Annotated in this window: 47 protein-coding genes (1 of these 47 running past the window's edge); 31 read left to right on the top strand and 16 right to left on the bottom strand. The window is 49.2% G+C overall.

Translation table 11 applies throughout. The features are described from left to right. From M2133_RS14670 to M2133_RS14655, 4 genes are all read left to right on the top strand, one after another. A protein-coding gene (locus M2133_RS14670) for a TonB-dependent receptor (protein ID WP_277466942.1) crosses the window boundary here: on the top strand, window positions 1–1,839 show its 3' portion. 549 nt of this gene lie to the left of the window's left edge; 1,839 of the gene's 2,388 nt are visible here — the last part of the coding sequence; the start codon falls outside the window, past its left edge; its stop codon occupies window positions 1,837–1,839. A 151-nt stretch (window positions 1,840–1,990) separates the two neighbouring features. Beyond that, entirely contained in the window at window positions 1,991–3,373 is a 1,383-nt protein-coding gene (locus M2133_RS14665) for a DUF4374 domain-containing protein (protein WP_277466941.1), read from the top strand. 95 nt (window positions 3,374–3,468) lie between these two features. Next, the gene (locus M2133_RS14660) at window positions 3,469–4,497 is read left to right on the top strand and encodes a ferric reductase-like transmembrane domain-containing protein (RefSeq protein WP_277466940.1); all 1,029 of its coding nucleotides are present in this window, start codon (window positions 3,469–3,471) and stop codon (window positions 4,495–4,497) included. Between the two features lie 217 nt (window positions 4,498–4,714). After that, window positions 4,715–5,833 carry a DUF362 domain-containing protein gene (locus M2133_RS14655; RefSeq protein ID WP_277466939.1) on the top strand — a complete coding sequence of 373 codons (1,119 nt, stop codon included), beginning with the start codon at window positions 4,715–4,717 and terminating at the stop codon, window positions 5,831–5,833. Window positions 5,834–5,916: 83 nt separating this feature from the next. On the opposite strand, the gene M2133_RS14650 is transcribed toward M2133_RS14655, so the two are convergent. After that, window positions 5,917–7,035: a peptidoglycan bridge formation glycyltransferase FemA/FemB family protein gene (locus M2133_RS14650; protein WP_277466938.1), complete on the bottom strand. Its 1,119-nt coding sequence runs from the start codon at window positions 7,033–7,035 to the stop codon at window positions 5,917–5,919. A gap of 387 nt (window positions 7,036–7,422) precedes the next feature. Between M2133_RS14650 and M2133_RS14645 the strand changes: the two genes are divergently transcribed. The 4 genes from M2133_RS14645 to M2133_RS14630 all read left to right on the top strand — a co-directional run bounded on the left by M2133_RS14645 (window position 7,423) and on the right by M2133_RS14630 (window position 11,601). Next, window positions 7,423–8,802: a tryptophanase gene (locus M2133_RS14645; protein ID WP_277466937.1), complete on the top strand. Its 1,380-nt coding sequence runs from the start codon at window positions 7,423–7,425 to the stop codon at window positions 8,800–8,802. A 242-nt stretch (window positions 8,803–9,044) separates the two neighbouring features. Further along, window positions 9,045–10,433 (top strand): tRNA uridine-5-carboxymethylaminomethyl(34) synthesis GTPase MnmE, encoded by a 1,389-nt coding sequence (mnmE, locus tag M2133_RS14640; protein WP_277466958.1) that lies wholly within the window; start codon window positions 9,045–9,047, stop codon window positions 10,431–10,433. Window positions 10,434–10,626: 193 nt separating this feature from the next. Then, on the top strand, window positions 10,627–11,025 hold the full coding sequence (locus tag M2133_RS14635; protein ID WP_277466936.1) for an FKBP-type peptidyl-prolyl cis-trans isomerase: 399 nt from the start codon (window positions 10,627–10,629) through the stop codon (window positions 11,023–11,025). A 153-nt stretch (window positions 11,026–11,178) separates the two neighbouring features. Further along, the gene (locus M2133_RS14630; RefSeq protein ID WP_277466935.1) at window positions 11,179–11,601 is read left to right on the top strand and encodes a winged helix-turn-helix transcriptional regulator; all 423 of its coding nucleotides are present in this window, start codon (window positions 11,179–11,181) and stop codon (window positions 11,599–11,601) included. A gap of 127 nt (window positions 11,602–11,728) precedes the next feature. Here M2133_RS14630 and M2133_RS14625 read toward each other — a convergent pair whose 3' ends face one another. Together M2133_RS14625 and M2133_RS14620 are read right to left on the bottom strand one after the other, a co-directional pair. After that, entirely contained in the window at window positions 11,729–11,971 is a 243-nt protein-coding gene (locus M2133_RS14625; protein ID WP_277466934.1) for a DUF6429 family protein, read from the bottom strand. A 58-nt stretch (window positions 11,972–12,029) separates the two neighbouring features. Then, the gene (locus tag M2133_RS14620) at window positions 12,030–13,613 is read right to left on the bottom strand and encodes a DEAD/DEAH box helicase (protein ID WP_277466932.1); all 1,584 of its coding nucleotides are present in this window, start codon (window positions 13,611–13,613) and stop codon (window positions 12,030–12,032) included. Window positions 13,614–13,834: 221 nt separating this feature from the next. Here M2133_RS14620 and M2133_RS14615 point away from each other — a divergent pair, with 221 nt between their 5' ends. Further along, window positions 13,835–15,232, top strand: a complete 1,398-nt coding sequence (locus M2133_RS14615) for a T9SS type A sorting domain-containing protein (RefSeq protein WP_277466931.1) — start codon at window positions 13,835–13,837, stop codon at window positions 15,230–15,232. Window positions 15,233–15,269: 37 nt separating this feature from the next. Here the strand turns inward: M2133_RS14615 and M2133_RS14610 are convergent, their stop codons facing one another. Next, the gene (locus tag M2133_RS14610) at window positions 15,270–15,392 is read right to left on the bottom strand and encodes an AraC family transcriptional regulator (RefSeq protein ID WP_277466930.1); all 123 of its coding nucleotides are present in this window, start codon (window positions 15,390–15,392) and stop codon (window positions 15,270–15,272) included. 152 nt (window positions 15,393–15,544) lie between these two features. Between M2133_RS14610 and M2133_RS14605 the strand changes: the two genes are divergently transcribed. After that, entirely contained in the window at window positions 15,545–15,829 is a 285-nt protein-coding gene (locus M2133_RS14605) for a hypothetical protein (RefSeq protein ID WP_277466929.1), read from the top strand. 292 nt (window positions 15,830–16,121) lie between these two features. Here M2133_RS14605 and M2133_RS14600 read toward each other — a convergent pair whose 3' ends face one another. After that, on the bottom strand, window positions 16,122–18,902 hold the full coding sequence (locus tag M2133_RS14600; protein ID WP_277466928.1) for a T9SS type A sorting domain-containing protein: 2,781 nt from the start codon (window positions 18,900–18,902) through the stop codon (window positions 16,122–16,124). 389 nt (window positions 18,903–19,291) lie between these two features. Further along, complete coding sequence (locus tag M2133_RS14595; protein ID WP_277466927.1) at window positions 19,292–21,016, bottom strand: helix-turn-helix domain-containing protein; 1,725 nt, start codon at window positions 21,014–21,016, stop codon at window positions 19,292–19,294. A gap of 439 nt (window positions 21,017–21,455) precedes the next feature. Here M2133_RS14595 and tig point away from each other — a divergent pair, with 439 nt between their 5' ends. The 12 genes from tig to M2133_RS14535 all read left to right on the top strand — a co-directional run bounded on the left by tig (window position 21,456) and on the right by M2133_RS14535 (window position 36,440). Next, window positions 21,456–22,814 carry a trigger factor gene (tig, locus tag M2133_RS14590; RefSeq protein ID WP_277466926.1) on the top strand — a complete coding sequence of 453 codons (1,359 nt, stop codon included), beginning with the start codon at window positions 21,456–21,458 and terminating at the stop codon, window positions 22,812–22,814. A 188-nt stretch (window positions 22,815–23,002) separates the two neighbouring features. Then, the gene (clpP, locus tag M2133_RS14585) at window positions 23,003–23,665 is read left to right on the top strand and encodes an ATP-dependent Clp endopeptidase proteolytic subunit ClpP (protein WP_277466924.1); all 663 of its coding nucleotides are present in this window, start codon (window positions 23,003–23,005) and stop codon (window positions 23,663–23,665) included. Between the two features lie 51 nt (window positions 23,666–23,716). Next, the gene (clpX, locus tag M2133_RS14580) at window positions 23,717–24,952 is read left to right on the top strand and encodes an ATP-dependent Clp protease ATP-binding subunit ClpX (RefSeq protein WP_277466923.1); all 1,236 of its coding nucleotides are present in this window, start codon (window positions 23,717–23,719) and stop codon (window positions 24,950–24,952) included. 24 nt (window positions 24,953–24,976) lie between these two features. Further along, entirely contained in the window at window positions 24,977–27,157 is a 2,181-nt protein-coding gene (recQ, locus tag M2133_RS14575) for a DNA helicase RecQ (protein ID WP_277466922.1), read from the top strand. 126 nt (window positions 27,158–27,283) lie between these two features. Then, entirely contained in the window at window positions 27,284–28,870 is a 1,587-nt protein-coding gene (locus tag M2133_RS14570; RefSeq protein WP_277466921.1) for a peptidylprolyl isomerase, read from the top strand. Between the two features lie 9 nt (window positions 28,871–28,879). Next, window positions 28,880–29,734 (top strand): peptidyl-prolyl cis-trans isomerase, encoded by an 855-nt coding sequence (locus M2133_RS14565; protein WP_277466920.1) that lies wholly within the window; start codon window positions 28,880–28,882, stop codon window positions 29,732–29,734. Window positions 29,735–29,757: 23 nt separating this feature from the next. After that, the gene (locus M2133_RS14560; RefSeq protein WP_277466919.1) at window positions 29,758–31,125 is read left to right on the top strand and encodes a peptidylprolyl isomerase; all 1,368 of its coding nucleotides are present in this window, start codon (window positions 29,758–29,760) and stop codon (window positions 31,123–31,125) included. Then, a complete protein-coding gene (locus M2133_RS14555; RefSeq protein WP_277466918.1) occupies window positions 31,122–32,711 on the top strand; it encodes an OstA-like protein in 1,590 nt (529 codons plus the stop codon). Before M2133_RS14560 ends, M2133_RS14555 begins: the two co-directional genes overlap by 4 nt. A 23-nt stretch (window positions 32,712–32,734) precedes the next feature. Next, the gene (locus M2133_RS14550; protein WP_277466916.1) at window positions 32,735–33,043 is read left to right on the top strand and encodes a hypothetical protein; all 309 of its coding nucleotides are present in this window, start codon (window positions 32,735–32,737) and stop codon (window positions 33,041–33,043) included. Next, window positions 33,040–34,884 (top strand): DNA mismatch repair endonuclease MutL, encoded by a 1,845-nt coding sequence (gene mutL / locus M2133_RS14545; RefSeq protein ID WP_277466915.1) that lies wholly within the window; start codon window positions 33,040–33,042, stop codon window positions 34,882–34,884. Before M2133_RS14550 ends, mutL begins: the two co-directional genes overlap by 4 nt. A gap of 489 nt (window positions 34,885–35,373) precedes the next feature. After that, window positions 35,374–35,886, top strand: a complete 513-nt coding sequence (locus M2133_RS14540; protein ID WP_277466914.1) for a GNAT family N-acetyltransferase — start codon at window positions 35,374–35,376, stop codon at window positions 35,884–35,886. 38 nt (window positions 35,887–35,924) lie between these two features. Continuing rightward, complete coding sequence (locus M2133_RS14535; protein WP_277466913.1) at window positions 35,925–36,440, top strand: DUF4833 domain-containing protein; 516 nt, start codon at window positions 35,925–35,927, stop codon at window positions 36,438–36,440. 76 nt (window positions 36,441–36,516) lie between these two features. Here M2133_RS14535 and M2133_RS14530 read toward each other — a convergent pair whose 3' ends face one another. Further along, window positions 36,517–36,861 (bottom strand): type II toxin-antitoxin system RelE/ParE family toxin, encoded by a 345-nt coding sequence (locus tag M2133_RS14530; protein ID WP_277466912.1) that lies wholly within the window; start codon window positions 36,859–36,861, stop codon window positions 36,517–36,519. Beyond that, on the bottom strand, window positions 36,845–37,102 hold the full coding sequence (locus M2133_RS14525) for a hypothetical protein (RefSeq protein ID WP_277466910.1): 258 nt from the start codon (window positions 37,100–37,102) through the stop codon (window positions 36,845–36,847). Before M2133_RS14525 ends, M2133_RS14530 begins: the two co-directional genes overlap by 17 nt. Window positions 37,103–37,361: 259 nt before the next feature. Here M2133_RS14525 and M2133_RS14520 point away from each other — a divergent pair, with 259 nt between their 5' ends. After that, window positions 37,362–37,823, top strand: coding sequence for a hypothetical protein (locus M2133_RS14520; RefSeq protein WP_277466909.1), 462 nt, complete (start codon window positions 37,362–37,364; stop codon window positions 37,821–37,823). A gap of 23 nt (window positions 37,824–37,846) precedes the next feature. Further along, window positions 37,847–38,578 carry a WbqC family protein gene (locus M2133_RS14515; RefSeq protein WP_277466908.1) on the top strand — a complete coding sequence of 244 codons (732 nt, stop codon included), beginning with the start codon at window positions 37,847–37,849 and terminating at the stop codon, window positions 38,576–38,578. Here M2133_RS14515 and M2133_RS14510 read toward each other — a convergent pair. From M2133_RS14510 to M2133_RS14495, 4 genes are read right to left on the bottom strand one after another with little or no spacing between them, the layout of a single operon-like run. Beyond that, window positions 38,571–39,683 (bottom strand): DegT/DnrJ/EryC1/StrS family aminotransferase, encoded by a 1,113-nt coding sequence (locus M2133_RS14510; protein ID WP_277466907.1) that lies wholly within the window; start codon window positions 39,681–39,683, stop codon window positions 38,571–38,573. The two genes, M2133_RS14515 and M2133_RS14510, sit on opposite strands and share 8 nt — an antisense overlap. Further along, window positions 39,665–40,654: a glycosyltransferase gene (locus M2133_RS14505; protein ID WP_277466906.1), complete on the bottom strand. Its 990-nt coding sequence runs from the start codon at window positions 40,652–40,654 to the stop codon at window positions 39,665–39,667. The genes M2133_RS14510 and M2133_RS14505 overlap by 19 nt, the downstream gene beginning before the upstream one ends. Beyond that, the gene (locus M2133_RS14500; RefSeq protein WP_277466905.1) at window positions 40,651–41,862 is read right to left on the bottom strand and encodes a hypothetical protein; all 1,212 of its coding nucleotides are present in this window, start codon (window positions 41,860–41,862) and stop codon (window positions 40,651–40,653) included. Before M2133_RS14500 ends, M2133_RS14505 begins: the two co-directional genes overlap by 4 nt. Window positions 41,863–41,865: 3 nt before the next feature. Further along, window positions 41,866–43,044 (bottom strand): hypothetical protein, encoded by a 1,179-nt coding sequence (locus M2133_RS14495; RefSeq protein WP_277466904.1) that lies wholly within the window; start codon window positions 43,042–43,044, stop codon window positions 41,866–41,868. 415 nt (window positions 43,045–43,459) lie between these two features. Here M2133_RS14495 and M2133_RS14490 point away from each other — a divergent pair, with 415 nt between their 5' ends. Both M2133_RS14490 and M2133_RS14485 read left to right on the top strand, forming a co-directional pair. Beyond that, window positions 43,460–43,906, top strand: coding sequence for a sigma-70 family RNA polymerase sigma factor (locus tag M2133_RS14490; protein ID WP_277466957.1), 447 nt, complete (start codon window positions 43,460–43,462; stop codon window positions 43,904–43,906). A gap of 12 nt (window positions 43,907–43,918) precedes the next feature. Then, complete coding sequence (locus M2133_RS14485) at window positions 43,919–44,524, top strand: hypothetical protein (protein ID WP_277466903.1); 606 nt, start codon at window positions 43,919–43,921, stop codon at window positions 44,522–44,524. Between the two features lie 3 nt (window positions 44,525–44,527). Here the strand turns inward: M2133_RS14485 and M2133_RS14480 are convergent, their stop codons facing one another. Further along, a complete protein-coding gene (locus tag M2133_RS14480) occupies window positions 44,528–45,037 on the bottom strand; it encodes a hypothetical protein (RefSeq protein ID WP_277466902.1) in 510 nt (169 codons plus the stop codon). A gap of 349 nt (window positions 45,038–45,386) precedes the next feature. Here M2133_RS14480 and M2133_RS14475 point away from each other — a divergent pair, with 349 nt between their 5' ends. Then, entirely contained in the window at window positions 45,387–45,632 is a 246-nt protein-coding gene (locus M2133_RS14475) for an RNA-binding protein (protein ID WP_277466901.1), read from the top strand. A 4-nt stretch (window positions 45,633–45,636) separates the two neighbouring features. Beyond that, window positions 45,637–46,533, top strand: coding sequence for a CPBP family intramembrane glutamic endopeptidase (locus M2133_RS14470; RefSeq protein WP_277466900.1), 897 nt, complete (start codon window positions 45,637–45,639; stop codon window positions 46,531–46,533). Here the strand turns inward: M2133_RS14470 and lptB are convergent. Beyond that, the gene (gene lptB / locus M2133_RS14465) at window positions 46,528–47,280 is read right to left on the bottom strand and encodes an LPS export ABC transporter ATP-binding protein (RefSeq protein ID WP_277466899.1); all 753 of its coding nucleotides are present in this window, start codon (window positions 47,278–47,280) and stop codon (window positions 46,528–46,530) included. The genes M2133_RS14470 and lptB overlap by 6 nt on opposite strands. Before the next feature lie 179 nt (window positions 47,281–47,459). Between lptB and M2133_RS14460 the strand changes: the two genes are divergently transcribed. Beyond that, window positions 47,460–49,649 (top strand): glutamine synthetase III, encoded by a 2,190-nt coding sequence (locus M2133_RS14460; protein ID WP_277466898.1) that lies wholly within the window; start codon window positions 47,460–47,462, stop codon window positions 49,647–49,649. Between the two features lie 150 nt (window positions 49,650–49,799). Here M2133_RS14460 and M2133_RS14455 read toward each other — a convergent pair whose 3' ends face one another. Together M2133_RS14455 and M2133_RS14450 are read right to left on the bottom strand one after the other, a co-directional pair. After that, on the bottom strand, window positions 49,800–52,250 hold the full coding sequence (locus M2133_RS14455) for a glycoside hydrolase family 95 protein (RefSeq protein WP_277466897.1): 2,451 nt from the start codon (window positions 52,248–52,250) through the stop codon (window positions 49,800–49,802). 119 nt (window positions 52,251–52,369) lie between these two features. Continuing rightward, window positions 52,370–54,217 carry an ABC transporter ATP-binding protein gene (locus tag M2133_RS14450; protein ID WP_277466896.1) on the bottom strand — a complete coding sequence of 616 codons (1,848 nt, stop codon included), beginning with the start codon at window positions 54,215–54,217 and terminating at the stop codon, window positions 52,370–52,372. Window positions 54,218–54,538: 321 nt separating this feature from the next. On the opposite strand from M2133_RS14450, the gene M2133_RS14445 reads away from it, so the two are divergent. Together M2133_RS14445 and M2133_RS14440 are read left to right on the top strand one after the other, a co-directional pair. Next, complete coding sequence (locus M2133_RS14445) at window positions 54,539–54,832, top strand: hypothetical protein (protein ID WP_277466895.1); 294 nt, start codon at window positions 54,539–54,541, stop codon at window positions 54,830–54,832. 46 nt (window positions 54,833–54,878) lie between these two features. Continuing rightward, window positions 54,879–57,671: right-handed parallel beta-helix repeat-containing protein (locus M2133_RS14440; protein WP_277466894.1), on the top strand; the 2,793-nt coding region annotated here is incomplete at its 3' end.

Here is a 57,671-nt window from a genome sequence, read left to right as displayed (position 1 = left end):
TTTATCGACGGTGTGCCACAGGAAGGGGTAGGCAGCTCCTTTGGATTGAATAATATACCGGTGAACTACGCCGAGCGGATCGAAGTGTACAAAGGCGTCGTGCCGGTGGGCTTCGGCACGGATGCCATCGGCGGGGTGATCAATATCGTGACCAAAAAGAACCGCAACCGGTGGTTTCTCGATGCTTCCTATTCCTATGGCTCGTTCAATACGCATAAGTCGTACGTCAACTTCGGGCAAACCTCCCAGAGCGGGTTGACTTACGAGATCAACGCCTTCCAGAACTATTCCGACAATGACTATTCCGTTGATACGCCGGTCAAGGACTTCGAGACGGGGGCGATCAATAAGAAAAATATCGAACGGGTGAAGCGCTTTCACGACACCTACCATAACGAAGCGGTGGTCGGCAAGATCGGTATGGTGGATAAAGCGTGGGCCGACCGGCTGATGTTGAGTTTCACCTATTCGAATATGCACAAGGACATACAGACCGGTGTGCGCCAGGAGGTAGTCTATGGCGCGAAATACCGCAAAGGACATTCGCTGATGCCGGCCTTGGAATACCGCAAAAGTAACCTCTTCGTCCAAGGGCTGGACGTTACCCTGACGGCCAACTACAACAAGAACATCACGCACAATGTGGATACCTCGGCGTATGAATTTAACTGGCGCGGGGAGATGCGCCCCTTACGTATGCCGGGCGAGCAGTCGTACCAGCATACCCGCTCGGACAATAACAACTGGAACGGCACACTGACGGCGAACTACCGCATCGGACAAGCGCATCTGTTTACCCTCAACCATGTATTGAACCAGTTCAAACGCTCCAACCGGTCGCTCTTGAATGAGAATACCGGTGCGGAAGCCATTGCCAAAGAGACACGCAAGAACATCACCGGGCTGTCGTACCGCCTGATGCCGTCGGAGCGCTGGAACCTGTCGGCTTTCGCCAAGTATTACGATCAGTATGTGGCCGGCCCCATTGCCACCTCATCGGCACAGGATCAATATACCCGTACATCCCATTCGCTCAACAGCCTGGGCTACGGGGCGGCAGGCACCTATTTTATTCGGAAGAGCCTGCAGGCAAAACTCTCGTACGAAAAGGCGTACCGCCTGCCGACCAACGAAGAGATGTTCGGCGACGAAGACCTGGAGACGGGCGATCTGGCGATCCAGCCCGAGAATAGCGACAACTACAACCTGAACCTGAGTTATAACGAGCGGTTCGGCGCGCATACCGTCTACCTCGAAGGGGGACTGGTCTATCGCGATACGAAAGACTATATCCAACGCAAGCTGGTTGACCTCAGTGGTGGGAAGTCGGGCGCTGCCTACGAGAACCACGGCAAGGTGGAGACCAAAGGATATACCCTCTCCGCCCGCTACGGCTTTGATGATTGGGTGAGTGTGGGAGGTAATTATACGCAGATGAACGTGCGCGACAATGTGCGTACCATCGCCGGAGGCACGGCACAGGAGAGCCTGACGTACGGTGCCCGTATGCCGAACCTGCCCTACCGGTTCGCCAACTCGGATGTCTCTTTCTACTGGCGCGACCTGGGACAGAAAGGCAATCTCTTGACCCTCACCTACGACAACCTCTATATGCATAGCTTCCCGCTCTATTCCGAGGCATTGGGCAGTGAGACGAAGTTTGTGATCCCCAGCCAGTTCTCGCATAACCTGACTTTGTCGTACAGCCTGAAGAACGGGCGTTACAACCTCTCGTTCGAATGCCGGAACTTCACGGATGAGAAATTATACGATAACTTCAGCCTGCAGAAAGCCGGACGGGCGTTCTATGCGAAGCTGAGGGTGTACTTGGGGAATTGATGTGGAAATATTGGAAAATAGAGACTAGTACTATCTCGGCTCTCCTTCTTGGTTAAGAAGGGGGGGACCGCTGCTTGCAGCGGTGGGGCAGTTTGATCACAAACAATTCGAATTCTTTATTATATCAATAAACTATATAATTTAAAACAACATGAAAAAGAACGATCTACTGAAAGGATTGGCTGCCCTGATGGTGGCATGCAGCCTATTGACGGCTTGTGGGGATGATAATAATGAGATTATCCCCGACCCCAATCCCGATCCTAATCCCGAACCGACGGAAGAGGTATCTCACTATATTATTGCCGCTTCGACCGGTGAGAACGGGATCCTGGTAACGGCCGAAAGCCTGAACGAAGGCACGGTCACCACCAAAAACAACGGACTGACAACGGAAAGCGGCACCTACTGGGTGTATTTCCAGGATAAATACCTCTACCGCCTGGTCTACAACCAGGGGAATGCCGGTGTCGGCTCTTCGTATATCCTCACGCAGGAGGGCAAAGTGGAAGAGCGCGACGTGACGTTCGAGACCAAACGCTTCACCTCGTATGGCACGTACGACAACTATATCATCACCTCGTCTGCCGGGGATATGAATCAAACGGATGCCAATGGCTTTGCCGCCAAAGGTTTTATGTTCTCCTATCTGGATGTAGAGAAAGAGACGATCCGAAACTCGGAGGCTATCGAGGTGGAGAACTATCTGGGCAATGGCGAATACGTCACCCTGGCGGGTATCCTGCAGGTAGGCGACCGCATCTTCTCCGCGCCAGTGCCTATGGGGCTGAGCCAGTATGGCGTGAAAGCCAATAACGGCGAGTGGGTGAAATATCCCGAACTGGTCAAGACTGAAGCCGGCGGTAGCGGTAGCGGAGCATACGTGGAGGGCGAACTGCAATGGACACAATACCCCGACGAAGCCTGGGTAGCGATCTACGCAGACGAGAAATTCGAAAACCCGACCCTGCTCCGGACCGATAAGATCAGCTATGCCTGCGGACGCAACCGCTCACAGTATTACCAGATGATCTGGGCGGCCGACAACGGTGACGTATATGTCTTCTCGCCGAGCTACGCCAAGGTGATGACGGCAGAGGTACAACGCACCACCCTGCCTGCCGGCGTGGTACGGATCAAAGCGGGTGCCAGCACGTTCGACGCCAGCTATTATAGTAATATCGAAGAACAAAGCGGTGGCAAATCGTTTGTTCGCTCCTGGCACCTGACCGACGATTACTTCCTGTTGTTGATGTACGACCGCCCATTCTCCGAAGCGGGCTATACGGCCAATCAGTTGGCGATCTTCAAAGGCTCGACAGGCAAACTGACGAATGTCACAGGCATGCCATCTGCTGTGACCGGCTTCGGCAACACGCCGTATGTGGAAGACGGCACGGCCTACGTAGCCGTCACCATCACCGACGAGCAGCCGGCCATCTACTGTATCAACCCCGAAACGGCGGTAGCTACCAAAGGACTGACGGTAGAGACAACCCAGATCGGCGGGGTAGGCAAACTGACGTATCAATGATAAATTATGAATTATTAATTGTAAATTATAAAAAAGGAGAAACAGCCACACTCTCATAATTTACAATTTATAATTCACAATTAAAAAAAAGTTTTATGGTTAAACTATTTATAGACCTATTGAGTTATCTGCGGGAATGCGCGCCACTATTTGTCTCGTTGGCCGTTCTCACCCTGTTCTTTGTCTTACTGGCCAAGTCGATACACAAACATCCCGGGTGGTATTATACGCTCTTCGCCATCCCGTTTGTCTTGGTGGCACTGCCGACAGTCGGGAGGCTATTCGGTATAGAGATCGCCGGCTTTGTACGCGTCCCGTTTCTCGGGGAGATTATCCGGGATTATATCCATATGGGGACGTTCGGGCACCCGTTATTGATTATCATTATGTATATCGGTGCGCTCAATGTTCGTCACACCCCCGTTAAGCGACTGATGTCGATCCGCAAGGAGATGTCGATCATCGTGGGCTTTGCCGTATTCGCCCATTCACTGATCCGGGTGATGGGCAGCGTACCCGGTGCGTTCCGGTTCTTTGCCGATAACGAGGGCTATCTGGCAAGTACCCGCGTGGTCAGTACGGTGGGTGCCGGATTCAGCAGTTTTAGTTTCCTTTTGGGTATTCTGATGCTGATTATCTTTATTCCGCTTTGGGTCACTTCCTTCGATGCCGTACGCAAACGTATGGGCAACGCCCGATGGAAGAAATGGCAGAAGTGGTCGTACGTGCTCTATGCCACCCTGTTTATCCACGCGATGGGTATCCAGATCGGAGGCATCTTGAATCCCCGCGGTGGACATGCCGCAGCCAAACCCGCCGTTGAAGTAACGGCAAACGTTGAAGAACGTGCCGAAGGACGTGGCCAGCGCGGCAGTGAAAACGCTCGCCCGGCAAACGCGAACAGCAATAGACAAACCTCTCAGGCTGCCAAGCCGGCTAACAGCGGACGTACACCCACCAAAGGATTCGCCGACTTCAAACCCAGCGCGCAAACGAAACAATACATACACCTCGTTTCCCTCTTATTGATCTACGGCTCATACCTCTATCTTCGCCTACGGAAAATGCGGAAAAGAGCATTCCGGGACGGGCGAAAACCCCTTGAAGGCAGATCCCGGTATTGATCGGCGTCCCAGGTAAAAGGTGTGTCTTGCCGGCTGTTTGTTGTTTGTCCGATATCGAACGGCTGTTTTAAGTTCTTGCGTCAGACAAAAAAGCCACGTTATACATCTTGAAAGATCGGAAGATCAATCAGGGGAAAAAGTTATGTGTGGGTACTTCAGAGCTTTGTAAAATCTTCACTATCTTTGTCTGCAAATGCAATTATACTAAGTTTAGATTATGAGTAAATCCAACGTTTATTTTACGAATTTACGTACTTCTCCATCCCGTAACCTATTGACGAAGATGGAGCGTCTGGTGAAAGCAGCAGGCATTGAGAATATTGACTTCAAGAAACAGTTCGTGGCGATCAAGATCCATTTCGGAGAGCCGGGCAACCTGGCGTATCTCCGCCCCAATTACGCGGCACGGATGGCAAATCTGTTGCGCTCGCTGGGCGGCAAGCCGTTTCTGACCGATAGCAACACCTTGTATTCCGGCGGACGATCGAATGCGGTCGATCACCTGAAAAGCGCGATGGAGAACGGTTACAATCCCATCTCGGCACAATGCGATATCATTATCGCCGATGGCTTGAAAGGAACCGACTACCGGGAGATCCCTATCGACGGTGAATACTGCAAAGCGCCGAAAATCGGTGCCGCTATTGCCGATGCGGATATCATCCTCTCGATGAATCACTTCAAAGGGCACGAACAGACCGGATTTGGTGGGGCGTTGAAAAACCTCGGTATGGGCTGTGCCAGTGTGGGCGGCAAACTGGAACTGCATTCGGCGTCGCAGCCGATCGTCATCCAAAAGAATTGCATCGGCTGTAATATCTGCGTGAAACATTGCGCACACGATGCCATTCACCTGGTCGACCGGAAGGCGGAGATCAACTACGACCGTTGTGTCGGCTGCGGACAATGCGTAGCCCTCTGCCAGTACAACGCGGCCGTATTGGGTGAAGACGATACCTCCGAACGGCTGAATTACAAGATTGCGGAATACACCAAAGCGGTATTGAAAGACAAACCCAACTTCCACGTCAGCTTTATCATGAACGTATCGCCCGAATGCGACTGCTGGAATCATAACGACGCAGCAATCATTCCCGATCTGGGTATCGCTGCCTCTTTCGATCCCGTGGCATTGGATAAGGCTTGCGCCGACCTGGTGACGGCAGCGCCGGTGCTTCAGAACAACAAAATCACCGATCATCACTCCCACGATCACCACGAAGGAACCGATAAGTTCTGCCTGATCCATCCGAATACCGAATGGAAGAAAGGCTTGGAATATGCCGAAAAGATCGGGCTGGGAACGCAGGATTATACGTTAATCCAGGTGGATTAACGTATAATCCAATTACGAATTAAAAATTACGAATAAAATACCGCTTGCGCCCATTCGTAATTCGTAATTTTTAATTCGTAATTTCATTTATAATAGCCTTGCGCCCCCATCTCACTGGCCTGAAAAAGGGCATAACTATCCTTATCCAGGGGATAGTCCCAGCAGCCCAGGTGATGGAAGAGCTCGCCGCCGAAGCCGGTTTTGAAACGGTAGAGGCCGTACATCGGATGGGAAGTGTCGGGACCGGGCGAGACGCCGAACATATCATATTCGGTGCATCCGTAAGCTTTCGAGATCTTAATCGCCTCCCATTGCATGGCGTAGGTCGGCATATAGTTTCTTTTTTCGGACGAGGAGGCGCCATAGAGGTAGGTGCCCCGATGGCCGGTCATCACCAGGAACATGGCAGCCAACGGTTCACCGTCGTGTTCGGCGACCAGGAGTTCCACCGTTGCCGGTGAGGCCGTATCGTCGGCACGGGCGGAAAGGACGGAGAGGAAATAGTCCGCTTTATTCACAAACAAGCCATTTCGGCGTGCTGTCTCCCGGTACAACTGATACCAGACGTCGATCTTATCAATCCCCGTACGGTAAACCCGCACCCCTTTCCGTTCCGCCAGGAGGATATTGTAGCGGGTCTTGGGTTTCATCTGTTTCAATAGTTCCTCTTCGCTCAGGGAAAGATCGAGGAAAATGGTTGTCGAGGGAAGAATATCCATATTACTCTTCCGCAGGTTCCAGTTGATCGTATTATAATTCAACTGAAACTCCTGATATTGCTTATCGGGAGCGCCGTTCCAAATGCCTTTTTCATCGAAGTGATCGGCATCACACCAATGCGAACGCCAGTTCAGATCGTAACGGATACCGATACAACCTTTGGGCAAATAGGAACGCATAATTTCGGAAAGCTCTTCCAGGAAAGCACCCTGGTTCTCGCCCGACGGCTCGATCTCCGGGCCATAAGGCAGGTATGCCAGGCTCTGCCGCGCGTTCAACGGCTGTTGCAACACGAGAAAGTCGGCATCCGTGCAGGCAAATCCGCCCACCTGGCTGTAGATGTCCCTGTTTCTCACCTTAAAATCAAAAGCCATGGTCTCCAAACCCTGGCAAGTCTTTACCTCCGACCAGAACGCGGTCTGCTGCACGATCGGCGTATCCTGAATATCTCTGATTTCTTTCTTACAAACATCAATTTTCATGGCGCGTATAAAAGCGGCAAAGCTAAGCCCTATTTTCGTATAAAGCAATTTTAACACGCGGGAAAGCCTTGCTTTAAGAAATCTTACCCATTCGAAAGCTTTTTTACTATTAAATGCTTATATTTGCTTCGCATGAGATCAAACAATGACATATCCTCCGTCAGGTTATTCCTGAACATCAAGAAACGCGATGAATTTCTTTCCTGAGACGCGTTGATCTCCCCTATCCGTAAACTTATTTGAATGTTCTTATAGCTTGGGCTGACTTAAAAGTACCCTAAGCTCCATACGCCTATAAGATCATTCCTCTTATTGAACCCCGAAGCGGATTCAACCCTATGTGATATTTATATTACACGCTAAAACATTTATAAAAACTTATTTATCATGGAATTACCATTTGCAGAATCGTACAAGATTAAGATGGTGGAAACGATCCGCCGCAGTACGCGTGAAGAACGCCAACAATGGATCAAGGAGGCGAAGTTCAACCTGTTCAACCTCAAGAGCGACCAGGTGTTTATCGACCTGATCACCGACTCGGGCACCGGGGCCATGAGCGACAAACAATGGTCGGCAATGATGCTCGGCGATGAAAGTTATGCCGGCGCCCGCTCCTATTATGTAATGAAAGAGGCCATCAAGAATATTCTTGGCTTCGACTACTTCCTACCGACACACCAGGGACGCGCCGCCGAAAACGTGCTCTTCTCTACCCTGATCAAAGAAGGGGATATCCTGCCGGGAAACTCCCATTTTGACACGACCAAAGGACATATCGAATTCCGCAAGGCAACGGCGCTGGACTGCACGATCGACGAAGCAGCCGATACGCAGCTGGAGATCCCGTTCAAAGGCAATGTCGATCCGGAGAAACTGGAGAAGGCATTACAGCAGTATCCGGTGGAGAAGATCCCGTGTGTGGTATTGACCGTAACCAATAATACGGCTGGCGGACAACCCGTTTCGATGCGGAACATCCGCGAGGTATCCGCCTTATGCCAAAAGTACGGCGTGCGCCTGTTGATCGACTCCGCCCGTTTTGCCGAGAATGCCTATTTTATCAAAATGCGCGAAGAAGGATATGCCGACAAGACAATCAAAGAGATTGTACGCGAGATGTTCTCGTATGCCGATATGATGACGATGTCGTCCAAGAAAGACGCGATCGTCAATATGGGCGGCTTTGTGGCGTTCAAAGAAGAATCACTCTGGCAAAAGGCACAGATGTTCTGTATTATGAACGAAGGATTTATCACCTACGGCGGCATGTCGGGACGGGATATGAACGCCCTGGCACAGGGGCTGGACGAAGGTACGGAGTTTGATTATCTGGACACACGTATCCGTCAGGTGGCTTATCTGGGGGCGAAGCTGGATGAATACGGTATTGCCTACCAGCGGCCGGCCGGTGGACATGCGATCTTTGTGGATGCTAAAAAGGTTCTGCCCAACGTGCCCAAAGAAGAGTTTATTGCCCAGACATTAGGCATCGAGCTTTACTTGGAAGCCGGTATCCGTGGCGTGGAAGTAGGCGCCATCCTGGCCGACCGTGATCCCGTCACCCGCGAAAACCGCTATCCGGCATTGGAGCTCTTCCGCCTGGCAATCCCCCGCCGTACCTACACGAACAACCATATGGACGTGATCGCCGCCGCATTGAAAAACGTGGCCGATCGCAATCAGGAGATCACCCGCGGTTACCATATCACCAAGGAACTGCCGATCATGCGCCACTTTACGATCGAACTGGAAGTTGCTCGATAGCTAAACTGGCACACAGATAACACAGATTGGACGGATGACCACAGATTAAATTATATTATCTGCGGTCATCTGTCCAATCTGTGTCATCAGTGTGCCGGAATTCTTTTACCACAAACGCCTGTTTTTTCGTATCTTTGATTCCATAAATGAAATCCAAGATAGGATGCACCTCAACATAGTCAAGCAAGCTTGCCTCTGTGTTCGGCTTTCACTATCTTTGCACAAAATACAACAGGACTATGATCGATCAATCCGTTATTTGTGCCATTTCTACTCCTCCGGGTTCAGGAGGTATCGCTGTCATCCGCTTATCCGGTAAAGGATCCATTGAGATCGCAGAGAAAGTATTCACGACTCCTTCGGGCAAGAAGCTTTCCGACTGTGCGCCCAATACGGTACATTTCGGCGAGATAAGTAATGGAGAACAAACGATCGACGAAGTCCTGGTCAGCCTATTTCGCGCGCCACACTCCTACACAGGGGAAGATACGGTGGAGATCACCTGCCACGGCTCGATCTATATCCAGCAACAAATCCTGCAATTATTGATCGACAAAGGCGCCCGTTCCGCATTGCCCGGCGAGTTCACCCAACGGGCTTTTCTGAATGGGAAAATGGACCTCAGCCAGGCCGAAGCGGTAGCCGACCTGATCGCCTCGACCTCTGCCGGGCAACACCGTCTGGCGCTCAGTCAAATGCGTGGGGGCTTCAGCAACGAATTGATCCGGCTGCGCACCCAATTGCTCGATTTCACTTCATTGATCGAACTCGAGCTTGATTTTACGGAAGAAGATGTCGAGTTTGCCGACCGCTCGCACCTGAAAAGCCTGGCTACACACATCGAACGCGTAATAGAGAAGCTGGCCAACTCATTCAGTGTCGGTAACGCCATCAAAAACGGTATCCCCGTTGCTATCATCGGAGAGACCAACGCGGGCAAATCCACCTTACTGAACCTGCTGGTCGGTGAAGAACGCGCCATCGTCTCCGATATTCATGGTACGACCCGCGATGTGATTGAAGACACCATCAATATCTCCGGCATCACCTTCCGCTTCATCGACACGGCCGGTATCCGTGAAACAACCGATACCATCGAATCGATGGGCATCGAGCGTACCTTCCAGAAATTGGATCAGGCCACCATCGTCCTCTGGGTCATCGATCTGACTACTCCGGCTACTGAAATAGAATCATTAGCCCAACAAATCATGCCCCGTAGCGAAGACAAACACCTAATGTTGGTATTCAACAAATCCGACCTCCTATCCCCGGAAGAATTAAAAGACAAGCAACAGCTTCTTAACAATATCCCTGCCCCCCGCATCTACATCTCCGCCAAGCAACAGATCAACACCGAATCCCTCCAACAGCAGCTCCTCCAAGCCGCCGCCCTGCCCGACCTCACCCCAAACGACACCATCGTCACCAACATCCGCCACTACGAAGCCCTCACCCACGCCCTAACCGCCATCCGCCGCGTCTCCGAAGGCCTCTCCACCTCCCTCTCCGGCGACTTCCTCAGCCAAGACCTCCGCGAATGCCTCCACCACCTCGGCCAAATCACCGGCCAAATCAGCGATGATGAGATACTGGGGAATATTTTTGCGAATTTTTGTATCGGAAAGTAAGTACGGCGTAGCTCTCGCAAAAACAAATAGCAGAATTGTTTGGTAGAGATGTTAAAGCGGTAAGATATTTCTAGTATATAATTATGACATATAAGATCAATAGTAAACGATTCATTGCAATAGCTTCAAGTGCCTTGTTTGAGTTGTCAGAATCTGAGAAAATACGAAACAATAATATTTAATGTAAACCATTATGAGTAAACGAGATTACATACAAGCCAATAGAGACTGGCTGGAGATAAAATCAAAGGAAGAGGATGTCAAGCCTCTCCCGAAAGGAATATATTACAAGGTAATAAACGAAGGGAAAAATGACGGGAACCATCCGACACCGAGAAGTATTATTACCGCCCACTATACCGGATGGACTATCAATGGTAAAAAGTTCGACAGCAGCCGTGGAGGCACGCCAATTGCATTCAGATTGAACGAACTGATTGAAGGATGGGGTATAGCGATGCAACAAATGTGTGTCGGGGATAAATGGGAGTTATACCTTCCTGCCGAAATGGGATACGGAAAATTCTCACAACCCGGTATACCTGGAGGATCAACACTTATATTCGAGATTGAGCTGCTTGGAATAGCTTAACAGATGTCATCAACAGGCTTAAGTTTGGAACAAATCGTAAAGCATATCACTAAATTCATATCCGGTTTATAGCAGATACATCCGTTTGGAGAAGGCAATACCCGAGCTGTTGCTGTCTTTACGATTCAATACCTCCGTTCTATCGGCTTTAATGTGGAAAATGATCTTTTTGCGAAGCATTCATGGTATTTCCGAAATGCTTTGGTCAGAGCGAACTATCAGAACGTGCAGAAAGGGATTAAACGGAATCCTGAATACTTGGAGCGCTTCTTCTGCAATTTGTTGATGGGAGAAAAGAACGAATTAAGAAATCGTTCTATGCATATGGGAAATGAAGTCCAAAGTATCATTCCTGAAATTTCAAAGTCTCAAATTGATACTTTGAATTGCACTTTAGAAGAGAAAGCACTGCTTGACTGTATTCGTAAGAACCCACAGATAAAACAACAGGAGATCGTTGAACAAATAGGTAAGTCTATTGCCACAGTAAAACGGCTAACTATTAACCTAGAATCTAAAGGTATTATTGAGCGTAAAAACGGTAAACGAAATGGTTTTTGGGAAGTGAAAGTCTGACCTCATACATTCTATACACTTGTTTTTTAGACTTTATACCGCTCAAAATGCTATTTAGCTGATAATATGAAATACATATCCTGTATCCACCTCCCTCCTCCAATAGCCTTTATCTATGCCGGAGTTCTTACATCTCTATCCCGTACTCTTTTATTAATTCCTTCGCTTTTGCGATACCTTCTTCATAAAAAGAGATGGATTTGGAGGTGTGTTTGCCGGCGATGAATTCTTGTTCGATCAGTTTGTCGATGTCATCAAAGTCATATCCTTTCCAGCTTCTTCTGTAAGGGGTGTGAGCTTGCTCTTCCCATGAGTTTAAATAGAGCAGTATCAACGTGAGGTCTCGTTTTACTTCATCAATTGGTTTCATATTTGTGTGAATTATTAGGTGGATAATGGTATTATTCGGATAAATAATAAAGTCTTTTTCAGAACTTCATCTTAAAGCGCATAACGACTTCGCCGGTTGCTGGATCTATTTCTATTTTTTGGTTTTCGATTCCCAATTCTTTGCCGGTCGACATTTTAAATAACCCAGATAGGAATTGCATACCGTTGTTCATCACCTGCTCCAACTCTTCTGTGGCGCGGTTGATGGTTTCGGTAGCCACCTCTTTGTTTTCATTTACCGGTTCTTCATCAAATGCTTCATCTTCAAACAAGGGCAATTGGTTTGCCTCCACCGGATCGGCGGTTTCTATCTTCGGCAATATTTCTTCCTCCAGCATTTCTTTTTGTACTTCCTGTTCCTGTTGGTCGATAAATGCTTCTATTTGCTGGATAAACTGAGAGCGTCCTTTGGTCGAGAAGTCCACATAATTGGTTGTGTTACTTTCGGACAATACACTATCAAAAAGATTCTGTTTCACCAGCAAACCCGCAGCAATCTGTTGTTCAATGGAGTCGCGCGTAATGAAATTGTATATGGTCAATTTATTACTTTTCTGTCCCAAGCGGTCAATCCGTCCGATACGCTGGTTTTTCTTTGCTGGATTCCATGGCAGTTCAAAATTGATCAGTATATCTGCCATCTGAAGGTTCAGTCCCGCGCCCCCGGCTTCGGTGGAAAGGAAAATTTTACAATCAGGTGTCGATTCAAACTTCTTAATAAGGTTGCCACGTAGCTTCACCGGAACCTTGCCGTTCAATTCAACAAAGCCAATATTTCGTTTGCGCAGCAGTTGCCCGATCAGGCTGTGCACCTTGATCCATTCCGAAAAGATAATGATCTTGCGGTTGGTGTTTTGAATATCCAGTTTCTCAAACAGGATATCCTCCAATTCAGCCAGTTTGGGCGAATCGTTGGTCTCCTCGTCGATTAGAAAAGTAGAATCGCACACCATGCGGGCGCAATTCAGAAATAGATTCAATCGTTGCAGGTCGTACGGCGTCAGGTACTTCTTCCGGATAATCGATGCCACCCCCATCATATAGCTTGCATGATATTCCTCTTGTAGAGGGCTGAGCTCACATGGAATATCTATTTGTTGCACATCCGGCAACTGGCTTAATACCGTACTTTTCTCCCGACGTATCAATATGTCCGAAAGCTGTTCGTTCAGTTGCTTCAGGTTGTAATACCCATTGATTTTATTGGGCTTTTCCGTATCAAACTCACAATGCTGATAGGAAAACTCCCAGAGTGGGCCAAAGAAATAGGGATCAATCGCATTGACCACTGAATAAATGTCAATCAGTCTATTTTCAATCGGTGTCCCGGTAATCACCAGTTTATGCGATGCCTGGATTCTCTTGACCGCCGAAGCTGTTTTTGTTTCATAATTTTTTATCTTCTGGGCTTCATCCAATATAAGAAAATCAAAACCGGCCTTGTTTATCGCCTGGCTATCTCGCAAAACAGTTTCGTAATTGATAATAAAGAAATAGACATCCTCCTTCAGATAGATCTCTGCCCCATCGGAAGCAACAATAAAATCAACATGCGCTGAGGATTGGGATAGGATAGTACATCCCAAGTTATTATAAATAATTTCTCCGCGCGATCTCTTCACGGCTCATTAGCTTTCTGACCTCTTCAACAAATTGGGAAATAGACATACAAGTATTGTTTATTCGTTTTGCTTACATAATAACAAATGCAAAGTTAGAATTTAATATGCCCTTTTTGCAGATTTGAGACTTCTTTTTGCAGATTTGGGACATCTCTTCAGGCGGATTTTCTCATTTTTGCAAACAAGAATTAAAGAAATAAACATTTTAATACCTATTCATCATGAAACAAAAACTACTTATTCTTTGGGCAGTCCTTCTTGTCGGGAGTATGACTTTACAGGCACAGAACGGCAGTGAGTTCGCCGCAGGCACAGGTACCGCAAATGATCCCTGGCAGATTACGACCGCGGAAGAACTGGCGGCGTTGAACAATTACCTGGGGGAGAATTATTACGACAAGTATTTCAAACTGGTAAAGGATATCGATCTGACCACCTGGCTATCGAAAGACCGGGGAAACAATGAGAACACACAGGGCTGGTTCCCTATCGGATGGGTTAAAAATGATCAGATCTGGGGCTTCTACGGTGATTTCGACGGTGGGCACCATACGATTTCCGGGCTATGGATCAATCGGGAAGAGCAATCAGTGGTTGGATTTTTCGGTTATACGTCCTTAAACACAATAAAAAACCTGACGGTAGAGATCGCGGCAGCAGGAGTAAAGGGAGATGCTTTTGTTGGTGGACTGGCTGGACAATCCTCCTCTGAGCTATCCAATTGCCATGTCCGGGGAGAAGGAATGGTCAGCAGCAAAGCCGAGATAGCCGGTGGGCTGGTAGGGATGTCCCTATGGAACGTGTCCTACTGTTCTTCTGAAGTACAAGTGGGATCGCACGGTAGCCGTTTCGGCGGTCTGATCGGATATCAGTCAACCGGAACTATTTTTCAATCCTATTGCAAAGGGAAAGTCATAGCCTTAGACGACAGTAGCGGTGAAATCGGCGGCTTGATTGGTTTTGTTGATGAAGGTACAATCCTGCAGTGTTATGCCACCGGAGAGGTAGCCGGAAAGTATAATGCCGGAGGATTTGTCGGAGCGGCATGCGGAGAAAATATAGTTATCCAGGAGTGTTACGCTTCCGGGAAAGTTACCGGGGAGGGCAGATACATCGCCCAGCTGGTAGCATCCCTGTATCGCGATACAAAGCTCACTTTTACCGACTGTTTCTATCTGAAAGGAATAGACGCTGTAACGTTCAACGAAGGCAGCATCGTTGGCACCCCTACCCCCCTCTCCGAAAGCAACCTGAAAAAAGCATCCGCTTTTACCGGCTGGACTTTCCTGTCGTCAAACGAGCAATACAGCCTTGACAATCCCCCGTCAACCCCCTGGATGATCGACGAAGGCCAGACCACCCCCCGGCTTTGGTGGCAGGCAATGGATTTATCAACAAACAATACGGAGATTGCCGAAGGTAAAATCAGCCTCTCAACGATCAAGGGTCAATTATCCATTATCAATTCCGGAAGTGCCGTAGATGTCGCAGTCTACAGTATTACGGGTAAAAACTTCGCGCGACTTCGCGGGCTTCGGGGTTCAAAAACCATTACGTTACCCAGCGGGATCTACATCGTACAGGCCGGCACAACGACAACGAAGGTCATAGTTAATTAAGTCATGCACCCTCTACCCTCCCTTATGGGGTATAAGGTTAAGATTTCACCTTTTCTTCCGCAGCAATACGGCGAAACTCCGACGGACTCATGCCGTAGCGTTCGCGGAAGAGGCGGGTGAAGGTCTTGCGGGTGCCTGTATTACCGGCAATTCGGTACAACGGTAGACGGAATCAGTCACAAATTGTTTCTCGCCCATGTGGAAAAAGAAACCCTATGGCAGACCATCCGGGGCATGAATCCCGTCATACAGGACCTGAAGGAAGAGTTTCTTCAGCTTTGTCATTCGAACAAGTTAAAACAATAATAAAAGATGCATACGACACAAAAATACCCTTTAAACGACCTTTGTTGGATCTATATCTATATGGAGCCGACGGATTTGAAACCGCGCATACGTTATGCCGATGAAGTGCCCCGGATGTTGCATGAGCTCGGAGACCGGTTTCTGCTTTTCTACCGCCAGTTTCCCTATCTGAACGACGGGCTGGGCTATAAGTTAGTCCTCGAAAATATGGATAAAGAGCTGCTTCGCCATACCATCCGCCGGTTCAATCCGGAGATGCGCGACTTGAAAGAAGACTTTCAGCAATATTAACCCCTTCTATATATACATTTATACATTCCATGTTAGGAAAACTGTCCCCTCAGTGTTCCATGTCGCACCGCCCCTTTACCCACCCCCCCCATCGGGTAAAGGGCGGATAGCGACAAAACACCCGTTCAATAATACAAACGCTTAAAACATACCGAAATACGAAGCTTTAAAAACAAAACATTTTGAGAGCCTCAAAAAGCCGCCGGCCTTTTCAAAAAAGCCGCCGGCCTTTTGCAAAACTCTGCCGGCCTTTTGGAAAAGGCCGGCGGCTTTTTTTCCGGGACGTCCGGCATTAATCATTAACCATGACCTTCCACGTCTGTTTTCCGGCGTGGACCACATAAATACCGCTGGGCAACGCGAAGGTTTTTGAACCGCGAAGGGCACGAAGCGACACGACGTTTTGGCCGGTGACGCTGTAGATGGCGACGTCGACCGCATTGGCCATTTCATTGTCAATTGTCAATTGTCCATTGTCCATTGTCAAATGGATCTGTCCGAAGGAAAGATCCATTTGACCCGTCGTATCGGGGTTGGGATCCGGTTTATTTTCTTTCAGACTGATCTCGATCGTATGATCCGCGGTGATGGGATTCAGCAGGTAAGAGTAATAATGACCGGCACCGAAGTCGTTGAACGCAGTCTCTACGCCATCCACCCGGAAGAGAATATCTTCGGCTGTGAGCGAAATATCTTCGGGCAAGAATTGCAGGTAGAGGTGGTCGCCTTCGGCAAGGGTATGTTCGCCCGCTGTCAGGCCATAAAGTACAATTCCTTCCCCTACGGAGAGGGTGAGCGTGTGATAGATACTGGGAAACGCTTCTTCCACCTCCAGTTCCGGATAGGGTTCGGGTTGCCAGGGGAAGTAAGGGGCGGTTTTGCGCTCCCGGATTGTCCAGGGCGTGAAGTCCCAGGCCGCGAAAGTGGCTTTCGTGGTCATGCCAACGGCATCCTGTGGTGAGATACCGTCATATTCACTGGTGCAGGGGACAAAACCCGCTCCCGAGACCAATAGGCCCAAACCAAACAGTTCTTCATTGTGCCCCGCTTCTTTGAGGTAGAAACAATCGGTAGGTACAGGCGCCATGATTGTGGTCAGTCCAACCAGACCACCGGCTAAAGCCATCTCGCCACTTGCCTTTACAGTTGCGATGGAATAAGAAGCACTGAGTATTCCCATATTGCCTCCAACCAAACCGCCGGCCAGACTCATTCCTTCTCCTCCTTCAATCTCCACCTCACCGGCGGCATAACAAGAAGTAATCTGTCCCTCATTTGTGCCGACCAAACCGCCAACATAATGAGATCCGCCACTTTTCCCTTCTTCATCTTCTTCTATCTTTACACTTGCGACGGCATAACAAGAAGTGATTTCTCCTCCATTAGCCCCAACCAAACCGCCGAGATGATTGGTATTACCACCTATTGCAGAAACATTTCCTATCATAAAACAAGAGGTGACAGAGCCATAATTAATGCCCACCAAACCGCCAATAACACTTTCGTAAGCATCCGCCTTTACCTCCCCGGTCACCGAACAAGAGGTGATAGAACCATAATTAGTGGCTGCAAAACCAGCAGCATCCGAGTTCCCAAAAATCCCTCTCTCCGCGATTTCCACACTCAGGTTGCTGATCTCTCCTTGATATCCTATCGCTCCGAAAAGGGCTACATCATTATAATTCTTTTTATATTCCTCATTAATCCACAAGCCGCGAATGGTTTTCATCCGGCCATCGAGAGTTGCCTGAAAGACATTATCGTACATTTCACTCCCTATCGGCGTCCATCCTTTGCCCTCGTTATAGCCGGGATTGCCTTCGGACAGGTAGGTCGCCATATCGATATCAGCCGCAAGGATAAAGTGTTTGCCATTATGAGCTTCACCCAGATAGCGATTGAGTTCTGCCAGTTGCGCCGCGGTACAGATCCGGAACGGATCGCCTTCGGAGCCATCTCCGCCGGCAAACAGAAAGACTTGCAAATTAGGCGTGCCTCCGGTTACAGGGAAATACCAGGTGGAAGAGAAATCTGCCCAATCCGTATAGGTGTCTGCCAGCTGTAACTCCGCAAGGGTTTTGCCGGGAACAGTCGCATTACTCGCATGATTTTCACCAATGCCTTTCCCATTTACCTCCACATTGAAAAAGGAAAAAGTAATCGTGTCCTCCTCTTTGGTCCAGTTATATCCGATCAGGCCACCAGCTAATACTTTAGTGGGGTCTGATGTAGAGGCTTCTACTTTACCCGTGGCATAACAACGCGTCATTATATCGGAACTGAAAGAACCGGTTAAACCGCCTAAATAAAGCAATTGACTCGTATATTCCCCTCCGGCATTTGCCAGAGAAATATCTCCGGTAGCATATGAGTCCGACAGGGAGATATCATCGCCGGATTTCCCTATCAGCCCTCCAAAGGCAGCCACAAGGAGACTGCTTCGGTCTTTTCTCTCCAGTATTTCAATGTCCACCGTAGCAAAACATTGACTCACGCTACTCTTAGAGGTATATCCTGCCAGCCCTCCAACACCAGCAATACCACTTATTATCCCCTGACCGACAACGGAACAACCGGAAATAGAGCTTTTGAAAGCGTACCCTACCAATCCTCCGACATATCCATAGCCTTTGATGCCTTCGGCGGCGATCTCTATACATATATGCTGTAAGGTAGCCTCTTCAATCCCCCCGAAAAGAGCAATATATTCTTCTTCATCTGTTTCCACTCCCCGATCGGCCCAGAGTCCGCTGATGGTATATCCCTGGCCATCGAGGTTTCCATAAAAGTTATTGGTATACGTTCCGATTGACTCCCACCCTTTGCCATTGTTATAGCCGGGATTGCCTTCGGAAAGAAAAGTGCTCAGGTCGATATGGGTCGTCAGGATAAAATATTTGTCACCATGTACGTCACCCAAATAGTTACGCAATAAGTTTAATTGTTCGGCATTACTGATTTGCCAGGGATCCTCTGCCGTTCCATCGCCACCGGCGAAGCTGATTTGGGCCGTCGCCCATTGCACACTCAGGCTCACACACAGAGCCAACACATAAAGTAATCGTTTCTTCATTCTACTTGTTTTGACGTGAATAGATAAAATATCAGGCGCAAAAGTACGTCCCCTTCCGCCAAACGATGTCTCATTCTTCGGCAAGAATGTGTCAAACTTCGGCAAAGAAGCTAAATAAGTATGAGTCCTAAGGGTTCTGGAAATCCTGCATTGACATTACAGATGATATAAGAGCTAATATAATAGAGTATTTCAATCAGTTGTAATTCTCCAAACGATCCACCTATCAGAGCAGAAAAAACTTAAGTTATAACTTCAAAAAGAACATTTTCCGCGGAATATTATAGATATGATTATAATATTTCATATTTATATACGGGACTTCTTATCATCGACTCTAACGCCAAAGATGTTGTAAAGGTCACAAATCTCGGCAGAAAGGCTAAAAATCAATCATTCATCACCCCCTTTGTTTTCCGGAATTCATACGGTGTCAGCCCGTAGTATTCGCGGAAAAGACGGTAGAAGGTATTGCGGGAGCCGAAACCGGAATCGGCACCAATGGCTTCGATCGTATAGTCGGTATCCGTCAATAGGCGTTGGGCGTGGTCGAGGCGTAACAGCGTAAGGTATTCGGAGACGGTCAGGTCCAGGTGAGTTTTCAGGGCGTTGCGCAGGGCACGTTCGTTGCTATCCAAGAGGGCAACCAAGCCTTTCCAGTTGAATGCCGGGTCGGTATACGGCTGACTGTCGGCCATTAGTTGCCGGAGGCGTGCATAAAGCGCGCCGGCCTCGTCGATCGGCGGTTCCGGTTCGTGCGCAGCAAGCTGTACACGCAGCCGGCGGATCTCCGCCTGACAGGCTTCAAGCTCCGTCATAAGCCGTTCCTGTTGGCGGATACGGCGCACCAGCCCTTGGTTTTTGGCACGGATACGGCGTACCTGCCAGACGATCAGGCAGAGGATCACCAGCGACAGCGCCAGAATCAAGCCCAACGCCAACGCCAGCTTCCGCGAGAAACGCAACCGCAGGGCATCTTCGCGCGCCCGCGTTTCGATCTGATCGACATGGTAGAGGGTATGTAATTCGTCGAGCTGGCGGTTGTGGGTCGCCGTGTCGTTTGCCTTTTGCCGGTCGAACGCTTCTTCGAGGAAAGGCAGTGCTTCAGCCGTCCGTCCCAACAGGCGCAAGATCCCGGCTTTATCGCGCAGGAGTTGAGGGATCTCTTTAGTGATTTTCAAACGATCGGCCAAGGCCAATAATTCCTCGTTCGCAGCATAGGCCCCGGCATACTCCCCTTTGGCACGGAGGAAGTTCGCGCGTGCCTGGAGCTGCAGAAACAGGAACGACTGGGGATAACCGGGCGAATAAAGGCGATCCATCCGGACAAGGGCCAAGGCGGCACTGTCGAGGTCGCCCTGCGCGGTATGGGCTTCGGTGGTGAGGTATTCGGCGATAAACAAGGATTCGGAATCGTCGGATATCCCGTCGGCTTCCATCCGGGCAATCGCGATCCGCATGGAGTCGGCATACAATAAGGCCTGGTCGTATTGGTGAAGGCACAGACAGGCCATCGCCACCTCACGGTAGTTCTCGAGCGCCAACGGCTCTTCCGGTCCCTTGCCGGCAGCGGCCAACAGACGCAGGCTCTCGCGGTGTCCTTCGATCGCCTCCGCGTAACGTCCCAGGTGCTTGTAGAGGTTCGCCATCGCCGCTACGGCGCGGGCATGATCTTCTTGGCTGCCTAACGTCCGGCTCTCACCGAGCATCGTGCGCGCCTTATCGAGCCCCAGCGCGAACCGCCCTTCGTTGGTATAGCGCTGGATCAGGGTTTGCTGCACCAGAAACAGGTAATGGTATTCCTTATGCCGTCGGGCAAACTCCTCGGCGTCGCGCGCCGCGGCAAATATACTGTCGTGATCGAACATCGGATAGTAATACTCCACCCGCTTGGCTTTCGCGTAGGCCTGCCAGTGCGCATCCCCCTGCCGGCCGGCCTCTGCCTCCAATTCATACACATATTGGATACCTTGATCCGGGCAGGTATAAAAATGCTCTTCGATCAAGGCAAATAGCCGTTTTATCTCTTGATTTTCTTCGCCGGTCGTATCACCGGCCCACAGGGTAAAAACGGTCAGACACCCCATCAACAATACAATCCTTTTGGCGTTCATACCCACAAAGATACGAAAAACGAACGTATAAAGCCGTAGCAAAAGTCCACAACTTATTCAAAGAAAACACCGTCCGGACAGGCGATCCCAGGAATAAAACCCTACAACCACGGATAATCAAAACCCAAGACAAATCGGAGGAATCTGAATGTGTTTGTTCGGTTTTTGGCGAGAGTATTTGTTTGTTGATAATTATCAACAAGTGAATACTCCTGCCGGGAATAGGTGCAATAGGCTGGAACTCTTTCGTTTACCCCGGGGCTTCGGATTAGTCGAATCCGGGGCTGTTTTTTCAAGCCGATCCGCATCCGACGGCTGATGTAATTGACTTATTTTAATCAACTTTCCAGGCGTAGCATTTGCGAGATTGAAAGATTAACTCTAATTTTGCAGCCTGAATTTGGAAAAGACTATAAACTAATTAAATAAAAGATTCAGCATGAATATTTCACTTGCAAAAAGCGATGATACCACGCGTGGTATTATTAAAATGGAAATCGGAAAAGAAGACTACGCCGGACCGGTAGAGAAGAGTTTACGTAACTTCCGTCAGAAAGCCAATGTCCCGGGATTCCGCAAAGGAATGGTACCGATGGGAATGATTAAGAAACTGTATGGCAAATCGGTATTGGCAGACGAAGTCAACAAATTGCTTTCCGAAAGCTTATACAAATATATCCGTGAAGAGAAGCTGAATATCTTAGGCGAGCCCTTGCCCAACGAAACGGAACAGAAAGAAATCAATTTCGATACCGACGAGACGTTCGAATTCGTCTTTGATGTAGCGCTGGCTCCCGAGATCCAGATTGAACTGAATAAGAAAACGAAAGTGCCTTATTATGCCGTTTCGATCGACGACGAGATGGTCGAAAAGCAGATCGACAGCTACCGGGCGAACTTCGGCACATACGAGCCGGCAAACGATGTGGAAGAAAAAGATATGATCAAAGGTGTGGTGGCCCAGTTAGACGGCGACCTGCCCAAAGAAGGCGGAATCCAGACGGAAGAAGCCACGATCATGCCGATGTATATCAAAGATGAAGAGGAAAAAGCGAAATTCATGAGCGCCACGGTAAATTCCGTAGTGGTATTCAATCCTTTCAAAGCTTACGAAGGAGCAGAAGCCGAGATCGCCGCTTTCCTGAAGATCGAAAAAGACCAGGTGGCCGAAACAAACGGCGACTTCAGCTTTGAGATCAAAGAAATCACTCGTTACAAAGAAAGCGAACTGAACACGGAATTGTTCGACAAGGTATTCGGCGAAGGCGCAGTAGCCACTGCCGATGAGTTCCGCACGAAGATCCGCGAGATCCTGGCCGAGCAATTCGCTCCGCAGGTGGATTACAAATTCCTGAAAGACGCGCGGGAAATGCTGATTAAGAAAGCCGGCGACCTGAAGTTTGCCGACGACCTGTTGAAACGCTGGCTGTTGGCGGCTAACGAAAAGAATACACCGGAAAAGATCGAAGATGAATTCCCACAGATCGTCGACGACCTGAAATACCATCTGGTCAAAGAAAACCTGATCGCCAAGAACGACCTCAAGGTCGAAGAGGAAGATGTGAAGGCATTGGCACGCAAAGTCGCCAAAGCACAGTTCGCACAATACGGCATGCTGACTGTTCCCGATGATATCCTGGATAACTATGCGCAGGATATGTTCAAGAACAAAGAAACATTCCAGAATCTGATCGATCGCGCGTTGGAAGATAAATTGGTCGGTTGGTTGAAAGAGCATGTCAAACTGGATACCAAAGAGGTGTCTATGGATGAATTCAACAAGCTTTTTGACGAATAAAAGACTGGCTTTCAGACAGAAAAGCATCCGATAAATACAACAAGAGGTTTCTCTCCGAAAAATATCTACCGGGATAGTAAATATATTTGTTTCTTTCAGAAATTTATTTATAACTTTGCTATTCCGTAAAAAAAGGAGGGGAACCTCTTTTCTGTGTTTTATAGAGATAAAAACATTAAATTTGAAATATGAAAGATTTTAGAAAATATGCTACAAAGCATTTGGGTATGAGTGGTACGGCTCTTGACGGTTATATGAATATAACCAGCAGCTATATATCACCGACTATCATAGAAGAACGTCAGTTAAACGTAGCGCAAATGGATGTGTTCTCCCGCCTGATGATGGACCGTATCATATTCTTAGGAACACAAATAGATGATTATACTGCGAATGTCATTCAGGCACAATTATTATATTTGGATTCGAGTGATCCGGGAAAGGATATTTCGATCTATATCAATTCGCCCGGTGGATCCGTATATGCCGGTTATGGAATTTACGATACGATGCAGTTTATCGGCAGCGAAGTATCGACCATCTGTACGGGAATCGCCGCTTCTATGGCTTCGGTTCTGCTGGTGGCCGGACAGAAAGGCAAACGTTTTGCCCTGAAACACTCCCGGGTGATGATCCATCAGCCCATGGGTGGCATGCAGGGACAGGCATCGGATATGGAGATCACGGTGAAAGAGATCCTGAAAGTGAAACAGGAACTGTACACCATCATTGCCGATCATTCGGGCAAATCGATCGAACAGGTCGAGCGCGACAGCGACCGCGACTATTGGATGACAGCAGCCGAAGCGAAGGAATACGGAATGATTGATGATATTTTATTGCGAAAATAAGTCGGTAAGAATACGATAGTAAACCTAAATATTAAACCTAATTAAAATTTTATGGCCAAAACAGGCGATATATGTACCTTTTGTGGGCGGGGAAGCCGGGATGTCAGTCTCTTGATTAACGGGATTTCCGGAGCTATTTGCGACGAATGCGCACAACAGGCATATGACATAGTAAAAGAACAAATGCCATCTAAAAGCGACTCCGCTTTTTCCCGGATGAAGAAACAGGAGTTGCCCAAACCGGAGGACATTAAAGCCTTCCTGGATCAGTATGTGATCGGGCAAGACGATGCAAAGCGACGCCTTTCGGTTTCCGTTTACAATCACTACAAACGTTTACTTCAGAAAGTAACCACCGATGATGTGGAGATCGAGAAATCCAATATCATCATGGTGGGCGCTACGGGTACGGGGAAAACCCTCCTGGCCCGGACCATTGCCAAAATGCTTCATGTCCCCTTTACCATTGTCGATGCGACCGTCTTGACGGAAGCCGGATATGTGGGTGAAGATATTGAAAGCATCCTGACGCGCTTGCTTCAGGCGGCGGATTACGATGTGGATGAAGCCCAGCGGGGCATTGTTTTTATCGATGAAATCGATAAGATTGCCCGCAAGAGTGATAACCCCTCGATCACGCGTGATGTGAGTGGGGAAGGCGTACAGCAGGGTTTGTTGAAATTGCTGGAAGGCTCTGTCGTAAACGTGCCGCCGCAGGGCGGACGCAAACACCCGGAACAGAAAATGATACCGGTGGATACGAAAAATATTTTGTTTATTTGCGGAGGCGCGTTCGATGGTATCGAAAAGAAGATCGCCCAACGGCTGAACACGCGAGTTGTCGGATATGCCTCGTTGCGGAATACGGCGGGTGTCGACCGGGATAATCTCTTGCAGTATGTCACGCCGACCGACCTGAAGTCTTTTGGCCTGATTCCGGAGATCATCGGTCGCTTGCCGATCCTGACCTATCTGAATCCGCTGGACAGAAAAACGCTGCGCAGCATCCTTACCGAGCCTAAGAACTCGATCATCAAACAATACATGAAGTTGTTTGAGATGGATGACATCAAACTGAGTTTTGATGAATCCGTATATGAATACATTGTGGATAAAGCGCTGGAATTTAAACTGGGCGCCCGCGGCTTGCGTTCGATCGTCGAAGGCATCATGACGGATGCCATGTACAGTATGCCGTCGACCAACGAAAAGACATTGCATGTCACGATAGACTATGCGGAAGAAAAGTTTGAGAAGTCCGATGTGAGACGTTTGCAGATTGCTTGAATGCTATTATAAAAACTACAAAGTATGGCTAAGAAAGACCATTTAGCAGAAGAACTGAAGCTAAATTTTGGCTTTGATTCGTTTAAAGGGAATCAGAAAGCTATCATAGAGAATGTATTGGCAGGCAATGACACCTTTGTGTTGATGCCTACCGGTGGCGGAAAATCTCTCTGTTATCAGTTGCCCTCTTTACTGATGGAAGGCACGGCTATTGTTATTTCCCCTTTGATCGCTTTGATGAAAAACCAGGTGGATGCGATGCGTACCTTCAGTACGGAAGACGGGGTGGCTCATTTCTTGAACTCATCCCTGAATAAAGCAGCGATAGACCAGGTCAAGGACGATATCCTAAAAGGTCGTACGAAGTTGTTATATGTAGCGCCCGAGTCGTTGACGAAAGAAGAGAATGTTGAATTCCTGCGCCAGGTAAAGATCTCGTTCTATGCGGTAGACGAAGCGCATTGTATCTCGGAATGGGGGCATGACTTCCGGCCGGAATACCGGCGGATCCGTCCGATCATAAATGAGATAGGCAAACGCCCATTGATCGCATTGACAGCCACAGCTACGCCCAAGGTGCAGCATGATATCCAGAAAAACCTGGGCATGATCGATGCCACGGTATTTAAATCGTCCTTCAACCGCGCGAATTTATACTATGAAGTGCGCGCCAAAGGCACGAATGTGGATCGCGATATCATCAAGTATATCAAGTCGCACGAAGGGAAGTCGGGTATTGTCTATTGTCTGAGCCGGAAAAAAGTAGAAGAATTCGCCGATATCCTGAAAGCAAACGGCATCAAAGCTTTGCCGTATCATGCCGGAATGGATTCGCATCAGCGTTCATCCAATCAGGATGCTTTCCTGATGGAAGAAGCGGATGTGATTGTGGCAACGATTGCTTTCGGCATGGGTATCGACAAGCCGGATGTGCGTTATGTGATCCATTACGATATGCCCAAAAGCCTGGAAGGATACTATCAGGAAACCGGGCGTGCCGGGCGTGATGGCGGCGAAGGGCGTTGTATCGCATTCTATGCTTACAAAGACCTGCAGAAACTGGAAAAATTTATGCAGGGCAAACCTGTGGCCGAACAGGAGATCGGCAAACAATTACTGTTGGAAACAGCGGCGTATGCTGAGACGGCAGTGTGTAGAAGAGTTGTGTTATTGCATTATTTTGGTGAAGGACACCAGGAAGATAATTGCGGAAGTTGTGATAATTGTTTGAACCCCAAGAAACAAGTGGAAGCGAAAGATTTACTAAGTGCCGTGCTGGAAGCAGTGGTTGCATTGAAAGAAAAATTTAAAACAGAATATATTATACATATCTTAGTCGGGAATGAGACATCGGAAATCCAATCGTATAAACATAATGAACTGGAAGTCTTCGGTTCGGGACAGGACGAAGATGAAAAGACCTGGAATTCGGTTATCCGCCAGGCGCTGATTGCCGGATACCTTACGAAGGATATAGAAAATTACGGGTTGCTGAAAATGACGCAGCAAGGCCGGGATTTTCTGGAAAATCCGGTCTCTTTCAAGATCACGAAAGATAATGAGTTTGATGAAGAGGAAGAGGAAGTGCCGGTACGCGGTGGCGCCTCTTGTGCGGTCGACCCTATCCTTTATTCGATGATGAAGGATCTGCGGAAAAAAATGTCGAAGAAACTGGAGGTACCTCCGTTTGTGATCTTCCAGGATCCTTCTTTGGAGGCTATGGCAACGACCTATCCGGTGACGCTGGATGAGTTGCAGAATATCCCCGGTGTCGGAGCGGGAAAAGCCAAGCGCTACGGGAAAGAGTTTGTCGAGCTGATCCGCCGCCATGTGGAAGAGAATGAGATCGAGCGACCGGAAGATTTACGCGTCCGTACTGTGGCGAATAAATCGAAACTGAAAGTGTCTATTATCCAACGGATCGACCGCAAGGTGGCGCTGGATGAGATTGCGCTCACAAACGGACTGGAATTCAATGAATTATTGGATGAACTGGAAGCCATAGTCTATTCCGGCACACGCATCAATATCGACTACTTTGTGAACGATGTCATGGACGAAGATCATATCGAAGATATATACGAATATTTTAAAGACTCGGAAACGGATGATCTGGAAGAGGCTATCGATGAGTTGGGCGGTGATTATACGGAAGAAGAAATTCGCCTGGTTCGCATCAAGTTCCTTTCGGAAATGGCGAATTGATCGGTTTATGAAGCCATAGAAATAAAGGCACGAGAGGCTATAAAAAATACTAAATTAAGCGAATGGTATAATTTTCCCGGAGATTCACCGTTAGTATAATGTTGATTTAAAAAGTACATTGGCTGTATGAAAGGAAAAATACTGAGAAAGAACATCGTATTATTACTTTGTTTGTGTCTCTTCTTTACCGGTAAAGCGAAGAATTTACCGGATTCGGTCATTATGACCGTTGCCGGAAAAGAGGTGCCTTTATCTGAGTTTATTTTTATAGCACAAAAGAATGGCGAAGCCGATTTTTCGAGTATGAAATCACTTGAAGAATATGCGGAGCTTTTCACGAATTTCAAACTGAAAGTGGCCGATGCCGAAGCCAAAGGGCTGGACAAAACGCGGGCATTCTCTTCCGAATTGGCCATGTATAAAGGGCAATTGATCGGGAGCTACCTGTCGGATAAAGAAGGGGAAGACAAAGCGATGCGCTTGATTTATGACCGGGGTAATGAGGTGCTCGAATTGAGCTATATCCTGTTTAAGATGCCTCCGGGACAAGCCTTATTGAACGACACGATCGCTCCTTACCAATCGGCGATAGCAGTGTGCGACCGCCTCCGCAAAGGAGAAAATCTGGATGTACTGGGAAAACAATTGGCAGGAGAAAATCCGGCAGCCGTTCAGTATGAATATGTACCGGTATTATTGCCGCTGACAGCTTCAAAGGCGTTGGAAAACGGGCTTTATTCTTTGCCGACAGGCGAGATATCTGCTCCGATCAGAACGGGCAGAGGCTATTATGTGGCCCAGATTCATAAACGGGTACCCAACCCCGGGAAAGTCCGTGTCGCTCATATCCTGGTTGCCTTCCAGGATACCACCGAGCAGGCGAAAGCCGAGGCTTTGGTCAAGATACAGGGTGTTTACGAGAAACTGCAGGGCGGCGCTGATTTCGCAACATTGGCCAAAGAATATTCCGATGATCCGGGAAGCAAAATCAATGGCGGAGAGTTGAAAGCTTTTGGTCCGGGAGAGATGGTTCTTCCGTTCGAAAAAGCCTCTTTCGCTTTGCAGACACCGGGCGAATTATCCGGTTTGATCGAATCGCGCTTCGGATATCATATCATCAAATTGATTGAGAAACAACCCCGACCTTCTTATGAATCGGAAAAGAGAGGGCTGATGGAGGTGATGAGTAAAGGCGAATACAATTTTGAACTTTATCAAGCCTTCGACGATCGGATGCGCCAGGCGTATTCCTTTGTTTTTTATCCCGAGGCTTATCAGGAACTCGTGGCGTTGACGGGCGAATATTTCCCGGCCGATCCGCAGTTTTATGAAAAAGCAAAAGAGATGCATAAGACCTTATTTACGCTGGAGGATGAAAAATTCGCTCAGGGTGAATTCGCTTACTATATGGCTACCCAGCCTTTCTCGACAAAGACATACGGGCCTGACTTTATGCAGGAGATCTTCGACCTGTTTATCCGCGAGTTGACCACCAATGCCGAACGCGCAAAGATAGAAGAGAAATATCCGGAATATAAATTTTTATTGCAGGAGTATCGGGATGGTATATTGTTGTTTGAGATATCGAACGATAAGGTCTGGAGCAAACCGGTAGAAGAGCAACCGGCTCTTGAGGCTGCATGGCTAAAGGAGCTGAAACAGAAGTACCCCGTAGTGATTAATAAAAAAGCGTTGAAGCGACTGAAAAATTAATGCGTGCGTATGCAAAAGAAATTCCTGTTCATACCTTTTCTGTTCTTGTTGTGTGCTTGTAAAGGAGGACAGAATGATGGGAATACGGAAGTACTCGCCACAGTCGGCGAAAAGATATTGAAACGGTCGGATGTCACTGCCATTATTCCGAAGGGGATTTCCTCTTCGGATAGTTTGTTTATGGCCGAAAGTTTCATCAAAAAATGGGTGAAAGATGCTTTGGTCTACGAAGTGGCATTGAATAACCTGGGGGATGAAAAGACAGAAATCAATAAATTGGTTGAAGACTACCGGGAATCTCTGGTGCGTTACCGCTATCAGGAACGCTTGTTGCGGGAAAGACTGACGGCCGACCTTCGCGAAAGTGATAAGTTGAATTATTACGAAGAAAATCAAAAGAAATTTATACTCGACAAAAGTCTGATCAAAGGATTATTCCTGAAAATCCCGGCGGATGCCCCGGGGCTTTCCGATGTAAAAAGCTGGTATAAACAGACGAATGTTGATGCTTTAGAGAAAATTGAGAAATATAGTGTGCAAAATGCCACACTTTATGACTATTTTTACGACCGCTGGGTCGACTTCGATGCGATCATGGAAAATATCCCCTTGCGGATAGCCGATCCGAATGCCTTTTTGAAGGCGAATAAGTTCGTGGAAGTGGCCGATAGCAGCTACCATTATCTGTTGAATATCAGCGAATATCTCCCTTCGGGAAGCGTTGCGCCCTATGATTATGCGCATGCCCGGATCATCGAGATGCTGATCAATCAACGGAAAATGGATTTTGTGCGAAATTTTGAGGAAGAGTTATATAATGATGCTATTCGGAAAGGAAAAGCAAAAGTAGTTTCCGAACCGTGAGTAGTTTTACTAAAGAATAAAACATGATGAAAAAGATTTTTTACCTGTTACTGTTTGTGTCGTGTGTGCATTTCGCGATGGCGCAAAGTCAAAGTAATGTGATTGATGAAATCGTATGGGTGGTTGGTGATGATGCGATTCTACTTTCGGATGTGGAGAATCAGCGCTTAATGATGCAGAGTGAAGGGGTTCGTCTGGAAGGAGATCCTTATTGTTTCATTCCGGAACAAATAGCCGTGCAGAAATTGTATCTGAATCAGGCTAAGATCGACAGTATCGAGGTGAATGAGGCGAATATCATTCAGCAAGTGGATTACTGGATGAACCAGGTACAAAACCAGTTTGGTTCCCGCGAAAAGATGGAAGAGTATTTCGGCAGAAAATATTCCCAGATCAAAGAAGAAAGAAAAGAGACCGAACGCGAAGGAGCGATCATCCGGCAGATGCAAAGCCAGTTGGTCGGCGAGGTTAAACTGACGCCATCCGAAGTCCGGAAGTTTTACAATCAACTGCCTCAGGATAGCTTGCCTACGATCCCGACGACCGTCGAGGTGCAGATCATTACCCTCGAACCCACGATTCCTCTGGAAGAGATCGATGCGATCAAAGCCCGACTCCGGGAATATACGGAAGATATTTATAGCGGGAAAAGATCTTTTTCCCTGTTGGCACGTCTTTATTCGGAAGACCCCGGTTCTGCCATGCAGGGAGGGGACATGGGATATGTCAGCAAAGGGAACCTGTTGCCCGAATTTGCCAATGTCGCTTTTAACCTGACGGACCCGAGCCGGGTTTCACAGATTGTGCAGACCGAATACGGCTATCATATTATTCAACTGATCGAAAAGCGGGGCGACCGTATCAATGTGCGCCATATCCTGTTGCGCCCGAAGGTGTCGGAAAAGGAGTTGAATGAGGCGACGGTAAAGATGGACTCGCTCTACGCGGATATCAAAGCGGAGAAATTCTCGTTTGAAGAAGCGGCACTCTATCTTTCTTATGATAAGGATTCAAAGAATAACAAAGGCTTGATGGTGAATAAGAAAGAGAGTAATAACTATGGCACGCCTAAATTCGAGATGCAGGAACTGGCTCCGGAAATCGGGCGGGTAATCAATGACCTGGAGGTAGGAGAGATCTCGAAACCCTTTACCATGATCACCGACCGCCAGAAAGAAGTGGTTGCAATCGTCAAGCTGAAGTCCAGAACTTTGCAGCATAAGGCAAATATGTCGGACGACTATCAGGTATTGAAATCCATGGTAGAAAACCAGAAAAGAGAAGAGCTATTAAAAGATTGGATACTGAAAAAGCAAAAGTCGACATACGTGCGTATCAGTGAAGGCTGGCGGAATTGCGACTTTCAGTTCCCGGGCTGGGTAAAAGAATGAAAATAGACAGGTTGTTTTTAAAGATCAGTTGTTTCTTTTTGCTTTTTGTTTGTGTACAGGCGCAAACCCAGACTTCACTATCCTCTCCTGAAAACAAAACGCCGACCCGGCTATACCTGGAACGAGCTGATTCTTTGGCCTTTAATGAGGTGATGAATCCGGATGCCCAGATATTGTATGGCGATGTGGTCTTCCGGCACGACAGCTCTTATATGTATTGTGACAGCGCCTATTTCTATGAAACATCCAACTCCCTGGAAGCCTTCAGCAATGTCCGGATGGAACAGGGAGATACGCTTTTCGTTTACGGGCAATATCTGTATTACGACGGGAATACCCGGATCGGGAACCTGCGTGAGAATGTGCGCATGGAGAACAATCAGGTGACTTTGTTCACAGACAGCTTGAATTATGACCGGAATGCGGATATCGGTTACTACTTCGACGGCGGTTTGATCGTAGATGAAGACAATGAGTTATCTTCTTATTACGGACAATATTCGCCTACGACCAAATTGGCGATCTTCAATGACAGTGTGCAGCTAAACAATCCGGATTTTGTGCTTTACTCCGATACCTTACATTATTATACCGACTCCAAAATCGCCGTTATACTGGGCCCTTCCGTCATCTTGGCCGATAGCGGAACCATCTACACCTCGCGGGGCTGGTACGATACGGTTGATCAAACCTCTTTGTTATTGGATCGTTCCCGGGTGGAGACGACCGACAAGATTCTGATCGGGGACTCCATCCTCTACGATCAGGGCGTTGGCTTCGGTGAGGTTTTTGGCAATATGTTTTTGCAGGATACGACCAATCAGGTGATCCTGGAAGGGCAATACGGCTATTATGACGAGCAGATTGGTTTCGGCCTGGCAACCGATAGCGCCCGCTTCCTTGAATACAGCCAGGGGGATACGCTCTACTTGCATGCGGATACGTTGCAGATGATGACTGTCGACGAGGATTTCCGGGAGATCAAAGCATATTACGGCGTACGTTTCTTCCGGGTAGACCTGCAAGGCGTCTGCGATTCGATGCAGTTCAATACCCGCGACTCGATCCTCTATATGTTCGACGATCCGATCTTATGGAATGAAGAATATCAACTGAACGGAGATACGATTCTGGTCTATATGAACGACAGTACGATCGACCGTGCGCATATCAAGCAATTTGCCTTTGCCATCCAGGAGGCCGACTCCTCGTATTACAATCAGTTGAAAGGGAACGACCTCAAAGCCTTCTTTATCGATGGGGCAATCAGCCAGATTGAAGTAGCCGGTAATGCCGAATCGATCTTTTATCCGTTGGAGAAAGACGGAACGATGATCGGTCTGAACGAAACACAAAGCGGTTTCCTGTCCATGTGGTTCAAGGATAATACGTTTGAGAAACTACTCCTGACCCCTGCTTCGAAAGGGGTATTGACACCGATACCGGATATCCGCGAAGAGCAGAAGAAGTTGAAAGATTTTAACTGGTTCGACTACATCCGCCCCCGGGATAAAGACGACATCTTTGACCTTCGGAAAAGAAATGTCGAAGCGGTTCCCCGGAGAAGTAATAAATTCGTACATTAGCAGTGTAAATAAAACGTTGAATTATGTCAATTTTCTCCTTTTATAAAATGCGTAAGCCACGCCAATTCGATCACAAGCCCATCTACTGGGACCCGCGCAGAGAAGATATGGAAGAGCGGGAGCGCCGTATCCGTCGGGAGTTAGGCATGGAAGAGTCGTTGGAAGATTATAAACCGCAGATCAAAGGTAAATTTGTGGAAGGCACTTCTCACCTCAAGCGCAGCTACAACCGGGGAGAGGATGCTCGTTCCCGTAAATATAAGAATTTCAAGCTGGCTCTGTGGTTGGTCGTATTGGCTTTTATTTTTTGGATTTTGTTCTTCTTTAAATGAGTGATATAATACATCTTTTACCCGATAGTATCGCGAATCAGATAGCGGCCGGCGAGGTTATTCAACGTCCGGCCTCTGTTGTTAAGGAACTGGTCGAGAACGCGGTGGACGCCGGAGCGACGCAGATCCGGGTGAATATCAAAGACGCCGGGCGCACGTTGATTCAAGTGATCGATGATGGCAAAGGCATGTCGGAGACGGATGCCCGCATGGCGTTCGAACGGCACGCGACCTCTAAGATCTCTTCGGCGGACGATCTTTTCTCGCTGACCACGATGGGTTTTCGCGGGGAAGCATTGGCTTCGATTGCTGCCGTGGCGCATGTCGAGTTGCGTACCCGGCTGAGAGGAAGTGAGTTGGGTGCACGGCTGACGATCGTGGGTTCCACAGTGGAAGAATCCACCTGTGATGCGTGCGGCGAAGGCAGTATTTTCTCTGTCAAAAACCTCTTTTTCAATGTGCCCGCCCGCCGGAAATTCCTTAAATCCAATGAGACCGAATTCCGCAATATCGTACAGGAGTTTGAGCGTATAGCACTTGTCAACGCGCATGTAGCCCTGTCGCTTTATCATCAGGATACGGAGATTCTGAATCTGCCGATCTCCGGCTTGCGCCAGCGCATCATCCATATCTTCGGGAAAGGTTTGAACGAGAAGTTACTGACGATCGAAGCGCAAAGTTCCCTGGCCACGATCTCCGGCTTTGTCGGCCGGCCGGATTCGGCCCGAAAAAGGGGGGCGTTGCAGTATTTCTTTGTCAATGGCCGCTATATGCGCCATCCCTATTTCCATAAAGCGATCATGCAAGCGTATGATCAATTGATTCCGACCGGGGAGATGCCTTCTTATTTCATCTATTTCACGCTTAATCCGGCTTCGATCGACGTGAATATCCATCCGACGAAAACCGAGATCAAGTTTGAGAACGAACAACCGATTTGGCAGATCCTGATGTCGGCCACCCGCGAAGCGCTGGCGAAGTCGAGCGCCATCCCTACCATCGATTTCAATCGCGAAGATGCCATCGATATCCCGGTTTACAACCCGATCGAGAGAGAAGAAACAAGGATTACACCTCCGACCGTCCAGGTCGACCGCAATTATAACCCTTTCCGCTCGACCGCAAGCAGCAATTACAAACGGCAGGAAATGGACTGGTCGCAGCTTTATAAAGGATTTGAGAGCGAAACACCGGTGGAACCGGCCATTCCGGAGCATGACCTGTTTGATTTGGGAACCATAACGGACACGATACAACCGGAGAAGTTCTTCGATGAAAAGTCGGTCTCTTCCTATCCGTATAAAGATCAATACATCATCACCTCCCTGAAGTCAGGCCTGGTCATTATCGATCAGCATCGGGCGCATGTCCGGGTCCTCTACGATCAGTATATGGAACGGACCCGTCAGCGGCAGGGTGTCTCCCAGCAGTTGCTTTTCCCCGAGATCGTGGAGTTTACGCCGGCCGAAGCCAGTGTCGTTCCTGTCCTTCTGGACGATTTGCATTATATCGGTTTTGATTTGAGCGATTTGGGACAAGGAAGTTATGCGGTCAACGGCGTGCCGCCGGGCATCGAGGGCCTGAACCCGGTGAATCTGTTGAAAGAGATGGTGACCCGCAGTATCGATACGGGTTGCGAAGTAGTCGAAGAGATCGCGCATGCCCTTTCGTTATCCCTGGCCAAAGCCGCCGCTATCCCTGTCGGGAAATCACTTTCCCCGGAAGAGCGCGACCATCTGATCGCTTCGCTCTTCTCCGCGACCGACTCCCATCTGACCCCGGATGGCAAAACGATCCTTACGATCCTTACCGAGGATGAACTGGGCAAACGTTTCCGCTGAAAATAAGACATTAAATATCCTCTTCAAAAACTACCGGTAGTTTGCTCAGCAACTACCGGTAGTTTGGCGACAAAATATTAGTAGTTTGCGCGCAAACTTCCGGTAGTTTTACCACATAAAAGTTTTACCCCGGTCTTCACCTTTCAACCAGTCGCCAGATCCCTGTATTGATCAGCGTTTCGGGTGAAAGGATAAAGGAATATCTTAAAAAGACGACAGGAGCTGGAGGCTTCCCGAAAAAGGCTGCCGGCCTTTTGGAAAACCCTGCCGGCCTTTTGGAAAACTCCGGCGGCCTTTTCGGAAACTCCGGCGGCCTTTTCCGGGAAGCCTCCGTCCTTCTCCAAGCCTTCACCCGAAACGCTGATCAATACAGGGGTCTGGCGACCGGGTGAAAGGTGAAAGGGGGGTGCGAAACTTTTATGTGGTAAATATTTTATGTAAGTTTGTCGGCTGATAGAATAAAAGTGTGCAACCCTAGATTATACATACATGATAACGTTCGAAACGACAAGACTAATTATCCGGGAAGTCTCAGAAGAAGATTTCCCCTACCTCTTAGCCATTTATACCTGCCGGAAAAATATGGAATATATCTCAAGCGGGAAGTTCGACTGGACCATGGAGGAACTGAAAAGTAAATATAACCGGATGAATAAAGATTATCGGAAAGGTTACGGCATCTTTGTGGCGGAAAAGAAAGACGATCATACGATTATCGGAGAAGCCGGCTTATTTGATTCTTTTGATGATCCGGCCACCCTGGAACTCGGCTACATTGTCGATCAGAACTACTGGCGCAAAGGCTTCGGGCATGAGATCAGTGAGGCCTTGATCCAATATGCTTTCGACCGGTTGGGCATAGAAAAAGTCGTAGCCCGTATGTATGCGGATAATCTGGGGTCGGTTTCGCTCAGTGAAAAAGCCGGAATGAAAAAGACAGAAACCGGAACGACTCCCGAGGGGAAAGTATTTTATCGGTACGATTTATTGAAAGAAGAATAGGCTTTTCGTATCTTTATCAAACAAGAAATCCTGAAAAAATGAAATATCAATCTTTACTATTCCTTTTGATCTGCCTGGTATTATCCGCAGATGCTTTCTCTCAGGAGAATACCTATCCCACGAAAGAAAGGCTCTTCCATATCGAACGAAGCAAAAACAAGAATATGGTTTGTTACGACGTCAATCTGGTTGATGGCCGACCGGATGAAAAGGAACCGCTGAACGTGTATTGGATCAATCGGGAAGAATCGCCCGGGCAGAAGAAAGGTTTGTCGGCGATACAGAAACGAATGGCCTATGGATACAAGCAAGTTTCCCGCGACGCGAACACCTGCCAGATCACCCTGCAGGCTTATCCGGGCCGTGTGTTGACGCTCCGCCTGCTGCACGGCAAATATGTCTGCACCCTGGAAATAAACGGCAAACAAGCCGTACTCAACCGCCTCTACGTGAAAGCCAAAGAAAACAACTCCCTGAAAGTCGAATATGTCGAACTGACCGGCACCGCATTAGATACCCAATCTCCCGTTTCCGAGCGGGTTTTGAATAAATAATTGTTTTTATTCTTCATTAAAATTAGTCGTTTGTCGTGACTCGGCATAATCCATGCAAGCACGGATTCTACACTCGCTACTTCAAACGTTCAATATTCTTCAATAATCGGGCGATTTCCTGTGGGGTGATGGTGACTTGTTCGGCTTTGTCGTAAATAGTGAGTAAGGTGATGACTCCATTTTCTTCATTGATGATTACCGTATAGGTAATGACCCGTGCTCCGTGGCTTTTACCTTTGCCTTTATCGGAGATAGGCATACGGATTTTCCGAACACCGCCTCCCAGGTCGATGCCGATAGCTGGGTTTTGTTCGAGTTTATCAAGAAGGGCTTCGTAATCCTTGCCGATGTTACGGTACTTTTTAGTCAGCCGTTTAATTTCCTTCTTAAACCGTCGACTTGATTTAATCTCGTAGTTCATCAAGAATGTCGCGTGCTGATTGTAATTGTATTTTCCCTTCGCGAGCCAGCTTTACTTCCAACAAGGCCTGGCGGATGTCTTCCAGTATTTCCTTTTTTCTTTTTTCTGCTGTGTCATTCGGGGTTATACGTTCGTAGACGGCCTGAGGTTCGTTGGCGATGGATTGATATTCATCGGGCAGCTCATTGGTTATGTCTTTCTTCTTTCCTGCTTTCATTCGACGTTCCTCCTTTATACTCATTGGGTTACTTTACAAAGATAGTGAAAGCCGAATGCAGATCCAAGCTTGCTTGAGATATGCTGAGGCGCATCCTATCTTCTACAAAGGTAGAGAAATTATTATAAACGATCACTACTTTGGCTGCTGAATCTAAGGACTATGTCCATACAGAATAGACGGATTTGAGAAGGGTTCTTGTTTTAATCGCTTATATTTGTACGTTCAGCGGGATGCGGATAAGGTATGCCGTGTGGATCTGATGGAATAAAAATAGAGAGTCATGAGAAAAATTGCATTTATTGTATTAGCGGCGATTCTATTAATCGCTTGTGAGGGACCGATGGGGCCTGCTGGTAGAGATGGTAAAGACGGACAGGACGGTTATGGAACGGAATGGTATACGACCTCTTTTGTGATCAAAAAGTCGGATTGGATATTGAGTGGTCAGCCTGGGGCGTTGAATACGTATTATTACGCCGATAAGCAGATCCCGCAGTTGAGTGATTTTGTTTTCGACGAGGGACTGGTGCTCGGTTATATCCAGACCGATGTGGATGTGAAGAACGGTTTGCCTTTTGTCCTGCACATGGGCGAGGAAGGGAATGGACAGGAGTTTCTCTGGACGCAGACGTATGATTTTGATTACTCGCCGGGCATGGTCCGTTTCTATATTACCTATTCGGACTTCAACACCCAAATCGCACCGGAGGCGGAGACTTTCCATATTGTCCTGGTGTGGTAACCTGAAGGCTGATCCGGCACGACATGAGACTGGCGATCTACCAATCCTATTTCTTTCCGTATATCGGCTACTTCCAACTGATGCAGGCCGTGGATAAGTTTATCCTTTACGACTATCTGCATTATATCGATGGAGGGTGGATCGCCCGGAACCGGATCATGTCGCCCGATGGGCATACCTTTTACATGTATATCCCCATCGAGAAGAAGAGCTCGAACAGGCGGATCAATGAACTTGTTATCAGTCATCATGAAGACTGGCAGCAGAAAGTCGCCGGACAGTTGCGGAGTTGTTACGGGAAAGCTCCTTTCTTCCAGCAGCTTTTCCCCTGGGTAGAAGACTTGTTGATGCAACCCTGCGACCGGCTGTCGGCATTCAATTACAAGAGCCTGACCGCTATCGCCCGACTGTTGGACATCCCTACGGAGATCGTATGGGATCATACCTTATATCAAGCGATCGAAGAGCGCTTGGAAACCGAAAACTATCCTTTGGAAAAGAAGAGCCAGCGCCCGTTATGGATCTGCCGGCAGGAAAAGGCGGATACGTTTGTCAATGCCATCGGTGGGCAAAAGCTTTATTCCAAAGCTATTTTCGCAGAGCAGGGGGTCGAACTGTTCTTTCTTCAGTCCGATAAGTATATGCGGCAAGAGCCGGACAACGTGCCGATGCCCGAGCTGTCGATCCTCGATGTCCTGTTTCGTTACGGCGTGGAGGAGACGAAAAGACTACTCCACTGTTACACGCTTATTTAGAAACGATCGTATGTACGACGCGCTCCAGGTCTTTCTCCGTCAACAGATGATGGATCGGAAGACAGAGCACGCCGTTCGCCATGCGATGGGCAACAGGCAGGTTGGCCGGATCGGCGGAAACGATCTCCCGGTAAGGCGCGAAGGCCGTGATCAGCGGATAGAAGTAACGCCGGCACAGGATCTTCTCTTTCTTCATCTTCTCATTCAATTGATCCCGACTGATGCCGAACGCCTCTGCATCGATAAATATCGGGAAATAGGCGTAGTTCGATGTATATCCCTCTTTCGTATCAGGTAGAGTCAGCCCTTCGACGGCGTCGAGGTGTTGGCGGTAGTACGCGGCCACCCGCTGGCGGGCGCGGATAGCTTCGTCGACATGGCGGAGCCCGACCAAGCCGTAGGCCGCGCGGATCTCGTCCAGTTTGCCGTTTGTTCCGGGATGGGGTATATTCGTCTCGGTCTCAAAACCAAAGCTGCGGATGCGGTCGATCCGTTTCTTCGTATCCAGATCATGGCTGATAATGGCGCCTCCCTCTACGGTATTATACACTTTGGTGGCGTTAAAGCTCAATACGGAGAGATCACCGGCCAACAGCAGGGAGCGGCTTCCCTGTTTTACACCGAAGGCATGCGCCGCGTCGTAAATCACTTTCAGCTGGTGGCGCCGGGCAATCTCCCGGATCTCTTCCGTCGCGCAGGCATGACCATAGACATGCACGGGCAGTATCGCATTTGTTTCGGGTGTGATCGCCTGTTCGATCTTTGCCGGATCGAGGTTCTGGTCGGCAGGGTGTATATCCGCGAACACCGGTCGCAGGCCATTCATCCACAACGCGTGGGTGGTCGCCACAAAGCTATACGGGGTAGTGATCACCTCGCCGGTGATGCCCAATACGTTCAAAGCGCAAGCCAACGCCGTTGTGCCGTTGGTGAACAGCGAGAGGTACGGCACATCCAGATAGGCGCGCAGCGCTTCTTCCAACGCGGCATGATACACTCCTTCGTTGGTGATGTGTCGGCTTTTCCATATCTCCTCCAGGTAAGGCGTCAGCTCTTCCAGGGGAGGCATCAGCGGGGTGGTTACGTTTATCTGTTCTTTTTCCATCGTGTTATCGTTTGTATGAAAATCTGCCCTTTGACTATGGGCAAAAGGTATATCTTGATCCATATCGCGCACTTTCGGCGGAGAGAGACTTGCCGCAGGTCCGCCTCAAACCCTTCGTAGGTCAGGACCGGCCGGTAGCTCTTTCTTTTACTAAGCAAGCCGGCTTGCACATGTAGTTTCCTTTCGATAAAATGTTTGTGATAGCGGTAATGCGTCAAGGCATCGAAGCCGTCGAGCATCTCGAACTCCGTCCGGGTCATCTCCCGGCGGGCGGCATCCGACATCTTCCGGTAGCGGTCGGTATGCGAGCCGGGCACACGTTTGCGGTAGACCGACAGGACTTCATTCAGGTAATACACCTTTCCCTGTGTCGCCAGAAAATGAGCCAAAGGCGCGTCGCCGATATGGCAACGCAGGCAGAAGTCCGGGTAGTCTTTCATCCGTATTTTCCGGTACATAAACGAAGCCGTCGGCCAACAGACTTGTTTCCAGCGAATGATATCCGTGAAGCGGGCTTCCTGGCTTTTAGTGTATTGGCGATAGACCTTGCCTTTGCCTTTATGGTCCCGGGTCATCGCGGGATGGAGACAGAGCGTAACCTCCGGATCACGGTCCAGGATGTCCGCCTGCTTTTGCAGCTTCGCTGGGTCGGTCCAGAAATCATCTCCTTCACACAGCGCGATGTATTCTCCCCGGGCAAGGGGTAGGAGGATGGTGGTGATGATCGCCCTGGTTGTGGTGGTATATTGATTCTGAGTTTGTATGACCGGGCGTATCCGGTCCGGATACAAGGCGGCATACGTCCGCACGATCTCGGTGGTTCCGTCGGTCGAGGCATCGTCGTGCACCAGGATTTCATAGGCGAAAGAGGTCTCCTGCGTCAACAGGCTGTCCAGGCATTGACGCAGATACGCTTGGTGATTGTAGGTCACACAGCAAACACTCACTTTGATGTTTTCCTTGTCTTTCACTTGAAAAGGCGCGTTTGATAGCCCAGGCAGCGATAGCCTTGCGCCGCGGATTCTTTGTCTATCTCCCGGATAAAAGGTGCTTCTTCTTTTAATTGTTTTTTCACCCAGTTGCACAGGCTGATCGTAATGCCGTATGCGCCGGCAATATCGCGGATCAGGGCTAACTTCTCTGCGCAGATCTTCTTCTCCGGCGCCAGGCGGCTCCGTTGTTTGATATGCCCCTGATTGCTTTCGCGCAGGTAGGGTGCGAAGAACTCCCCGACTTTCTCCGGGTCGTAGTGGTGGATATACTGCGCCACCAATACCAGGTTGCGGATCTCGGCGGTGAAGAACTCCGGCTTGATATTGCGTACGCCGGCAGCCGAAAGTTGGCGCATATAGTGGGTGATCACCTCCTCCGTCAGGTACGGAATGAAAAGGGGCTGGCAGAGTACGGACTCCGCCCAGATCCCGGCTTCGCGACATTGACACAATACTTCCAGGCGTTCTTCAATACTTGCCACATGGGGCTCGAGGATATGCCGCAGGTAAGCGGGCATGATGCCGATGCTTCCGTTGACCTGCACCTTACCTGCCAGTTCCTTCAATAACTCGAAGACGGAGTTCCCGGCATGGCGGATATTCAGGTGTTGCATCCCGGCTTTTGTGGCGATAAACAGGCGCACGCCGGAGTCGGGGTATTGCTCGTAATGCGTAAGGAACGTTTTCAGTATCTGATGTGCCAAGCCATTGTAAAGATGAGGCTCGGAGAAGGCTTCCGTCTTCGGCGAGAAGTAATAGAAAAGCGGCTTCTCCCGATTGCGCTCCAGGGAACGGGCGAGCTTCTCGGCATAGTTCGTGAAGACCCGGATGGGCTGGATGTGTTTTCCGTCGGTGACCAGGCAGTACTGGCATCCGGCGGCACAGGAGCCGGCCGAAGGGGAGATCTCCAATACATGGGTCGGGCATAAGCCGGTATAGTTATGGACTTCCAGCTCTTCGTCGATATCGGTCAGTTCTTCTTTGTATCTGTTTTCCGGGTTTAATGTCCGGCGGGAAAACAAACTGTTATACCATGCCGAACCGGCAAGCAGTTCATCGTTCACCTTTGAACTGATGGGGTAGTCGATCCCCAGGTTCTTCAACACCTCGCGATCGACGTCAAACGGTTTGAAACCGGGTGACTCGTAACAAGGTTTTTCTTCGTATAGTAATTGGAACGCTGTCATATTCTATAAAATAAAAGGATTGTGATAACCGGCATAGTCGTCCGTAAAACAAGGCGCCATCTTGCGGTCGTCTGTCCGGTTGGTTATTTCAAATGAGGATGCGCGGAACAGGCCGGTGCCGAAGAAATAGTGGTCGAAACATAAGAGCGTGCCCACCACGTAGTCGTGATATGCCTGTCCGCCGATCGTCGAACGGATACGTTTTTGGTGGATAAACGGCTGCAAGACCATCGCCTCCCGCACCGAAGGCGCGAACAACGCTTCCCACTCCTCCCGGTCGCATGTCCGCCCGGTATAGACCTGCTCGCTTTTGCCGAGCAATGCATGTTTCAACACCCATTCTTCTTTGTTCTTTCGAGCCTCCTCCCAGACGTCAGGCGCCTGAATAGCGGTATAGGTAGGGATCAGAAAAGGCGTTAACCGGGCAATCTCCTCTTTCGTCAGGCAATGCGCGAGGAAAGCGGGATCAGAGAGTACGGCCAGAAAACGTTTGTCGTGGATCAGGAAGATCGTGCGCATATCGTTCAAGGCGTTGGCGGCGGCGATATTCTCTAAGGTATTGTTGTCCATCCGCTCCATCTCCATCTGGTTCAGTTCGTTCACCACACAGGCACCTGCCAGGTCAGGCAGGTCGGCAACCTGTTCGGGCGTCACCACCACGGTCTTTATGCCCCACGCCTCAAAGAACGGAATATAGTATTTGATATCACACGGCCGGTCATTGCCTTTCAATACGTATAAGTGTCTCGGATTTCCCCAGTAGGCCAATAGATAGTCCAGGAATCGGTTGTACTCCGGCTGCTCCAGATACGATTGATAAGGGAAACGGCATTGCCCGATATATTCGGCAATGCCCGACAGGAAATAGCCGTTCAACGGAAACCGCGCCCCGATCTCACAGATCCGGAGCTGCCCATCCGCTTCGATCAGAAAGTCCGGACGATAGGTCCCTATCCGATAAGGGTAGGGACGACAGATCTCCATGATCCGCCGTATATTTTCCGTCAAGAGAAAGATATATTGATAATCAGCATAATGCCTGATAAAATAACCGATCGCCCGCATCAACAACTCTTGCACCCCTTGCAGCTCCTTATACCTTTCGGCCGTCACCACCACCGGAGTCTGCAGATACCATTGCGAAAGATAGGCCTGATGCGTTTCGGCAAATTGTTGAAACATTTTGTTTTTATTGTTTGGCACAGCACTTGTTTTCTTGTTTTACACTTCAAAACCACCCAAAAACCTTTTACCTTTTTCAGATGTAATATACTTAACCTCTTTTAGACTCCAACTCCACCCCTTAAAAGAAGGTGTATTCTGTAATTCGCTGTTTATCTTGATTCTGGAATTTTTCAACTCCACCCTTTTTGGGTCCCAACTCCACCTCGAACTATAGCCTTCTGGACAAGATTAAATGCAGATCATCTATTGTCATAAACTAAATTTCATATATTGTCACAAGATTAAATCCAAAAGTCTTGTAAAGATAGCCTTTTTGAAAAAAAGAGAAGCCTTTTGTGACGTTTTAAGTGGGCGGGCGACTAATGGAGTATGAAGTAAAAGCAATAGTGTAGTGGAAAAAGAATTCTTACGCATGATTCGTGAACATAACGGGATTATCTATAAGGTGGCCTCGATTTATGCTGATAAAGAGAACGTTCTGGACGATTTGTACCAGGAGGTGGTATTGAACCTATGGAAATCGTTCCCCACCTTCCGTAACGAGAGTGCTTATTCGACCTGGATCTACCGGATCGCCCTGAACACCTGTATCTCGTTCTTTCGCAAGAGCAGTCGCAAACCCATGTATGTGGAACTCTCGCCCGATCTGCGGGTCGCCACCGAAGATAATAGCTTTTACGTGAATGAACTCTATGCCTTGATCAACCAGCTGAATAAATTGGAGCGCGCGCTTATCTTCCTCTATCTCGAGGATAGACCCTATAAGGAGATCGCTGATATCCTGGGGATTACGCCAACCAATGTGTCGACGAAGATCAATCGCATCAAAGAGAAATTAAAAAAGATGTCAAACGATTAATACACAACAATTATGGACTTGGACGTATTAAAAAAAGAATGGCAGAAGAACGAGGCATTTCAGAAAGAAGTCAAAGAGAGTATGATCAAAGAGATGATATCCAATAAGAATAAAGGAGCCTTTGAACGCATTAAGAAGTATGAAAAAGAGGCGTTGCGCATTGTCCCTATCTGCTCGGTCGCTTTTGTTTTTCTGAGCGCTTCGATTATGGTTCACGGTAGTATGTTGGCCCGGATCTGGGTGTTAGCCATGTTGCCGATCGGTGCGTTGTTGTGGTATTGGTCGTACTGGCTTTGCGGTTTCCTGAATAAGATCGATATGAGCCGGATGAAGGTGACGGAGGTCTCCCGCTATATCCTGAAATACAAAACCTACCTGGTACGGCATACCGTCGGGGCGGCGATCCTGATGCCGATCTACCTGGGTGGGTGGCTTTATTTTTATATCTCCGTGATGGATCCCCGTATGGCGGAAACCTATACCAAAGAGTTTTACATTATTTACTTGCTGGTCGCGTTGGTATTGCTCTTCGTGATCCTCTGGTTCCGCTTCTTCCGCCATGTACGCGATATCCAGCAGAACCTGAAGGAACTGGAACAGTTCGAGCAGGAGGGGTAAGGCTTACATCCTTTTCAACACATTCTTTCGGACCGACCGGATAGCAGGAACCAATAGGTCGGGCTCCATTAATTCCAAGATGGCACGCAGCTCCTGCAGGAGTTCGGGGATAGCGCGACATTGATTATAGGCCAGTTTGATGCAAAGGGATTGCACGCCGGGCAATTCCTCTTTCGAGAGCATACGCTCGAAGCAGAAATCCAAGAAATCCACCCGCGGAGAATCAGGCAGGGGTTGTTTTACTAATAGATTCAGAAACAGACGCCGCTTGCCCGGATGCGTCTCACGCAAGACGCCATCGATCAATTCATCTTGCCGACTATATAACCATTCATTCGCCTGCCGGCTGAAATGCGTCAGTACCCACAACGCCTGATACGCCATCATCTCTTCTTCGTGATAGATCAATGCGTATAATTCCTCTTTTCGCGTGTCGTCCCCTTCGGCATAAAACCGGATTTCATGGATATCGCCGATATGAATGCGACTGGAGAGCCGTTCCTGTATGTTCATCTTTGCAAAGATAGGAGGTTGCGTTGAAAAACAAACGGATATATGCGATGAAATACCGGATTAAGACCCTATTCACGCAACTTCCGGCAGGAGTATTCACTTGTTGATAATTGTCAACAGATTTGTTGATAATTGTCAACAGATCTGTTGATAGTTATCAACAAATGTGTTGATGGTTATCAACAAACAAATACTCCCGGCAGAAAGAGGGGTGAGTCGCCCCGATCGGCATTCCTTCTCCGGCGTCTGTTGAAAAATATAAACAGGAAGAATCGTTAATTGAATATATTTGACTTTCTTTGTTATTTAGTTAGAGGATAAGCCTCTCATTCACTTTAATTTTATATGTATGAATATTTACATTGGTAACCTGAACTACAAGGTTCGGGAAGAAGATTTGAAACAAGTTTTTGAAGAGTATGGAGAAGTAAGCTCCGCAAAGATCATTAAAGACCGGGATACCGGCAGGGCCAAAGGGTTTGCATTCGTCGAAATGCCAAACGATGCGGAAGCCCAAAAAGCGATTGAAGAATTGGATCAGGCAGAATTTCAAGGACGTCAAATGGTCGTGAAAGAAGCGCGGCCAAAGGTGTAAAACAGTGAAAAATCTCAAAGGCATTTTCGCCGGGCAGTCGGCATCCAGCCAGTTGGTGAAGCTGGTCTTACTCGTACTGGCCGGCATGTTTCTCTCCACCTTTCTGGGTATGCTCCTATTGATGGGCACGCAAGGGACGAATGTCGATCCGGCGGCCCATCCCGGCTTGTTTCGCCTGGTTCAGTTTCTTTCTTCCGTTGGCACTTTTCTCCTGCCCGCCCTGATCATTGCCTGGCTGTGTAGCGAGAATCCGCGTATATACCTCTCACTCGGGCAGATGCCCAAAGGCAAGGTCTTGTGGTATCTTTTTCTGATTTATATCTTGTTGACGCCGGTGATGAGCCTCACGCAGTATCTGAATATGCAGATGGCATTGCCCGAATTCATGCGCCCCATCGAAGACTGGATGCGGGCACAGGAAGAGGCGGCCGAACGTCTCACGCTGGCATTGATAGGCGACGGTGCCCCGCTGACCCTCCTGGCCAACCTGTTGGTGATTGCCGTTACCGCTGCCGTAGCCGAAGAGTTCTTTTTCCGCGGGGCGGTACAGCGCATACTGGGTCGTTGGATGCCTAACCCACACGCGGTGATCTGGGTGACCGCCATCTTGTTCAGTGCCATCCACCTGCAGTTCTACGGGTTTATCCCCCGCCTGTTGATCGGAGCTTATCTGGGATATCTATTATTTTGGAGCCGGAACATCTGGGTACCGGTCATCGCACACTTCCTGAACAACGCCGTAGCGGTGATCGGCTTGTCGAACAGCGACCTGAAAGAGATGGAATATTTCAATGGGGAATTAAATCCGGGACACCTGATCTTTTATGCGATCGTCTCAGCAATTGCCCTTCTGTTACTGATCCCGGTGATCCGACGCTTACGATCGGAATTTGATTTATAAATCTTTCTTCCGCAGGACGAAGTCTTTTCCGAGGTATTTCTCGCGCACGATCTCGTTCTCGGCCAACTGCTCGGCAGTGCCCTGAAAGAGCACCTTCCCTTCGAACAACAGATAGGCACGGTCGCAGATACTCAAGGTTTCGTACACGTTGTGGTCGGTAATCAGGATACCGATATTCTTATGCTTCAGGCGGGCAACGATGGTCTGGATATCCTGTACGGCAATGGGGTCGACCCCGGCGAACGGTTCGTCGAGCATGATAAACTTCGGGTCGATCGCCAGGCAACGGGCAATCTCCGCCCGGCGGCGTTCCCCTCCCGAGAGCTGGTCGCCCAGGTTGCGGCGCACCTTATGCAAGCCGAACTCCGCGATCAGGCTTTCCAGTTTCTCTTTTTGATAGTCAAGCGGTTTATCGGTCATTTCCAGGACCGAACGGATATTATCTTCGACGGTCATCTTGCGGAAGATAGAAGCTTCTTGTGCCAGGTAGCCGATCCCGTTGCGGGCTCTTTTAAAGACCGGGAACTTCGTGATCTCCATATCATTGAGGAAAATCCGCCCTTCATTGGGCGTGACCAAGCCTACAGCCATATAAAACGTAGTCGTCTTCCCGGCTCCGTTAGGCCCCAGCAATCCGACAATCTCACCCTGTTGTACATTGATCGACACATGGTTCACCACGGTACGGGTTCTATATTTCTTTACCAGGTCTTCCGTGCGAAGCACCATTTTTACTTCTTCTTCCATGATGCAAAGAAACAACTTTCTTTGTAATTATGAATGATGAATTATGAATTATGAGAACCAAGCCGAACGTTAACAAGTGTTTAGTTATAATTTTCCCTTCTCATAATTCATCATTCATAATTCATAATTCGCCAGAAATGTGTTTCTTTGTTGTCCAAAACAACATCAATTCAAGTCTTATGTCAATTTCCCGTTTCCATGCCGTTGAGAAGGCTTCCAACCGGAAACCTGTAGCCGCTACGATCCCCGCGACTAAAGTATCTGATTATTTCGGTATCCATGTTTTCACCCGCAAGACGCAGAAGAAGTACCTGTCGAAAGAGACTTATGGTGCGTTGACCCGCGCCATCGACCAGGGCACGCCTATCGACCGGGAGATTGCCAACCATGTGGCCGCCGGTATGCGTATGTGGGCATTGGAGAAAGGCGTGACACATTATACACACTGGTTTCAGCCGCTCACCGACGGCACGGCCGAGAAGCACGACGCCTTTGTCGAGCTCGACGGCAACGGCGGTATGATTGAAGCCTTCAGCGGAAAGATCTTGGTACAGCAGGAGCCCGATGCCTCAAGCTTCCCCAGCGGCGGCTTGCGCAATACGTTCGAGGCGCGCGGCTATTCCGCCTGGGACCCTTCATCGCCTGCTTTTATCGTCGACGATACCTTGTGTATCCCGACCGTCTTTATCGCGTACACCGGTGAGGCGCTCGATTATAAGACTCCCCTGATCCGCTCCATCGAAGCGTTGAACAAAGCAGCCGTCGATGTCTGCCATTATTTCGACGAAGAGGTGAATAAGGTGATCACCTACCTGGGTTGGGAACAGGAATATTTCCTGGTCGACGAAGCGCTCTATGCCGCCCGCCCCGACCTGATGTTGACCGAACGCACCCTCTTGGGCCATGAGAGCGCGAAGAACCAACAATTGGACGACCACTACTTCGGTTCGATCCCCACCCGCGTCCAGGAGTTTATGAAAGACCTGGAAGAAGAATGTTACATCCTGGGCATCCCTGTCAAGACGCGCCACAACGAGGTGGCTCCCAACCAGTTCGAATTGGCGCCCATCTACGAAGAGTGTAACCTGGCAAACGATCATAACCAGTTATTACTCTCGATCATGAAACGCGTCGCCCGCCACCATAACTTCCGGATCCTGTTGCACGAAAAACCTTTTATGGGCGTGAACGGATCGGGCAAGCATTGCAACTGGTCGATGGGCACGGATACGGGTATCAACCTGTTCTCGCCGGGCAAAGACCGGGAAGACAACCTGCGCTTTATCACTTTCGTGGTCAATACATTGATGGCGGTCTACAAATACAACGGGCTCCTGAAAGCCAGCATCGCCTCGGCAACCAACGCTTTCCGCCTGGGCGCCAACGAAGCCCCGCCGGCGATCATCTCCTCTTTCCTGGGTAAGCAGATATCCGAGATCCTCGATAAGTTCGAGAACAGCTCCATCGAAGACGCCATCGAGGTGGATGCCAAGAAACGCCTCTACCTGGGCTTCGGACAGATCCCCGAACTCTTGTTAGACAATACCGACCGCAACCGCACCTCGCCTTTTGCCTTTACCGGTAATCGCTTTGAGTTTCGCGCGCCCGGCTCGTCGGCCAATTGCGGTTCGCCCATGCTGGCTCTGAACTCCGCCGTGGCCTATCAGTTGATGCAATTCAAAAAGGATGTAGAGAATAAACGCGCGGAAGGCAAGAGCAAAGAAGCGGCGATCTTCGAAGTCCTGAAAGCCTATATCAAAGAATCCAAACCCGTCCGTTTCGATGGCAACGGCTATAGCGAGGAGTGGAAAGAAGAGGCGGCCAAGCGCGGGCTCGACTGCGAGACCAGCGTGCCCTTGCAATACGACGCCTACCTGCGCCCCGAGGTCGTGTGTATGTTCGGTGCCACCGGCGTACTGAGCCAGAAAGAGCTCGAGGCACGCAACGAAGTGAAATGGGAGATGTATATCAAAAAGGTACAGATCGAAGCCCGTGTATTGGGTGATCTTTCGTTGAACCATATCATCCCGGTGGTGATCCGCTACCAGACCGCATTATTGGAAAACATCGCCCGCCTGAAAGAAACCTTCAGTGCCGAAGAATACGAAGAGCTTTCGTTCGAACCCAAGCGCCTGACGCGCAAGATCGCCACGCATATCTGCGCGGTGACGAAGATGGTCGAAGAGATGATCGAAGCCCGGAAAGTGGCCAACCGCCTCACCGACTACCGCGAGAAAGCCATTGCCTACCACGATACCGTATTGCCTTACCTGGATGAGATCCGTGACCATATCGACGACCTGGAGCTGATGGTGGATAATCAGATGTGGCCACTGCCGAAGTATAGGGAACTGTTGTTTTTGAGGTGAGGAAGAAGGGGTATTTAAGAACTCATAAGAGCTCATAAGAGCTCATAAGAACTCATAAGAATTCATAAGAGCTCATAAGAATTCATAAGAAGAAAGCCTTCCTATGAGTTCCTATGAGCTCTTATGAATTCTTATGAGTTCTTAACTCCCTTAGTTAGAAACCCTCAAGCCAACCTCCTCCCCAGCCTTCAGCTCCACCACTATCGTGCCTTCCTTCACCGGCAGCGAAACGGCTTTGCCGTTTTTCTTCACCTTCAGGTTCTCTGCCCCTTCCGGCAATTGAATCACAAACGTCTCATCCACGGTTGCCTTCACCGTCGCCTCTGTCAGTTTGCCGGCAGCCCAGCGCACGGATACCTCTCCGCCTCCTCTGACTTTCAATCCCTTGAAGCTACCATCCGGCCATGCCGAAGGAAGGGCCGGCAAGAACTCGATGCGTCCCGTCTGGCTCTGCACGAGCATCTCGGCGATGCCCGCGCAACCACCGAAGTTGCCATCGATCTGGAAAGGCGGATGGCCGCAGAACAGGTTCGGATAGCTGCCACCGTCGTTCATCTGGTCACCACCTTTCTCCACGCCGGGACGTAAGAGATCGCCCAGGAGTTTGAAGGCATGATCGCCATCGTGCAGGCGTGCCCAGAAGTTGATCTTCCACGCCATCGACCAGCCTGTGCTCTCATCGCCGCGGGCTTCCAATGTCTTACGCGCGGCCTCCGCCAGCTCGGGCGTCAACTCCACCGAGATCTCATTGCCCGGATGCAAGCCGTAGAGATGGGAGACGTGGCGATGGCGCGGCTCCGCCTCCTTATACGGCTCGAGCCATTCCATTATACGTCCGTCGGGACCGATAGTGGTCGGCATCAGACGGGCACGTTTCTCTTCCAACAGGCGGGCAAAATCGTCATCCACCCCCAGGATGGAAGAGGCTTCCATCGTATAGGTAAACAATTCGCGTACGATCTGATTATCCATCGTCGAGCCGGCGCAGACATGCACAATCACACTGTCGTTCAACAGATAAGCATTCTCCGGCGAGGTGGTCGGCGCGGTCACCAGATAACCCGTACGCGGATCTTCCACCAGCATATCCACAAAAAAGAGTGCCGCCCCTTTCATCGTCGGATAGACATCGGCAAGGTAAGTTTTGTCTTTGGTAAACAGATAGTGATGATAGAGATGTTCGCAGAGCCAGGCCGCCGAGGTATTGGTCGCGCCCCACGACGGATGCTCGCCCGGCGCGGTAAACTCCCACACATTGCCCAGGATATGCGTCACCCATCCCCGCGCGCGGTAAAAGGCACGGGCAGTCTTCTCGCCGCTCTTCACCTGCTGCTTGGTCCATTCGATCAGCGGCAGGTGCAGTTCCGAAAGGTTACCGACCTCCGCCGGCCATAGGTTCATCTGCAAGTTGATATTCAAATGGTAATCCCCATTCCACGGGGTATGGATCGTCCGGCACCACAATCCTTGCAGGTTGGGAGGCAAGAGTCCCGGGCGGGTCGACGAGATCAACAGATAACGTCCGAACTGAAAATAAAGCGTGGCCAATGACGGATCGTTTTTATCCCGGGCAAAAGCGCGCAGGCGTTCGTCGATCGGCATCGTCTCCCTGCCCGAGCTGCCCAGGTCGAGGTCTACTCTTGCGTACAATGCCCGGTAGGCATCGATATGCTCTTCTTTTAGAGTTTGATAGTTAGTTTGTTCGGCTTTATCCAAAAGGGAAATAAGAGAGGCTTCGAAACCGGCTTTATCGAAATAGTCGGTCGCCAGCCCGGTCAAAAGGATCACTTCCGTCGCATCGGCAATGGTCAATGTACTATCGCCCGGCATCACCGTGCCGCCTTGGGGCAACACCACACGGATGCGCGAGAGGTATCGGGTGCCGGTCGTAGGGGCATCAGCCGCTTCGGTGCCGGTGGGCAGTTGGCCGTGCATGATCAGATCGCGGCCCTGGGTAGCAAACGTATAATGTTCCGGCCGGTTAAGGCCTAAGGTGAGATGAAGCGCTTTTTCTTTATCGGCGGTCAAACGGATCAGTCCGATATCCCGGGTAAACGAGGTAAAAGCCTCCCGCGTGTATTTCACCTCTCCCTTTTGATAGGTAAGGGTGGTAATGGCTTCTTCCAGGTTTAGTTCCCGGTGGTAGTCGGCTATCGCTCCGGTATTTCCCGGATACCGATAGTCGAGCGTCATATTGCCCAGGATCTGGTAACTGCCATAGGGCGCATCCGCCCCATCGCCGTAATTGCTACCGGTACCTTTGCAGACAAAGGTCTCGTACATCAGCTGTTGCGCCTCATCGTTGCGCCCTTCGAAAAGCAGTTGGCGGATCCGTGCCAATGAATGATACGCCTCGGGGTTATCCGCATCCTGCGGACTGCCCGACCACATGGTGATCTCATTCAATACGATATTTTCCTTTTCCAGCCCGCCATCGGGCATCAAGCCGATCCGCCCGTTGCCCAAAGGGAACGACTCCTCCCAGATGGAAGCCGGCTGATCAAAGAAATAGGTGAGCGATGCCTGCTGCTGCCGGTCGCAACCGGATAAAACGACCAGGCCCAAAACGCCAATACACAATAGAATAGTTTTTTTTCTCATGATATTATAATATTAAGGTCCTTAAGGCCCTTAGGCCCCTTAAGGCCCTTAAGGCCCTTATCTTCCCAAGGGGTTTAAGGGGTTTAAGGGTGAGGGACTTCTTACTTCTTACTTCCTTCCTAAAAGCTCTGCATATCGCAAAGTCTTTTGTAATAGCCGTCGCGCAGCAATAGTTCTTCGTGCTTGCCGCGCTCGACGATCTCTCCTTCGTGCATCACACAGATCAGGTCCGCGTTGCGGATCGTCGACAGCCGGTGGGCAATCACGATCGTGGTGCGGTTGCGCATCAGGTTCTCCAACGCTTCCTGCACGAGACGTTCCGACTCGGTATCCAAAGCCGAGGTCGCCTCGTCGAGGATCAGGATCGGCGGGTTCTTCAGGATGGCACGGGCAATGCTCAACCGTTGGCGTTGTCCGCCGGAGAGCTTACCGCCCCGGTCGCCGATCGTCGTGTCGTAGCCCTGTTCCGTCGCCAGGATAAACTCATGCGCGTTGGCGATACGCGCCGCCTCCTGTACCTGCTCCAGGGTGGCATTCTCTACCCCGAAAGCGATATTATTAAAGAAGGTATCATTGAACAGGATCGCCTCCTGATTGACATTACCCATCAGATGGCGCAGATCGTACAGGGTCGCATTGCGGATATCCGTTCCGTCGATATAGACCGCCCCTTTGGTCGCCTCATAGAAGCGGGGCAACAGATCGACCAGGGTGCTCTTGCCCGAGCCCGACTGTCCCACCAAGGCCACGGTCTTGCCGCGCGGGATCTCCAGGTTAATGCCTTTCAAGACCCATTCCGACTGGTACTTGAACCAGACATCCATATACGCAATCTTCTCCGTCAGCGCGATCGATTCGGGACATTCCGGATCGTTGATATCCGACTGCGCCTCGAGGATCCGGTCTACCCGCTCCATCGACGCCAGCCCTTTCTGGATGGCATACGATGCCTTCGTCAGGTCCTTCGCCGGGTTGATGATACTATAGAAGATCACCAGGTAATAGATAAAGGTAGACGCGTCGATCGCCCCCGATTGCGAAAGGATCAACGAGCCGCCATACCAGAGTACGATCACGATCGTGATCGTTCCCAAAAACTCACTCATCGGATGCGCCATCTGCTGCCGCCGGTAGATGCGGTTGGTGGTCCGGCGAAAACGTTCGTTGCTCTTCTCGAAACGTTCCTGGATCTTAAATTCCGCGTTGAAAGCCTTGATAATACGCAAGCCGCTCAGGGTCTCTTCGATCTGACTCATCAACAGCCCCCATTGGTCCTGCGCATCCAGCGACTTGCGCTTCAGGCTCTTGCCCACCTTTCCCATCAGGTAGCCCGCCAGCGGGAGCAAGACCAGGACAAAGAGCGTCAACTGCCAACTGATCACAATCATACCCGTCAGGTAGATCACGATCAGGATCGGGTTCTTGAACAGCATATCCAGGGAGCTCATGATCGAGGTCTCGATCTCGTTCACATCACCCGAAACGCGGGCAATGATATCCCCTTTGCGCTCTTCGGAGAAAAAGCCCAGAGGCAGTTGTGTGATCTTGCGGTTGATCTGGTTGCGGATATCGCGCACCACTCCCGTGCGGATGGGGATCATCGTAAAGAACGCCATATACATGGAAGTCACTTTCAGGAAAGTCATCACAATCAGGAAGAGCCCCAGGATAATCAAGGTATAGGTTCCGCCCCGCGTCTCGATCAGATTGCTCACCATCCAGAAGAAATTATTCTTTATCAGTTCGAGGCTGCCTTTCCAGAACTCCCACGAGAGCGGTTCAAAACGCCACGGCATATAGGTGTATGTGGTATCCTGCAACTTAAAAAGGATATTCAGGATCGGGATGATCAGTGCGAAAGAGAAGAGGTTCAGGATCGCCGACAGGATATTAAAGAAGATATTCCAGGAGAGATATTTCTTATACGGAGGCACAAACCGCCGCAGTACGCGCAAAAAATCTTTCATAAGTCTTTTCTATTTAGTGAGATCAAGATCCCCGACATTACTCTATCTGGGGACGAAGGTAAGAAATTAATTGTAAAAAGCTGCCCTTATTCTTTCTTTGCCTGTCGGCAGTAAATGTTAAATCTATCACTCCCTCTTTGATAGGTTCACCCCTGTCGTTTGCTTTTGTTAACACTTTTAGGGCAGTTTTTCCAGATTTGAGAGGTTTTTTTCCAGATTTGAGAGGTCGTTGCGGCAGCGCACCCGTAGATTTGCACCGGAAGCATAAGCCAAGGCGATCCGTTTTTGCGCGTGAGACGAGGCTTATATAAAAAAGAAGTTATGCAAACAGACGAAAGATCCGGCAACACATTCTGCTGGGTATATATAGTAAAGGAGAGTGAAGCGGCGATACAGATCGGCTATAGCCCCTCGTTACCGCGGATGTTGGCCGGCAGCCGGGGCAAAGCGTTGCTCTACTACCGTCAGTTTCCCCATCCGGTCGACGGCGTAGCACATAAACTCTACCTCGAGAACCTCTCGGCAGAAAATATCACCCGCTTTATCGGCCACTACAATGCCTGCGGGACGAATTTGTTGGAGGAGTTTCGATACGACTTAACGACGAACAAATAAAGCGAGTATTTACAAGTATAATTAACAATCTAAAAAAAAAAGAAGTATGATGAAGCGTATTTTACTTTTGACCATGGCGCTACTGGCGCTGGTCGTGGGCCGGACGATGGCAGATGTTGTAATCAACCCCGACGGGAACGGGATTATCTATGTGAAAGCAGACGGAGACGGTGATGGCTCCAATTGGGAGGCTGCCGCCAATCTTTCGGATGCCTTGAAAGGTGCCGCAAGCGGCAATGAGATCTGGGTGGCCGCAGAAACCTATATGCCGAAGTATAAAGCGGCAGAAACGAATAAAGATGGAGGCGAGACCACCGAGCGTTACAAAGCCTTTGTGATCCCTGCGGGCGTGCATGTCTATGGTGGCTTTGCCGGAACGGAAACCCAACGCGATCAGCGCGATTGGATCGGAAATGAAACGATTCTTTCGGGGGATATAAATAATGATAATTATGATGATTGCTACCATGTCGTTATCATAGCCCTTACAGGCGAAGAAACAGCGACTCTCGATGGCTTTACCATTACCCGGGGAGCTGCTGTAGAGTCCACGAAAATTACCGTTAATACAATCGAGATTCAATCGAGAGACGGCGGAGGAGTCTATGCCTCCGGCAATGCCAGACTGATCCACAATACGATCCACAACAATTATGCCGGAGCCGGTGGCTGGGGCGCGGCTGTCTATGCCGCGAATGGCGTTACGTTGGAACATAATATAATCCACGACAATAGTGCTGATGGTAGAGCCGGCGGTGTCTACGCCACCGGCAATGTCAAGCTGTCTTACAACAAGATCTACAATAACTCAGTATCGATGGCGGGAGGCGCGGGAGTCTATGTCGAAGAGGGTACTATCCTGAAATATAATACAATTTACGGCAATTATGCCCGGGGTGGTTCTGGTGGCGGTGTCTATGCGAATAACGCCACACTGATCCATAATACAATCTATGAGAATAAATACTTCAAAAATGATTATAATCTCGGAGGTGGAGTCTATGCCAAAGGAAATAGCATCCTGAGCAATAATATCATTTGGGGAAATATAGACTACTCTACCACACCTCAAGATCTATATATAGATGGAGCGAACACCACCTCTTATAACCTGATTGGTGCGATCAACGGATCTGAGGGTTACACAACAGGCGAAGGCAATAAGATCGGGGAAGATCCACGCTTTGTCAGTACTGCTGAAAGCTCCTTCAGCCTCGCCCTGCAAACTGGCAGCCCGGCTATCGGTGCGGGAAAAGACGGTGTAGATATGGGTGCTTATCTCAGCAAAATCTATGTGAAACAAAACGAAGAGAACGAAACCGGCGACGGCTCCAGCTGGGCCGATGCCAAGACAGAATTGGCCGATGCCCTGTTGGCCGAAGGCGTCAAAGAGATCTGGGTGGCCAAAGGAACCTATCTGCCGAAGTATAAAGCGGCAGCAACCGCAAAGAAACAAGTGTATGATGATGAATTGGATGAGACGCAGTATCAAGATATAGAAGTCACCGACCGCGACAAAGCCTTTGTGATCCCTGCGGGCGTCGCAGTCTATGGCGGCTTTGCCGGAGGGGAAGAGTCGTTGGATGCGCGTGATCCGGAGGAAAACGAAACCATCCTTTCGGGAGAAATTGGTGATACAGACACAACCGACGACAACTGCTACCATGTGGTAATCGCCGCAGGAGATATGAACACTGCCGTACTCGATGGGTTTACGGTTACAGGAGGAAACGCGAATGGAGAGTGGGGTGAATATATAATAGTAAATGAGCAAGAGTTCGATCGAAATTCCGGTGGTGGCATCTCTATTAAAGGTTCCAACCTGACAGTAAACAAGAATACAATCGAAGACAATCATGCTCAAAACGGCGGTGGAGTCTATGCCTTTTATTCGGGTGAAGCGGCCCCGATCGTCCTGAACCTAAATACCATCTGCAACAATACGGCTACCTCTGGTGGGGGCGTGAACGCGGATAATACAATCTTGACCCAAAATATCATCCACGACAATACGACCGCAGGTGATTATGGTAGTGATGGTGGGGGTGTCGCTATTCGTGGCTGCACGTTGAATGCGAATATCATCTATAAGAATAATACCGCTGGAGATGGTGGCGGTGTGTTTGCAGGCTATTCTTTGGACAGCGAAGAAAAAAATATCGATTGCACCCTGACCAACAATGTGATCTACGAAAACGATGCGCGGAAAATTGGTGGTGGGGTATATGCCGGCTGGACTTCCCTGACCAATAATACAATCTATGGAAATACCGCGGACAGAAGTGATGGAGTCCATCTTTATCGCGAGGCCTGCCTAACGAACAATATTATCTGGGAAAATGGGAATGAAGGTGAATCTCTATATGTCATGGATTATCCTAAGGCTCTCAGCCATAATCTGATTGATAATTATCAGATTAATAGTGCGGTTAACTACACCCTCGACGAAACCACCAACCTGATCGGTTCGGCATACGCCCCCGGCTTTACAAATGCCGAAGAGAAAGATTTCAGCCTGTTGGCAACCAGCCCGGCGATCAACAAAGGCGGTAACGCGGCTTATCTATCGACCTATCCCACGACCGATGCCGCCGGCAATGCCCGCGTCAAAGGGGGTACGATCGATATAGGCGCCTATGAGTATCAATCGGCGGATGAAAACGTTGCCTACCACACCATCAGCCTCACCATTGCCGAAGGCATCCATTGCGACTACCTGACGGGTGAATATACGATTGCCGAGAGCGACCACCTCTTCCTCTCCTTCTTCCCCGAAGAGGCCTCACTGACAGCAGCCGATATCCTCTTCCTGATCGATGGCGTGGAGACGGCATTCAAT

Source organism: Parabacteroides sp. PF5-6 (assembly GCF_029504695.1).
Classification (GTDB): Bacteria; Bacteroidota; Bacteroidia; order Bacteroidales; family Tannerellaceae; genus QVMG01.
This window is presented reverse-complemented; position numbering and strand designations above follow the sequence as displayed.

Excerpts from the sequence above, each read along its gene's own strand:
- M2133_RS14665 (WP_277466941.1), top strand. The coding sequence starts at position 1,991 with ATGAAAAAGAACGATCTACTGAAAGGATTGGCTGCCCTGATGGTGGCA.
- M2133_RS14660 (WP_277466940.1), top strand. The coding sequence starts at position 3,469 with ATGGTTAAACTATTTATAGACCTATTGAGTTATCTGCGGGAATGCGCG.
- M2133_RS14655 (WP_277466939.1), top strand. The coding sequence starts at position 4,715 with ATGAGTAAATCCAACGTTTATTTTACGAATTTACGTACTTCTCCATCC.
- M2133_RS14650 (WP_277466938.1), bottom strand. The coding sequence starts at position 7,035 with ATGAAAATTGATGTTTGTAAGAAAGAAATCAGAGATATTCAGGATACG.
- M2133_RS14645 (WP_277466937.1), top strand. The coding sequence starts at position 7,423 with ATGGAATTACCATTTGCAGAATCGTACAAGATTAAGATGGTGGAAACG.
- M2133_RS14635 (WP_277466936.1), top strand. The coding sequence starts at position 10,627 with ATGAGTAAACGAGATTACATACAAGCCAATAGAGACTGGCTGGAGATA.
- M2133_RS14625 (WP_277466934.1), bottom strand. The coding sequence starts at position 11,971 with ATGAAACCAATTGATGAAGTAAAACGAGACCTCACGTTGATACTGCTC.
- M2133_RS14615 (WP_277466931.1), top strand. The coding sequence starts at position 13,835 with ATGAAACAAAAACTACTTATTCTTTGGGCAGTCCTTCTTGTCGGGAGT.
- M2133_RS14605 (WP_277466929.1), top strand. The coding sequence starts at position 15,545 with ATGCATACGACACAAAAATACCCTTTAAACGACCTTTGTTGGATCTAT.
- M2133_RS14600 (WP_277466928.1), bottom strand. The coding sequence starts at position 18,902 with ATGAAGAAACGATTACTTTATGTGTTGGCTCTGTGTGTGAGCCTGAGT.
- M2133_RS14595 (WP_277466927.1), bottom strand. The coding sequence starts at position 21,016 with ATGAACGCCAAAAGGATTGTATTGTTGATGGGGTGTCTGACCGTTTTT.
- tig (WP_277466926.1), top strand. The coding sequence starts at position 21,456 with ATGAATATTTCACTTGCAAAAAGCGATGATACCACGCGTGGTATTATT.
- clpP (WP_277466924.1), top strand. The coding sequence starts at position 23,003 with ATGAAAGATTTTAGAAAATATGCTACAAAGCATTTGGGTATGAGTGGT.
- clpX (WP_277466923.1), top strand. The coding sequence starts at position 23,717 with ATGGCCAAAACAGGCGATATATGTACCTTTTGTGGGCGGGGAAGCCGG.
- recQ (WP_277466922.1), top strand. The coding sequence starts at position 24,977 with ATGGCTAAGAAAGACCATTTAGCAGAAGAACTGAAGCTAAATTTTGGC.
- M2133_RS14570 (WP_277466921.1), top strand. The coding sequence starts at position 27,284 with ATGAAAGGAAAAATACTGAGAAAGAACATCGTATTATTACTTTGTTTG.
- M2133_RS14565 (WP_277466920.1), top strand. The coding sequence starts at position 28,880 with ATGCAAAAGAAATTCCTGTTCATACCTTTTCTGTTCTTGTTGTGTGCT.
- M2133_RS14560 (WP_277466919.1), top strand. The coding sequence starts at position 29,758 with ATGATGAAAAAGATTTTTTACCTGTTACTGTTTGTGTCGTGTGTGCAT.
- M2133_RS14555 (WP_277466918.1), top strand. The coding sequence starts at position 31,122 with ATGAAAATAGACAGGTTGTTTTTAAAGATCAGTTGTTTCTTTTTGCTT.
- M2133_RS14550 (WP_277466916.1), top strand. The coding sequence starts at position 32,735 with ATGTCAATTTTCTCCTTTTATAAAATGCGTAAGCCACGCCAATTCGAT.
- mutL (WP_277466915.1), top strand. The coding sequence starts at position 33,040 with ATGAGTGATATAATACATCTTTTACCCGATAGTATCGCGAATCAGATA.
- M2133_RS14540 (WP_277466914.1), top strand. The coding sequence starts at position 35,374 with ATGATAACGTTCGAAACGACAAGACTAATTATCCGGGAAGTCTCAGAA.
- M2133_RS14535 (WP_277466913.1), top strand. The coding sequence starts at position 35,925 with ATGAAATATCAATCTTTACTATTCCTTTTGATCTGCCTGGTATTATCC.
- M2133_RS14530 (WP_277466912.1), bottom strand. The coding sequence starts at position 36,861 with ATGAACTACGAGATTAAATCAAGTCGACGGTTTAAGAAGGAAATTAAA.
- M2133_RS14525 (WP_277466910.1), bottom strand. The coding sequence starts at position 37,102 with ATGAGTATAAAGGAGGAACGTCGAATGAAAGCAGGAAAGAAGAAAGAC.
- M2133_RS14520 (WP_277466909.1), top strand. The coding sequence starts at position 37,362 with ATGAGAAAAATTGCATTTATTGTATTAGCGGCGATTCTATTAATCGCT.
- M2133_RS14515 (WP_277466908.1), top strand. The coding sequence starts at position 37,847 with ATGAGACTGGCGATCTACCAATCCTATTTCTTTCCGTATATCGGCTAC.
- M2133_RS14510 (WP_277466907.1), bottom strand. The coding sequence starts at position 39,683 with ATGGAAAAAGAACAGATAAACGTAACCACCCCGCTGATGCCTCCCCTG.
- M2133_RS14500 (WP_277466905.1), bottom strand. The coding sequence starts at position 41,862 with ATGACAGCGTTCCAATTACTATACGAAGAAAAACCTTGTTACGAGTCA.
- M2133_RS14495 (WP_277466904.1), bottom strand. The coding sequence starts at position 43,044 with ATGTTTCAACAATTTGCCGAAACGCATCAGGCCTATCTTTCGCAATGG.
- M2133_RS14490 (WP_277466957.1), top strand. The coding sequence starts at position 43,460 with ATGATTCGTGAACATAACGGGATTATCTATAAGGTGGCCTCGATTTAT.
- M2133_RS14485 (WP_277466903.1), top strand. The coding sequence starts at position 43,919 with ATGGACTTGGACGTATTAAAAAAAGAATGGCAGAAGAACGAGGCATTT.
- M2133_RS14480 (WP_277466902.1), bottom strand. The coding sequence starts at position 45,037 with ATGAACATACAGGAACGGCTCTCCAGTCGCATTCATATCGGCGATATC.
- M2133_RS14475 (WP_277466901.1), top strand. The coding sequence starts at position 45,387 with ATGAATATTTACATTGGTAACCTGAACTACAAGGTTCGGGAAGAAGAT.
- lptB (WP_277466899.1), bottom strand. The coding sequence starts at position 47,280 with ATGGAAGAAGAAGTAAAAATGGTGCTTCGCACGGAAGACCTGGTAAAG.
- M2133_RS14460 (WP_277466898.1), top strand. The coding sequence starts at position 47,460 with ATGTCAATTTCCCGTTTCCATGCCGTTGAGAAGGCTTCCAACCGGAAA.
- M2133_RS14455 (WP_277466897.1), bottom strand. The coding sequence starts at position 52,250 with ATGAGAAAAAAAACTATTCTATTGTGTATTGGCGTTTTGGGCCTGGTC.
- M2133_RS14450 (WP_277466896.1), bottom strand. The coding sequence starts at position 54,217 with ATGAAAGATTTTTTGCGCGTACTGCGGCGGTTTGTGCCTCCGTATAAG.
- M2133_RS14445 (WP_277466895.1), top strand. The coding sequence starts at position 54,539 with ATGCAAACAGACGAAAGATCCGGCAACACATTCTGCTGGGTATATATA.